The following is a 56,271-nucleotide window of genomic DNA, read 5'->3' on the forward strand; positions in this document are numbered from 1 at the left end:
TCCCTCGCGTGAGGATGTGGGTCGGGTGATCATTTCGCGGGAGACGGTGATCGACAACGTCAATCCCACGATCGTGCCGCGGACCCAGGTCGAGCGCAGGCGCCGCAAGAAGTCCGCCTGACGCTCGCGCCGGCCCGCGCCCGGACACGGGACACGCGGCCCCGCCACCACCCCTTTCACCCCGTTCGTGGGGTGAGATGGTGCCGGGGGTGGTGACCGTGGCTCCGACGGACGCTCAGGGCGAGTACCTGTTCGACGAACTGGTGCGGTCCGTGCACGACAGCGGGCCGCTGGAGGTCCTGGACGCGGTCGAGGCCTACGCGGCGGCGATCGGCCTGGGCCGGATCACCGTCTACCTCGTCGACCTGCAACAGCGCATGCTGGTCCCGCTGACCGAGGGCGAGCCCCTCCCCGTGGAGGGCACCACCGCGGGCGGCGCCTACCGCTCCGAGTCCCTGCGCCTGGTCGAGGGAGACGGCGGGCTGGACCTGTGGCTGCCGCTGCGCGACGGCGCCGACCGCATGGGCGTCCTGTACGTGTGCGCCCCCCTGCTGGACGAGCCCACGCTGCGCCGCTGCCAGACCCTCGCCGCCCTGCTGGCCCTGGTCATCACGTCCAAGCGCGCCTACAGCGACACCTACGTCCGCCACACCCGCGCCCGCCCGGTGCACCTGCGCACCGAGATGCTCCGCGCCTTCCTGCCGCCGCGCACCCTGGGCACCGTCCGCGGCGTCTCCACCGCCGTCCTGGAACCCGCCTACGAGCTGGGCGGAGACGCCTTCGACCACTCCCTCACCAAGGACGTCCTGCACGTGGCGATCCTGGACGCCATGGGCCACGACCTCGCCTCCGGGCTGACCGCCTCCGTGGCCATGGCCGGCGCCCGCAGCGCCCGCCGCAACGGGGCCGGACTGCGCGAGCTCACCGCGGAGGTGGAGGAGGCGCTCACCACCTGGCTGCCCGAGCGCTTCTGCACCGGCGTCTTCGCCACCCTGAACCTGAGCAGCGGGGTGTTCTCCTGGGTCAACTGCGCCCACCCGGCGCCGCTCCTCATCCGCAAGGGGCGGCTCTCCCCGGGCGCCCTGGAACGCGACTCCGAACTCCCCCTGGGCCTGACCGGCGTCGGCCCCCGCGCCGACGAGCGCACCGTCCACGAGGTCCGGCTCGACGCGGGCGACCAGGTCCTGCTCTACACCGACGGCGTGACGGAGGCCCACGACGGGCAGGGCCGCATGTTCGGCCTCGAACGGTTCGCCGACTTCATCATCCGCGCCACCTCCGCCGAGGAACCGGCCCCGGAGACCCTGCGGCGCCTCATCCACTCCATCCACGACCACCAGCGGGGGAGCTTCACCGACGACGCCACCATCGTGCTGCTGGAGTGGACCCCCGACGGGGCCGGACCGCACCGGAGCCCGCCGGCCTGAGCCGCCCGCTCACCACAGGGCCAGGACCCGGCTGGGCCCGCCGGAGGCGTCCGCCCCCGGCAGCACGCCCACCGTGAGCAGGGCGCCCGCCGGCGGCAGCCGCTCCAGCCCGCGCAGGGCCTCCAGGCCCCACCGGTCGGCCCGGCCCAGCACCTCGTGCGCCTCGAACCCCGTCGAGGCGCCCGGGTCGGTGCTGAGCGTGTCCACCCCGGTCCCGACGATCCCCCGCCGGGAGACGAGGAACTCGCAGGCCTGCGCGGAGAACCCCGGGAAGTGCCACGCCCCGTCGCCGTCCGCGCCGCGCACCGCCGCGTCGCCCCGCTCCCAGCGGTCGCTCCAACCCGAGTGCATGAGCACCGCGGCGCCGCGCGGGATCTCCCCGTGCGCGCGCTCGAACTCCAGGACGTCCTCCACCGTCACGGCGGTGTCGGGGTCCCGCGCCGCCCGGGCGGAGATGTCGATGACCGCCGCGGGCGCCACCAGCTCCTCGGGCCGGATGTCGGGCACCATGCGGCCCCCGCCGATCACGTGCCCGGGCGCGTCCAGGTGGGTCCCGGTGTGCTCGCCCAGCGTCCACCGCTGCACGTAGAACCCGAAGCCGCCCTCGGGGGCGGGCCCGGAGACGGTCTCCCGCCGCGGCTTCTCGTCGTCCCACCCCGGCAGCTCCGGCGTGATGACGTGGCTGAGGTCGGCGACGTGCCGGTATCCCCGCGGCCACGGGGCCGGCTCCGCCGGGGGCCGCCCGCCCCCGGAGGCGGACTCCCCGGCCGTCCGGGACCGTACGGTCTCACCGGTTCCGTGCAGGCACATGCGCCACCCCTCCACCCCGTCGCGGTACGCCCGGCGCGCGGGCGCAGCCACCCTACCGGGGCGGGTCCCCGTGCGCCCGCGGACGGGCGCCGCACCGGGCGTGCCCGCGGACCGGTCCCGCCCGGCGGCGGACCTGCGTCCCCCGGGGCCCGGGGTTCACCGCGGGTCCCGGCGGGGGAGGAAGCAGGGGCGAGCGCCCCTGCGAGACCCCGGAGGCCCCATGGCCCAGCCCCCCGCCGACCCCTGGTGGAAGTCCGCCGTCGTCTACCAGGTCTACCCGGCCAGCTTCCAGGACGGGGACGGCGACGGCGTGGGCGACCTGCCCGGCGTCATCGACCGCCTCGACCACCTGCACACCCTCGGCGTGGGCGCGGTCTGGCTGTCGCCGGTGTACCCCTCGCCCTGGGACGACAACGGCTACGACGTCAGCGACTACCGCGGCATCCACCCCCGGTTCGGGACGCTGGACGACTGGGACCGGCTGCGCGACGGCCTGCACGAGCGCGGCATGCGGCTCGTCATGGACCTGGTCGTCAACCACACCAGCGACGAGCACCCCTGGTTCGCCGACTCCCGGTCCTCCAAGGAGTCCCCCCGGCGCGACCACTACATCTGGCGCCCGGGCCGCGACGGAGGGCCGCCCAACAACTGGGGTTCGGTGTTCTCCGGTCCCGCCTGGACCCGCGACGAGGCCACCGGCGAGTACTACCTGCACCTGTTCAGCCGCCGCCAGCCCGACCTCAACTGGGAGAACCCCGAGGTCCGCGCGCAGGTGCACGACATCGCCCGCTGGTGGCTGGACCGGGGCGCCGACGGGTTCCGGATGGACGTGATCAACTTCGTGTCCAAGGCCCCGGGGCTGCCCGACGGCCCCGTGCCCGCCGGTGGCGGGTACGGCCTGTTCGCGGAGCACGCCGTCAACGGGCCCCGGCTGCGCGAGTTCCTCGGCGGCCTGCGCGACGCGGCCTTCGCCGGCCGGGACGTGCTCACGGTGGGGGAGATGCCGGGGGTGGGCGTGGAACAGGCCCGGGAGCACACCGACCCGGCGGGCGGCGAGGTCTCCATGGTGTTCCAGTTCGAGCACGTGGACCTCGACCACGGGCCGGGCGGCAAGTTCGATCCGGCGCCGCCGGACCTGCGCCGGCTCAAGGCGTCGATGGACCGCTGGCAGCTCGGCCTGGGCGACCGGGGGTGGAACAGCCTGTACTGGAACAACCACGACCAGCCCCGGGCGCTCTCCCGGTTCGGCGACGACGGGGAGCACCGGGTCGCCTCGGCCAAGACCCTGGCCACCACGCTGCACATGATGAAGGGGACCCCGTACGTGTACCAGGGGGAGGAGCTGGGGATGGCGAACGCCCGCTTCCGCGACATCTCCGAGTACCGCGACGTCGAGACCCTCAACCACCACCGCCACGCGCTCGCCGCCGGGGAGGACGCGGAGCGGGTGATGGCGGGGATCGGCCGGATGAGCAGGGACAACGCGCGCACCCCCATGCAGTGGGACGCCTCGCCGCACGCCGGGTTCACCACCGGCACGCCGTGGATCGCGGTCAACCCCGACCACGCGGAGGTCAACGCCGAGGCGGCGCTGGCCGACCCGGACTCGGTGTTCCACCACTACCGGAGGCTCATCGCGCTGCGCGGGGAGCACCCGGTGGTCGTGCACGGGGCCTACGCCCCGCTGCTGCCCGACCACCCCGCCCTGTACGCCTACACCCGCACGCTGGGGGCCACGGTGCTGACCGTGCTCGCCAACTGGAGCGCCGACGAGGTGGACGCGGACGCGGACCCCGCCGCCGCCGGCCCCGGGCCCCGGCTGCTGCTGGGCACCCACCCGGAGCCGGAGGGGGTGTTCGCGCCGCTGCGCCCCTGGGAGTCCCGGGTGCTGCTGTCCGGGTGAGGGCGGTGCCCGCCGGTGACCTGCGGGAGCCGCCGCGCCCCGTGTTTCAACTTTTTTGAAATGCGGGCCAAGTGAGGTTAGACTAACCTTTGTTTGCCGGGTTCGTCCCGCTTCACCCCTTTGCGCAACCCCCTGCCGGGTCTCCCGACCCGTGCGCAGCGGCCGCCTGCCCACGGTGCGGCCGATCCCCACCGAGAAAGCACCTGTGCACATGGACTCCACCCTGCGCCGCTCCGGCGGTATCGGAACCGCGGCCCTGCTGGCCCTGGGCCTCGTCGCCTGCGGAACCCCCGCCGAGGAGGAGGCCCCCGCGGCGGGCCCGGCCGACGGCGCCTTCCCCGTCAGCATCGAGAGCGCACTGGGCACCGCCGAGATCACCGAGGCGCCCGAGCGGGTCGTCACGCTCGGCCAGGGCTCCGCCGAGACCGCCATCGCCCTGGGCACCGTGCCCGTCGGCGTCGAGGACTACGAGTGGGGCAGCGACGACACCGGCTACCTCCCCTGGGTGCACGAGGCCGTCACCGAGGCCGGGGCCGAGCTTCCCACCCGGTTCGCCGGGGCCGAGGACATCGACTTCGAGGCGATCATCGAGCTGGAGCCCGACGTCATCCTCGCCCCCTGGTCCGGCGTCACCCAGGAGCAGTACGACATCCTCACCGACATCGCCCCCACGGTCGCCTACCCCGACCTGCCCTGGAGCACCGACTGGGACCAGCAGATCGAGATCATCGGCGAGGCACTGGGCAAGGCCGAGGACGCCCAGGGCCTCATCGACGGCATCGAGACGCAGTTCGAGGAGGCCGCCGCCGCCCACCCCGAGTTCGCGGACCTGACGTTCTCCTACGTCTACAACACCGGCCCCGGCACCCTCGGCGTCTTCCTCCCCGACGAGCAGCGCGTCGCCATGGTGCGCGGCCTGGGCCTGACCGTGGACCCCGTCGTGGAGACCTTCCCCGAGACCGAGGGCACCGACTCCGCCGTCATCGGCCTGGAGAACGCCGACAGGCTCGCCGACAGCGACCTGGTCTTCACCTTCTACAGCAGCCCCGAGAACCGCGAGGAGATCGAGGCCCAGGACCTGTACCAGGCGATCCCCGCCGTCGGCCGCGGCTCCATCGTCGCCCCCGAGGACCAGCCCTTCGTCACCGGCTCCTCCATCATCAACCCGCTCACCGTCCCCTGGGCGCTGGAGCGCTACGTGCCCCTCATCGAAGAGGCCGCCGCCCACCTCGACGACTGACACCCACCGGTAAGGCGACCGTGAGAACACGCACGACGCCGCCCCGGACCGGCCCCGCCCGCGCCGTGCTCATGCTCGGCGCGGGCGCCGCCGCTCTGGCCGGGGCGGTCCTGCTCAGCCTCGTCGCGGGAGGCAGACCCACCCCGGTGCCGGAGGTGTGGGGGGTGCTGGCCGGAACGGCCGACCCCTATGTCACCACCGTGGTGGAGAGCCGCGTCCCGCGCACCGTCCTGGGCGTCCTGGTCGGCGCCGCCCTGGCCCTGGCCGGCACCCTCATGCAGGGCGTCACCCGCAACCCCCTGGCCGACCCCGGGCTGCTCGGCGTCAACGCCGGGGCCGCCGCCGCCGTGGTGACCGCCACCGCCCTGTTCGGGCCGACCTCGGTCGCCGCCACCGTCTGGTGGGCGCTGCCCGGGGCCCTGCTCGCGGGCCTGGCCGCCTACGCCGTCGGCAGCCGCGGCGGCGACGCCGGACTGGTCCGGCTGGTCCTGGCCGGGGCCGTGGTCTCCGCCGTGCTCATGGCCTACGTCCAGGCGATCGCGCTGAGCATGCCCGACACCTTCGACAGCTACCGCTACTGGGTGGTGGGCTCCCTGGCCGGGCGCGGGTTCGACGTGATCGGCTCGGTGCTGCCGGTCGTCGGCGCGGGCCTGGTGCTCGCCCTGCTCGCCATGAGCGGCCTCAACGCCCTGGCCCTGGGCGAGGAGGCGGCCACCGCGACGGGGGCGAACACCGCCTGGACCCGCTCGGCCGGACTGGTCGCGGGCGTGCTGCTCGCCGCCGGGGCCACCGCCGCGGCCGGGCCCATCGCGTTCGTCGGCCTGGCCGTCCCGCACGTGGTGCGGGCCCTGGTGGGCGTGGACTTCCGCCTCCAGGTCCCCTTCGCGCTGCTGGTCGGGCCGGTCCTGCTGCTGCTCGCCGACGTGGCGGGCCGCACGGTGGTGCGCCCCACCGAGCTCATGGTCGGTGTGGTCACCGCGTTCATCGGCGCACCCGTCCTGCTGTACGCGGTCCGGAAGATGCGGACGACCTCGTGAACCGAACCCCGACCGGACCGGCCGACGCCGCCCCCGCCCGCCGCGACCCCGTGCTGCGGCTGGGACGGGCCGTCGCCCTGCCCGTCCACCCGCGCACACTGCTGTGGTGCGCGCTGCTGCTCCTCGCGGTCCTCGCCGTCGCGGTCGCCACCCTCTCACTGGGGCGGCTCGGCATCGCGCCGGGCCGGATCCCCGCCGTCGTCGCCGGCGGGGGAGAGGGCACCGAGGCGTTCGTGTACGAGCGCCTGCGCGGCCCCCGGCTGGCCGTCGCCCTGGGCACCGGTGCCGCCCTGGGCCTGGCCGGCGCGCTCTTCCAGTCCGTCACCCGCAACCCCCTCGGCAGCCCCGACGTCATCGGACTCGGCGCCGGGGCGGGGGCGGGGGCGGCCTGCGCGGCCCTGCTGCTGCCCGGCGCCGTCCCCGTCCCCCTGGGGGCCCTGGCCGGGGCGGTCCTGGCCATGGCCGTGGTGGCCCTGGCCACCGGCACCGGGCTGCGCCACCCCGGCCGGCTCATCGTCGCCGGTATCGGCGTGGCCGCCATGGCGCAGGCCTTCACCCAGTTCGTGGTGTCGGTCATGGCCCGCGACCAGGCCGGCGTGCTGTCGGCCTACATCAACGGCAGCCTCGGCGCCCGGGACTGGGACCACGCCGCGACCATCTGGGGCGCGGTCCTGCTGGCGGTGCCGCCGCTGCTGTACCTGGCCGGACCCGTGGCCGTCAACGAGATGGGCGACGAGCTCTCCGACGCCCTGGGGGCCTCCGCCGCCCGCACCCGCACCCTGGCCATCGGCCTGTCGGTGGTGCTGTCGGCCGCCGCGGTGGCCGTGGCCGGGCCGATCGCGTTCGTGGCGCTGACCGCCCCCCAGATCTCCCGGCGCCTCACCGGGGCCGCCGGGCCCCACCTGGCCCTGTCCGCGGTCACGGGAGCCCTCCTGCTGGCCGCCGCGGACCTGGCCGTCCAGCAGTCGCCCGTCGGCGACGGCCTGCCCGTCGGCCTGTTCACCATGGCCCTGGGCGGCGCCTACCTGGGCCACCTGCTCATCCGCGAATGGCGAAAGGGAGTCCTGTGAACCCGGTACTGTCCGCCGAGGGCCTCACCCTGGGGTACGGGGGCGACCCGGTCGTGCGCGACCTGGACCTGAGCATCGCCGAGGGCGAGTTCACGGTGATCGTCGGCCCCAACGGGTGCGGCAAGTCCACCTTGCTCAAGGCATTGGGGCGGATCAACCGGCCGGTGTCGGGACGGGTGCTGCTGCACGGGGAGGACGTCCGCGCCCAGCGGGCCAAGGCGGTGGCCCGCCGGATGGCGATGCTGCCGCAGAGCCCCACCGCCCCCGAGGGCATCACCGTGCGCGGGCTCGCCGCCCGCGGCCGGTTCCCGCACCACACGCTGCTGCTCCAGTGGAGCCCGGCCGACGACGAGGCGGTGGACCGCGCGCTGGGGATGACCGGGCTGGCGGACCTGGCCGACGCCCGGGTGGGGGCGCTCTCGGGCGGCCAGCGCCAGCGGGCGTGGGTGGCGATGGTCCTGGCCCAGGACACCGGTGTGCTGCTGCTGGACGAGCCCACCACGTTCCTGGACATCGCCCACCAGTACGACCTGCTGGAGCTGTTCGCCGACCTGCACCGCCGGGGCCGCACCGTCGTCGCGGTGCTGCACGACCTGGCCCAGGCCGCGCGGTTCGCCACCCGGCTGGTGCTCATGAACCGGGGGAGCGTGGTGGCCGACGGCGCCCCGGAGGCGGTCATCACGGCCGCCCGGGTGGAGGAGGTGTTCGGGCTGGCCTGCGACGTGGTGCCCGACCCGCGCACCCGCACCCCGCTGGTCATCCCCCACGAGCGCACCTGAGCGGCTCCGCCCGGGCTACTCCTCCCGGGCGGCCTTGTACTCCTCCCAGCGGGCGAGCAGGGCGTCGTGGTGGCCGTCCAGCCAGGTCATGTAGTCGTACATGTTGCGCAGCCGGGCGCGGGCGTGGGGCCCGAGCCCCGGCAGGCGCTCCAGGGCGTCGGCCGCCAGGCTCCGCTGCCGCTGGAGGTAGGCGCGCTCGCCGCGCAGGAACCCGCCCCAGACGTCCTCGTCCACCGTGACGCGGCGGGTCCGCTCGCCCGGGGTCTCCACCAGGTCGACGAACCCGGCCTTGCGCAGCCGCCGCACCGACTGCGACACCGAGCCGCGGCTCACGCCGGCCCCCTCGGCGATCTGCTCGGCGCTGACCGCCTCGTCGTCGGCCACCAGCAGGTAGCCCAGGATCCGCCCCTCGGACCGGGGGCCGCCCTGGGCGTGCCAGTGCTCCGCGAAGCGTCGGATGAAGTCGTCCCGGGACCCCGGCCCCACCTGGTCCCCCCGCTCGTCCGGCATGGCCACGACCTTATCGGTCGGCGTCCGGGCCGCGGGACGCGCGCAGGGACTCCAGCATGGGCTCCAGCGCCTCCCACACGGCGTCGGGGTCCCCGGGGGCGCGGGGGTCGGCCAGCCACAGCGCCGCCTCGTTCATCGCCCCCGACAGCAGCCGGGCGGCGGGCTCGACCGGCCGGTCCGCCAGGACGCCCGACGCCGCCAGGCCGGCCAGCGCGTCGGCCAGGTGGCGGGCGGAGTTGGCCTCGTCCATCTCCCGCCAGGCGCTCCAGCCCAGCACGGCCGGCCCGTCGACGAGCATGATCCGGCGCACGCCGGGCGCGGTCGCCGCGGCCAGGAAGGCGCGGCAGCCGGCGGTGAGCCTGTCCCAGGGGTCGGGCTCGGCGTCGGCGGTGGCCGCCACGGCGTCGGCGACCTCCTCCTGGACCTCGTCCAGGACGGCCCGGAACAGCGCGGGCTTGCCGTCGAAGTGGTGGTAGAGCGCGCCCTTGGTGACCCGCGCCGCGGCGACGATCCCGCTGAGGCTCACGTCCGCGTAGCCGTGGGCGGCGAACAGGCGGCGGCCCTCGCGCAGGAGGGTGCGGCGGGTCTGTTCGCGCTGGCGGGCACGGGCCCCGGTGGCCTCGGGCATGGGAGGTCCTCCACTCGTTGACATACCGGTGGTACGCCAATAGTCTAATTCGCATACCGCTGGTATGTGAAAGGAAGAACCACCATGAGGCTCGGCTCCTTCTACCCCGTCCTGGGCACCTCCCGCCTGCGGGAGTCCCGCGACTTCTACGTCACCTGGTTCGGCTTCGAGGAGACCTTCGCCGCCGACTGGTACGTCAGCCTGCGCCGCCCGGGCCCGCCCGACGTCGAACTGGCCCTGCTCGACCCGGACCACCCGACCGTCCCCGAGGGCTTCCGCGAGCCCGCCAGGGGCGTCCTGCTCAACTTCGAGGTGGCCGACGTCGACGCCGAGTGGGAGCGCCTGGTGGTGCGCGGCGGCCTGCGCCCCGAGCGGGAGATCCGCACCGAGGAGTTCGGGCAGCGGCACTTCATCGTGGCCGACCCCGGCGGCGTCCTCGTGGACGTCATCACCGAGGTCCCGCCCGGCGAGGAGTACGCGGCGAACTTCCTGGACCGCTGAGCCCCCGTCCCCCCGGGGCGTGTCCGACGGACCATTCCGGCTCGCGGCCTCCAGGCTGCCTCTTGCCGCGCCGCCTGCGCTCAGACGGCCGGCCCGGCCGACCTTGTGCTCGGCGTCTCGCGGGAGATCGCCTGGAGGCCGCTCCCCTCACTCGGCGCAAGCGCCGAACCGAACGAAGGCATCCGCCGAACACACCCTAGGCTGGTGGCGTCCCCTCGTCCGCACCCGGAGGCGCCACCATGGCCATGACCCCCCGCGAGGCCTCGGAACTGGCCGCCCGTGCGCACGCCGGGCAGGTCGACAAGGCCGGCCGCCCCTACGTCGAGCACGTCTTCGCGGTCCGCGACCTGCTCGCCGCCCACGGCGACCACGCACAGGTGGCCGGGGTGCTGCACGACGTGCTGGAGGACACCGGCCTCACCGCCGACGACCTGCGCGCCCTGGGCTGCCCCGAGGAGGCCGTCCGCGCCGTCCTGGCGGTCAGCCGGCGCCCCGGCGAGGCCTACGACGACCTCATCGCGCGGGCCGCCGCCGACCCGCTGGGCCGCCTGGTCAAGCTGGCCGACAACGCCCACAACTCCGACGAGGCCCGGCTGGCCGCCCTGCCCGCCGAGCGGGCGGCGCGGCTGCGCGCCAAGTACGCCCGGGCCCGCGCCGTGCTGGAGGGGGTCCAGAGCCGGGTGACGCTGGTCGTGGTCCACACCCCGCGGCTCGACGCGTGCCGCGACTTCTACCGGGGACTGGGGCTGAGGTTCGTCCGCGAGCGGCACGGCGCCGGCCCCGAGCACCACGCGGCGACCCTGGCCCAGGGCCTGGTGCTGGAGCTGTACCCGGCGACCGGGTCGCGGACCACCGGCGCGCTGCGCCTGGGGTTCGCGGTCCCGGCGCACCTGACCGACCCGGTCCTGGAGACGGGCCGGTACACGTTCACCGACCCCGACGGGCGCGCGGTCGACGTGCACGTGCACTGATACCAGCCGGTCGGTATGCTGGACCCGACGTGCGGCGGGGCCACCGCCGTGCGCGGGGGACGAGGCGAGGCGGGACATGGCGATGGCACGGCACACGGCCGAGGCGGGGACCGGACGGGGATCGGTGCCCGAGCGCCTGCTGGACGCCGCGACCCGCCTGTTCGCCGACCGCGGCTACGAGAGCACCTCCGTGCAGGAGATCGTGGTCGCCGCCGGGGTCACCAAGGGCGCGATGTACCACTACTTCGGCTCCAAGGACGACCTGCTCTACGAGGTCTACGCCCGGGTGCTGCGCATGCAGACCGAGCACCTGGTGCGCATCTCCCGGCTCGACGCCCCGGTCGCGGAGCGCGTGCGCGCCGCCGCGGCCGACGTCATCGTCACCAGCATCGCCAACCTCGACGACACCGTCATCTTCTTCCGCTCCATGCACCAGCTCAGCGAGGAGAAGCAGCGCGAGGTGCGCGGCGAGCGCCGCCGCTACCACGAGATCTTCCGCGACATGGTCCGCGAGGGCCAGGCCGAGGGGGTCTTCCGCGAGGACGTCTCCGCCGACCTGGTGGTCAACTACTACTTCGGCTCGGTCCACCACCTGAGCACCTGGTACCACCCGGGCGGCCCGCTCACCGGCGAGGACGTCGGCCGCCGCTTCGCGGACCTGCTCGTGTCCGGACTGCGCCCGGAGCACCGGGACCCGGACGCGGCGCCGACGCCCTGAGGGGCCGCCGGGCGCGGCCCCCGGCCCCTCACCCGCGGCGGGCTCAGGCGTACTTGCGCAGCTCTGCGCGGCCCAGCGACCGCAGGTGCACCTCGTCGGGCCCGTCCGCGAGCCGCAGCGAGCGCGCCCCCGCCAGCCACCCCGCCAGCGGCAGGTCCTGGCTCACCCCCGCGGCGCCGTGCGCCTGGATCGCCCGGTCCAGGATGCCCTCCACCGTGCGCGGGGTGGCGATCTTGATGGCCTGGATCTCGGTGTGCGCGCCCCTGTTGCCCACGGTGTCCATCAGCCACGCGGTCTTGAGCACCAGCAGCCGCAGCTGCTCGATCTCCACCCGCGACCGCGCGATCCACTCGCGCACCACGCCCTGGTCGGCCAGCGGGCGGCCGAACGCGGTGCGCTCCAGCACCCGGCGGCAGGTCAGCTCCAGGGCCCGCTCGGCCATGCCGATCAGCCGCATGCAGTGGTGGATGCGGCCCGGCCCCAGGCGCGCCTGCGCGATCGCGAAGCCCTCGCCCTCACCGCCCACGAGGTTCTCCGCCGGCACCCGCACGTCCTCGAAGACCACCTCGGCGTGGCCGCCGTGGTCGTCGTCGGCGTAGCCGTACACCGTCATGCCGCGCACGACCGTCAGTCCCGGGGTGTCGCGCGGGACCAGGATCATGCTCTGCTGCCGGTGCCGGTCGGCGCCCGGGTCGGTCTTGCCCATGACGATGAAGACCGCGCACCGCGGGTCGAGCGCGCCGGTGATGAACCACTTGCGCCCGTTGACCACGTACTCGTCGCCGTCGCGCACGATGGCCGTCTCGACGTTGGTGGCGTCGGAGGAGGCCACCGCGGGCTCGGTCATCGCGAACGCGGAGCGGATCTCGGCGTCGAGCAGCGGCGCCAGCCACCGCTCCTGCTGCTCGGGGGTGCCGAACATCGCCAGCACCTCCATGTTCCCGGTGTCGGGTGCGGCGCAGTTGAGGGCGGCCGGGCCCAGCCGGGGGCTGCGGCCGGTGATCTCGGCCAGCGGCGCGTAGGCGAGGTTCGTCAGGCCGCCGTGCTCGGGGTGCCCGGCCAGGAAGAGGTTCCACAGGCCGCGCTCGCGCGCCCGGGCCTGGAGTTCGCGCACCACCGGCGCGGCGGACCACGGGTCCTCCCGCGCGGCCAGCTGCTCCTGCAGTACGGGCTCGGCCGGGTACACGTACTCGTCCATGAAGGCGAGCAGCCGCTCCCGCAGCTCCTCGGTGTCCCTGTCGAAGGCGAAGTCCATCGGGTCAGTCCTCCTTGAGCGTGGAGTGGGCGGCGGCCACCAGGGGCGCGACCATCTCGCCGATCCGGTCGAAGCCGGCGCCCACGGTCAGCCCCCGCGTGTGGCGCAGGTGGATGCCCTCGGCGATCACCGCGAGCTTGAAGCAGCCGAAGGCCACGTACCAGCCCAGCCGGGACACGTCCCGCCCGGTGGCGCGCGCGTACAGCGCCACGAGCTCCTCGGGGGAGGGATAGCCCTCGGCCGCCGTGGCGGCCCGCGCGCCGCCCTCCACCGGCTGCCGCTGGTAGACGAGCATCAGCCCCAGGTCGACCAGCGGGTCGCCCAGGGCGGCCATCTCCCAGTCCAGGACCGCGGAGATGTCGCCCCCGGCGGTGACCAGCACGTTGTCGAGCCGGTAGTCGCCGTGCACGATCGCGGGGGCCGCCTGCTCGGGCAGGGTGCGGGCCAGCTTCTCGTGCAGGTCGTCGATGCCGGGGATGTCGCGGCTGCGGGAGGCGTCCAGCTGCTTGCGCCAGCGCCGCACCTGCCGTTCGAGGAACCCCTCGGGGCGGCCGAAGCCGCCCAGGCCGACCCCGGCGGGGTCCACCGCGTGCAGGTCGCCCAGCGTGGTGATGAGCGACTCGGCGACCGCGCGGGTCCCCTCCGCGCCCAGCGCGGAGATCTGGTCGGCGGTGCGCATCGGGGTCCCCGCCACGTACTCCATGACGTAGAACGGCGCGCCCAGCACCCCGGTGTCCTCGCACAGCAGGTGGGTGCGCGGCACCGGGACGGCGGTGTCCCGCAGCGCCGTCATCACCCGGTACTCGCGGGCCATGTCGTGGGCGGTGGCGAGCACGTGCCCCAGCGGCGGGCGGCGCACCACCCAGGACGCGGAGCCGTCGGAGACCAGGTAGGTGAGGTTGGACTTGCCGCCCGGGATCACCCGCCCGGTCAGCGGTCCGCCGGCCAGGCCGGGGGAGACCCGGTCCAGGTGCGCGCGCAGCCGCCGCGTGTCCAGTCCGGGCGGTTCCTCAGTCATGCGTCCCCTCACCGTCGAACACCTTGGCCTGGAGCCTGCGCATCCCCGCCAGCCAGCGGTCGGGGTCGGCGGCGCGGCCCGCGTAGTAGTCGGCCACCCGGGGGTGGGGCAGGATCAGGAAGCGGCCGTCGGCCATCCCCTCCAGCACGGAGTCGGCGACCTCCTCGGGGGTGATCGCCTCACCGGCCAGGATCGCCCTGCCCTGCGGCCCGCTCGCCTCCAGCAGGTCGGTGCGCACGCCCAGCGGGCACACGCACTGGACCTTGACGCCGCGGTCGCCGTAGGTGGCCGACATCCACTCTCCGAAGGAGAGCGCGGCGTGCTTGGTGACCGAGTACGGGGCGCTGCCGAGCATGGTGAGCAGCCCGGCCGCCGACACGGTGCCGATGAAGTGCCCGCGCCCGCGCTCCAGCCAGCCGGGCAGCAGCTCGCGGGCCGCGCGCACGTGCGCCATCACGTTGACCTGCCAGGCCAGGTCCCAGTCGGACTCGGGGGCGTCGGGGCCGCCGCCGACCCCCACCCCGGCGTTGGCGACGTACAGGTCGATGCCGCCCAGGTGGGCCGCGGCCTCGGCGACCAGGGAGGTGACCCCGGCCTCGCCGGCGGCGTCGCCGGGGACGGCCACCCCGCCGATCTCGGCGGCCACGGCGGAGGCGGCGTGCGCGTCGAGGTCGTTGACGACCACCCGCGCGCCGGCCGAGGCCAGGCGGCGGGCCAGGGCGGCGCCGATGCCGTTCCCGGCGCCGGTGACGACCGCGCCGATGCCGTTGGGGTCCATCACACGCCTCCGGTCAGGGTGAGGCCGCCGTCCAGGACCAGGGTGCGCCCGGTGACCCAGGCCGCGTCGTCGGAGAGCAGGAAGGCGACGGCGCCCGCGACGTCCGCCGGGTCCCCCAGGCGGCCCAGGGGGTACTGCGCGGCGACCTTCTCCTCGCGGCCCTCGTACAGGGCGGCGGCGAACCTGGTTTTGACGACGGCCGGGGCCACGCCGTTGACCCGCACGCCCGGGGCCAGCTCGACGGCCAGCTCCTCGGTGATGTGCAGGAGCATGGCCTTGGTGGCGCCGTAGAAGCCGATGCCGGGGGCGGGCTTGAGTCCGGCGACGGAGGAGATGTTCACGATGGCCCCGCCGTGCTCGGCCATCCAGGCCCGGTACGCCTTCTGCACCCAGGAGATCGCCGAGAGGGCGTTGACCTCCACGATCTTGCGGGCCGCGTCGAGGTCCAGGTCGACCATGCGGCCGTACACCGGGTTGATGCCGGTGTTGTTGACGAACAGGTCGACGCTCCCGAACGCCTCCAGGGTGGCGGCCAGGGCCGCGTCCTGGTGCTCGGGGTCGTCGGCGCGCCCCGCGACGCCGATGGCGTGCTCCGGACCGCCCAGGGACAGCACGGCCTCCTGGAGCGGCTCCGGCCTGCGCGCGGTGACGCACACGCGGGCGCCCTCCTCGACGAGGCGGCGGGCGACGGCCAGGCCGATGCCGCGGCTGGCGCCGGTGACGACGGCGGTGCGGCCGCTGAACCGGGAAGTCATCAGGATCTCCTTAGACCGACTGGTCGGTATGCTGCTCAGGACTCTATGCCCGTGCGGAGCGCGCCGCAAGGGGCGCGCGGAGCGCGGGGGCGGCACAATGGCCCCTGCGGTCCGGGAAGGGCCGCCGCCGAACACGAAAGGCTCCCGCCATGGCGACCGAAGTGGCCGACGCCCCCGAGGCCAAGCGCTACGAGATCAGCGTCGACGGCGAGGTGGCCGGCTACGCCGAGTACATCCTCACCGACGGGCTCATCACCTTCACCCACACCGAGATCGACCCCGGCCACGAGGGGCGGGGGCTGGGCGGCACGCTGGTCCGCGGCGCCCTGGACGACGTCCGCGGCCGGAGCCTGGCCGTGCTCCCGCTGTGCCCGTTCGTCAAGGGCTGGATCCAGCGCCACCGCGACTACGCCGACCTCGTCTACGGCGCTCCCCGGGACTGAGGGGTGCGGGGTCCGCGCACGGTGCCGCGCGCGGACCCCGGCCAGGGAATCCTTCAATTCGGACACATCATGATCTACGTCGTCAAGGTGGCGATCCCGTTCATGTCGCCCGTGTCAGGCGGTGGGGTCGAGCAGGAGCTTGCCGACCGTCCCCCGTGAGCGCAGCGCCTCGTGCGCCTCGCGGGCCCGTGCCAGCGGGAGGACGCCGCCCGTGACCGTCCTCAGGTCCCCGTCGGCCACCAGGGTGAACATCTCCGCCATCGCCCGTCCCATGACGTCCCCGGGCAGCAGCCGCACGTGCGGGAGCCACATCCCCGCCACCGTCGTGGAGAAGCGCATCAGGTTCGCGGGCTTGACGGGGGAGGGCAGCTCGCGCGAGGCCATGCCGTAGAACGCCAGCCGCCCGAACGGCGCCAGGGCCCGCAGGCTCCCGTCGGTGACCCGGCCGCCCACCATGTCCAGGACGACGTCCACCCGGCGCCCGCCGTTGGCCTCGATGAGCGCCGCCGCCATGTCCGGGGCCGCGGAGTCCACCGCGGTGTCGGCGCCCAGTTCCAGGGCCCGGTCCCGCTTCTCGGCGCCGCTCGCCACCGCGATCACCCGGCCCGCGCCGAACAGCTTCGCCAGCTGGACCGCCAGCGTCCCCACCCCGCCCGCGGCGGCGTGCACCACCACGGACTCCCCGGGCTCCAGGCGGACGCTCTTGCGCAGCAGGACCCAGGCCGTGGCCCCCTGGACGACGAGCGCCAGGGCCGCCTCGTCGGAGACCCCGTCGGGGATGTCGTAGGCCATCGCGGGGTCGACCGCGGCCTTCTCCGCGTAGCCGCCGCCGGCGGTCAGGGCGACGATCCGGCGGCCGTCCGCCGTGCGTCCGGCGACCTCCGAGCCCGGGACCAGGGGCAGCGTGGCGGGGGCCAGGTAGCTGTTCTCGGCCTGGTGGGTGTCGGCGTAGTTGACGCCGGCCCGGTCCACCTCGACCAGCAGCCCGCCCGGTCCGGGGTCGGGGTCGGGCAGTTCGGTGAGGGTGAGGACCTCGGGCCCGCCGAACTCCGTGATCTGAATGGCGCGCATGGCCGTTCTCCGTTCGTCCGCTTCATACCGACCGGGTGGTATGTTACCCGCGAGTCACCCCCGGTGTCTCCCCCGCCGCCCCGGGTCTTGCGCCAGATTACCTAACGCTGTTAGGTGTGGTGTGGGCACGAGACGAGGAGAGTGCGGCAGTGAAAGAGAACGTGGTGACGACGACCGGCGGCCGGGTCCGCGGCACGGCCTCCCCCCGCTCCGCGGACGGGAGCGTCACCGTCCACCGGAGCATCCCCTACGCGGCCCCGCCCTTCGGCGAGCACCGGTTCGCCGCCCCCGCGCCCGCCGCCCCCTGGGACGGCGTCCGCGACTGCACGGTGTTCGGGCCGCCCGCGCCCCAGCGGCCCCACCTGGTCGGCGCCGCCGAGTGGTCGCCCGACATGTCCGGCGACTGCCTCACGCTGAGCGTCTGGAGCGGTGCCCGGCCCGGCGACCGCGCCCCCGTGCTCGTGTGGATCCACGGCGGCGCGTACATCGTCGGCGCCTCCTCCGAGCCCTCCTACGACGGCACCCGGCTGGCCGAGAGCGGCCTGGTCGTGGTCGGCGTCAACCACCGGGTCGGCTTCGAGGGGTTCGGGCACGTCCCCGGCCGCCCCGACAACCGCGGACTGCTGGACCAGGCCGCGGCGCTGCGCTGGGTGCGCGACAACATCGAGCGGTTCGGCGGGGACCCCGGCAACGTCACCCTGGCGGGCGAGTCCGCCGGGGCCGGGGCGGTGGTGTGCCTCATGGCCGCCCCCGGCACCCGGGGCCTGTTCCGCAGGGCCGTCGCCCACAGTGTGCCCGGCGACATGGCCACCACCGGCACCGCCCGGGCGGTCGGCGCGCGCGTGGCCGCCGCCGCGGGGGTGCCCCACGACGCCGGGAGCCTGGCCGCGCTGTCGCCCGAGAAGGTGCTGGACGCGGTCGACGCCGTCCTGGACCGGGCGCCCTCGGAGGGGATCAGGCCCTTCACCTGCTTCGCCCCCGTGGTGGGCGGGCCCGAGCTGCCCGAGCCGCCCCTGGAGGCGCTAGCCCGCGGCGCCGCGTCCGGGACCGAGCTGCTCGTCGGGCACAACGCGCACGAGTTCCGGCTGTTCACCGAGCTGGGACAGCAGGTGGACATCGACGGGGAGGAGGTCCTGCGCGGACTCGTGTCCCGGCTGGGCCTGCGCGGGGACGCCCTGGAGGTCTACCGGTCCGCCCTGCCGGGAGCGCCGGTGCGCGAGCTGTTCAACGCGATCCAGGGCGACGCGGTGTTCTGCGAGTACACGACCCGGGTGGCCGAGGCGCACGCCCGCTCCGGGGGCCGCACGTTCTTCTTCCGGTTCGCCGCGCCGAGCACGGTGTTCGGGGGACGCCTGGGCGCCTGCCACGCCCTGGACCTGCCCTTCGCGTTCGGCAACCTGGACGGGGACTTCGGGGCGTTCCTGTTCGAGGGCGGCCCGGGGGAGGAGCACCACGCGCTGTCGGCGCGGATGGTCGCGGCCTGGCGCGACTTCGCCGCCACCGGGGACCCGGGCTGGCCGGCCTCGACCGGGCGGGCCCTGGCGGTCAAGGAGTGGAACACCACCGACGCCCTGCACCCGGCTCCGGCCGCCCCGACCCGTGCGGTGTGGGCGGACGTGTCCCTGGCGCCCCGGTAGGGGACCGGCCGCCGCGGCGGCGCCGGGCTCCCGCAGGGGAGCGGGCACCGTGTCCTCACGGGGCCTGCCGGCCGGGGGCCGGGGGCGTCCGGGGCGGCGGGTGTGTCGGCGCCCGGTCGCCGCCGGCCGTGCGCGGGCCCCGGGCCGCCGCATGCGCCCGGCCGGGGGCCGGGCCCGGGCCGGACGCGGCGGTGCCCCGCCCCGGAGGGAGCGGGGCACCGGTGCGCGCCTAGCGGCCGAGGCCGGCGCGGCGCAGCGCCTCGGCCATCGCCCCCTGCGGGGCCGCGGCCTGGCGGCCGCCCTGGCCGCCGCCCCGGTTCCCCCCGCGGTCGCCGCCCCGGCCGCGGTCGCCGCCGCCCCGGCGCCGGTCGCCCTGGCCGCCGCCGTTGCCGCCGCGCTCACCGCGGCGCTCCCGGCCGCCGCCCGCCGGGGCCTCGTCGTCGAGCCGCATGGTGAGCGAGATCCGCTTGCGCGGGATGTCGACGTCCTGCACCCGCACCTTCACGATGTCGCCCGGCTTGACGACCTCGCGCGGGTCCTGGACGAACTTGTCCGACATCGCCGAGACGTGCACCAGGCCGTCCTGGTGGACTCCCACGTCGACGAAGGCGCCGAACGCCGCCACGTTGGTGACCACTCCCTCCAGGACCATCCCCGGCTCCAGGTCGCTCAGCTTCTCCACGCCCTCCTTGAAGGTGGCGGTGGTGAACGCCGGGCGCGGGTCGCGGCCCGGCTTGTCCAGCTCGGCGAGGATGTCGGTGACGGTGGGCAGGCCGAAGGTCTCGTCCACGAACTCCTGCGGCCGCACCCCGGCGAGCACGTCCTTGGCGCCGATGAGCGAGGGCAGGTCGGTGCCGACCCGGTCCAGGATACGGCGCACCACCGGGTAGGCCTCGGGGTGCACGGCGGAGGCGTCCAGCGGGTCGTCGCCGCCGGGCACCCGCAGGAAGCCCGCGCACTGCTCGAACGCCTTGGGGCCCAGCCGCGGCACCGACCGCAGCTGCTCGCGGGTCCGGAAGGGGCCGTTGGCGTCGCGGTGCGCGACGATGTTGCGGGCCAGGGTGGAGGTCACGCCCGACACCCGCGTCAGCAGCGGCACGGAGGCGGTGTTGACGTCCACGCCGACGCCGTTCACGCAGTCCTCGACCACGGCGTCCAGGGAGCGCGACAGCTTCGCCTCGGCCAGGTCGTGCTGGTACTGGCCGACGCCGATCGACTTGGGGTCGATCTTGACCAGCTCGGCCAGGGGGTCCTGGAGGCGGCGGGCGATGGAGGCGGCCCCGCGCAGCGACACGTCCAGGTCGGGCAGCTCCTCGGAGGCGTAGGCGGAGGCCGAGTACACGGAGGCGCCCGCCTCGGACACCATCACCTTGGTCAGGGACAGCTCCGGGTGCCGCTTGAGCAGGTCGGCCGCCAGGCGGTCGGTCTCGCGGGAGGCGGTGCCGTTGCCGATCGCGACCAGGTCGACCCGGTGGGCCTTGCACAGCCGGGCCAGGCGGTCGATGGCGCCGTCCCAGTCGTGGCGGGGGGCGTGCGGGAAGACGGTGTCGGTGGCGACGACCTTTCCGGTGGGGTCGCAGACGGCGACCTTGACGCCGGTGCGCAGGCCCGGGTCCAGGCCCAGGGTGGCGCGGGTCCCGGCGGGGGCGGCCAGCAGCAGGTCGCGCAGGTTGGCGGCGAACACGGCCACGCCGTCGTCCTCGGCCCGCTGCCACAGGCGCATCCGGACGTCGATGTCGAGGCGGACCAGGATGCGGGTGCGCCAGGCCCAGCGGACGGTCTCCTGGAGCCAGCGGTCGGCGGGTCGGCCGCGGTCCACGATGCCGAAGCGGTGGGCGATGGCGTTCTCGTAGCTGGACCGGGGGACGGTGCCGTCGGGGTTCTCGGCGGGCGCGTCCTCGGGCTCCAGGGTGAGGGCGAGCACCTCCTCCTTCTCGCCCCGGTACATGGCCAGGACCCGGTGGGAGGGGAGCGCGGTGAGGGGTTCGGAGAAGTCGAAGTAGTCGGAGAACTTGGCGCCGGACTCCTCCTTGCCCTCACGGACGGAGGAGAGCATGCGGCCCTTGTCCCACAGGCGCTCGCGCAGCAGGCCGGTGAGGTCGGCGTCCTCGGCGAAGCGCTCCACGAGGATGGAGCGGGCGCCGTCCAGGGCGGCCTTGGTGTCGGCGACCCCCCTGTCGGCGTCGATGTAGGGGGCGGCGGTCTCCTGCGGGTCCAGGCCCGGGTCGCCGATCAGCGCCTCGGCCAGCGGTTCGAGCCCGGCCTCGCGGGCGATCTGGGCCTTGGTGCGGCGCTTGGGCTTGAAGGGGAGGTAGATGTCCTCCACGCGGGCCTTGGAGTCGGCCTCCAGGATGCTCCGCTCCAGGTCCTCGTCCAGCTTCCCCTGGGACCGGATCGACTCCAGGACCGCCGCCTTGCGCTCGTCGAGCTCGCGCAGGTAGCGCAGGCGCTCTTCCAGGGCGCGCAGCTGGGCGTCGTCCAGGGCGCCGGTGGCCTCCTTGCGGTAGCGGGCGATGAAGGGCACGGTCGACCCCCCGTCGAGGAGGTCGACGGCGGCCTTGACCTGGTGTGCGCCCACGCCGAGTTCCTCGGCGATGCGCAGGTCGATCGTGGGTGTCGCAAGGGTCGTCACTGGTGTGTGTCCACTCGTCGGGTGTGCGGTGCGGGCCCATTCTGCTGTCGCGGCCGGACATTGTCATCCCGGCCGCGCCCGGGGGGCGGGGCGGGGCCCGGGGCCGGACGCGGGCGGGCAGGGGCGAAGGCGGGCGAATCACCCCGCGCGGCCGGCCCGGGCGGTGCCCGGCGGGCGCGGTGCGACCGGGGCGCGCCGGGCCGGGGCGGGTGCGGTCGCAAAGAACGGGGCGGCGAGGGCGGTCGCGGGGCGTCGTTTCCGGGCGGTCAGCCCTCTCCGCCGAGGTAGTCGGGGGCGTAGTACTCGTCGAGGGGGACCGGGCCGCGGTAGCCCTGGCACATGCACTGGCGGTAGGTGGAGCTCTGCGAGCCGGTCCAGCGGCCCGGGATGACCACCTGGGTCTGGCACTTCTTGGTCTGCTGGTCGTGGAAGACGAGGTGGTGGCCGCAGCCGCACAGGGGCTGGGGGGTGCGCTCCCCGTTGTTGAGGACCCGGGCCTGCTCCTGTTTCTGCTGGAGGGCGAGGGCCTCCCGGCCCTGGCGCCTCGTGAGGAGGCGGCCCATCACGAAGCCGCCCAGGGCTATCGCCGCACCGAAAACCATGGAGAACGGATCCATCCGTCGCCACCCCTTCCCTCGACCCGCGGCCCCGTGCACAGGGCCCTGGTCCCATTGTCGCCCATCGTCCTGTGGGACGGCGAAGGCCTCTCGGGGGTTCCCGAACACCGTGTCCCGGCGCCTCCGGAGGAGATGAAAAGATTTCTTTGCATCAGTACCTTTGCAAAGAAATCTTTGGGATAGCGTCGTGGCACCGCCGAAAGGAGCCGACATGACCGGCGCACCCCCCGCCCGCCCCGAGCGATCCGAGCGCCTCGGAGGCGCCTTCCACCGCCTGCTGGCCGCCTGCGGGCTGACCAACCTCGGCGACGGCATGCTCGCCACCGCGCTGCCGCTCATCGCCGCCACCCTCACCCACGACCCGCTGGCCGTCTCCGGCCTGCTGGCCGCCCGGTTCCTGCCCTGGCTGCTGGTCGCGCCGCTGTCCGGGGTGCTGCTGGACCGGGTCGACCGCCTGCGGGCCATGGCGGCGGCCAACGCCGTCGCCGCCGCCGCGGTCGCGGTGCTGGCCGCGGTCGTCGCCCTGGGCCGCGCCGAGCTGTGGATCCTCTACACGGTCCTGTTCCTGGTGGTCGCCTGCGAGACCGTCTCGGACCCGGCGGCCAGGATCAGCGCGGCCCGGCTGGTGCCGGGCCGCCTCCTGGACCGGGCCAACGGGCGGCTGGAGGGGATGCACCTGGTGGCCCAGGACTGCGCGGCCAAACCGGTCGCCGGGATGTTGTTCGCGGTCGCCGCCCTGCTGCCCGTCGCCGGGACCGCCCTCTCCTACGCGCTGTGCTCCCTGCTGGTGGCCTCCGTCGTCCTGCTGCTGCGCCGACGACCCCGGCCCGACGGGGACGCGGACGCCGCCGACGCGGAGCGGGAGCCGGCGGAGGGCGTGCTGCGCTCGCTGCGGGAAGGGCTGGCCCACGTGTTCGGCGACCGCCTCATCCTCCGCATGATGTTCGCCAACGCCGGCACGATGGCGGGCATCCAGATGGCCACCGCCGTGATGGTGCTCCACGTGCGGCAGGTGCTGGAGGTCCCCGTCGCGCTCTACGGCCTCTTCATCGCGACCATCGCCGTCGGCGGGATCGCCGGCGCGGCGGCGGCCTCCCGGCTGGTGCTCGCGGTCGGCCGACGGACCGTGATGACGGCCGGCTACGCGGGCATGGGCGCGGGGCTGGCCGCCATGGGGCTCACCGACGACGCCCGCCTCGCGGCGGCGGCCTGGGCGCTGGTCGGCGTGTCCATGACCACCTCCAACATCGCGGGCTCGGTGTTCTTCCAGGCCGTGGTCCCCGAGCACCTGCGCGGCCGGGTGTCCGCCGCCTACCGCACCGTAGGCTGGGGCCTGGCGCCGGCGGGCGCGCTCGCCGGCGGGCTGCTGGGGCGGATCGACCTGGGCCTGCCCTACCTGGCCGGCGGCCTGCTCGTGCTCGGCACGGTGCTGGTCTTTTGGCGCACCATCGCCGAGTGCGCCCGCCTGTGCGACAAGGCGGCGGCGCGCCTGGCCGCCGCCGACGCCGCCCCCCGGTGAGGGGCGCGGTGCGGCGCGGGCCCGACCGCTACGGTGAAGCCATGCCAGACGAGCCCATGACCGACGAGGACGCCTTCCCCGAAGAGGGCGAGCAGCTGCAGGTGGACGCGAGCGCCCTGCGCGGCCTGGCCCACCCGCTGCGCGGGCGCATCCTGGACGAGCTCATCCGCAACGGCCCCGCCACCGCCACGATCCTGGGCAGGCGCCTGGGGGAGAGCAGCGGGGCCACCAGCTACCACCTGCGCCAGCTGTCCCGGTACGGGTTCATCGACGCGGCCCCCGGCCGGTCCGGGGGGCGCGAGCGGTGGTGGCGCATCCGCCCCGGCGGCTGGAACATGGCGGGGCACGCGTTCATGGAGGACCCGCGCACCCGGCCGGCGGCCGAGGCAGTCCTGAACCGCTACTACCGGGGGCGCCACGAGAACTTCCAGGACTGGCTGGAACTGGTCCGCGAACTCCCCGACGCGCCGGACGTGCGCGGCTGGAAGGGCGCCGCCACCGACTCGCAGATGCACCTGCGGCTGACCCCCGGGGAGACCTCGGAGTTCGCCGCGGCGTTCTACGCGTTCCTGCGCGAGTACATGAAGCGCTTCGAGGGGCGCACGCCCGAGGAGCACCCCGACACCGAGAGCGTGGAGGTGCAGGTCAATATCTTCCCCGCGCTGCCCCCGCTGCGTGACCGCGGGGACGGCTCCTAGGGCGTGTTCGACGGATCATTCCGGCTCACGACCACCGGGCGGCCTCTCGCCGCGCCGCCTGCGCTTGGACAGCCGACCCGGGCCGACCTGCGCTCGGCGTCTTGCGAGAGATCGCCCGGAGGCCGCTCCTCTCACTCGGCGCAAGCGCCGAACCGAACGAAAGCATCCGCCGAACACGCCTTCGTGGTTGAAGCACATGATCACGCGAAGACCGTTGTTGTGTACGGGAAACGACGAAGCCCGTGACCAGGCCGGTATCCGGTCACAGGCTCCAGGTTAAACGCCAAGCTTGCCGTCGCGGAGCTTCTTGAGGGTCGCCACGTCGGCCGCGTGCGGGGCCGCCGGACCGGGGGTCTCCACCACGATCGGCACGCCGGCGCTCACCGGGTGGACGAACAGCTCCCCGAACGCGTCGGCGCCGATGAACCCGGCCCCGATGTTCTCGTGCCGGTCCTTGTTGCTGCCGCACGGGGCCTTGGAGTCGTTGCCGTGGATCACGCGCAGCCGGTCGGCGCCCACCACCTCGCCGAACCGGTCCAGGGCCTCGCGCATCCCCTCCCGGGTGGAGATGTCGTGCCCGGCGGCGAACAGGTGCGCGGTGTCCAGGCACACGCCGACGTTGCCGTGCCAGTCCAGGGCCTCGAAGTAGGGCACCAGGTCGTCCACGGTCGCGCACAGCACCTGGCCCTGGCCGGCCATCGGCTCCAGCAGCACCGGGGGCACCTCCCCGCCCAGGCGCTCCAGCAGCGGCAGCAGCCGCTCCCGCACGCGGGCCAGCCCCGCCTCCCGGCCGCCCGACACCGCCGAGCCGGTGTGCACGACCACGCCCCGCGCCCCGATCTCGGCGGACCGGCGCAGCGCGTGCTCCAGGGAGGCCACCGACTTGGCGGCCACCCCCTCGTCGGGGGTGCCCGGGTTGATCAGGTAGGGCGCGTGCACGAACACCGGCAGCCCGTCCCCGGCCCGTTCGCGCATCCGCGCGTCCTGGGCGGGGACGCCCGCGTTGGTCGCCCAGCCGCGCGGGTTGGAGACGAACACCTGGACGGTCTCCGCGCCGATCTCCCCGGCGTAGGCCAGGCCCTTGTCGGCCATGCCCCCGGCCACCGGGACGTGGGCGCCGACCGGGGACGGGGCGCCCGGGGTGCGCGGGGACGGGGTGTGCTGCGTCGTGTTCATCGGTCGACCAGCCTAGACCGTCCCCGTGCCCGCTCCTGCCGGGACCGGGCCGACGGCGGGGCCGGGCGGTTCGACCGGCCCGCGCCCGGGGGTCCCGGGCCCGGGGCCGCGCCGCCACGGTCCCCGCCGCCGTCGGCGGCCCTTCCGCCTTCCGAGCGCCCTCCCGGGCCGGTGCGCCGAGGCCGCCGGGCGCCTGCGCGCGGCCGGAAGGGCGCTACTCTCGTGCCCGTGAGCACGCTGACCGCACACCCCGCACTCGCCGATGTCGTCGCCGCCCTGGAGGACGTCTACCCGACGTCCTGGGCCGCCCCCTGGGACCGGGTGGGCCTGGCGGTGGGGGACCCCGCCGACCGGGTCGCCAAGGTCCTGTTCGCCGTCGACCCCGTCGAGGCCGTCGTCGACGAGGCGGTCACCTGGGGTGCCGACCTGGTCGTCACCCACCACCCCCTCATGCTGCGGGGGGTGCACGGGGTCGCCGCCGACACCCCCAAGGGCCGCATCGTGCACCGGCTCATCCGGGCCGGGATCGCCCTGTACACCGCGCACACCAACGCCGACACCGCCGCCCCCGGGGTGTCCGACGCGCTGGCCCGCGCCGTGGGGCTCACCGGCCCGCTGCGCCCCCTGGAGCCCGACGCCGCCGACCCCGACGGCCGCCGCGGCATCGGCCGGGTGGGCGCCCTGGACGCCCCGATGACGCTGCGCGACTTCGCCGCGCGGGTGGCCGCGGGCCTGCCCGCGACCGCCCCCGGGATCCGGGCCGCCGGGGACCTGGACCGCATCGTCACCGACGTCGCGGTGTCGGGCGGGGCCGGCGACTCCCTGCTCGACGCCGCCCGCGCGGCCGGAGTGGACGCCTTCGTCACCTCCGACCTGCGCCACCACCCCGCCTCGGAGTTCACCGAGCAGCCCGGCGCGCCCGCGCTCGTCGACGTGCCCCACTTCGCGGGCGAGTGGCCGTGGCTGGCCGACGGGGCCGCCGCCCTGTCCGACTCCCTCGTGCGGCGGCTGGGCCCGGATGCGGCTAACGTGGAGACCCGCGTGTCCACCACGGTGACGGACGCCTGGTCGCAGGCGTTCCCGTCGGCCTGACGCACCCGCCCGCCCGCCGCCGGGCACCCCGATCGAACTGCTACAGAGCCATCGAACTGCACAGCGTTGTCGAGTCGCACGGTGCCGTCGGAGCGCACCGTGCGAGTGCGCGGACGGCGTACCAGCCTTTCCGACCACCCCAGGAGAACAAGTGAAAGCCGAACCCGCCGCGCAGGCCAGACTGCTCGACCTCCAGCGGCTGGACCTGGAGATCCAGCACCTGGACCACCGGGCAGCGACCCTCCCCGAGGTCGCCGAGGCGACCCGCCTCGCCGAGCTGGCCGACCGCCTCGACGGCGAGCTGATCGCCGCCCAGACCCGCCTGTCCGACGCCGAGCGCGCCCAGCGCAAGGCGGAGAGCGACGTCGACCAGGTGCGCTCCCGCGCCGCCCGGGACACCGAGCGCCTGGAGTCCGGCCGCATCACCAACGGCAAGGAGCTGCAGAACCTCCAGTCCGAGATCGCCTCCCTGAGCCGCCGCCAGGGCGAGCTCGAAGAGGTCGTGCTGGAGGCGATGGAGCAGGTCGAGGGCCTCAACGCCGAGGTGGCCAGGCTGACGGCCGCCGCCGAGGACTCCCGGGTCGGGTACACCGAGGTGGTCGCCCGCCGCGACACCGCCACCGCCGGGATCGGCCTGGACCGGGCGCGCGTCGTCGACAACCGCCGCCGGGTCTGCGAGGACATCCCCGAGGGGCTCCTGTCCCTGTACGACAAGCTGCGCGTCCAGTACGGCGGCGTGGCCGCCGCCCCCCTGCGCCACGGCCGCTGCGAGGGCTGCAAACTGGTGCTGAGCCCGGCCGAGATCGGGGAGATCCGCGCCGCCGCCGACGACGAGGTGGTGCGCTGCGAGGAGTGCCGCCGCATCCTGGTCCGGATCCAGGAGCCGGAGGGCCAGTGAGCACCGGGTGGGGTGCCCCCGACACCTCGCCGACCCGGCTGCTGCTGCTGCGCCACGGCACGACCCCGCTGTCGGTGGAGCGCCGCTTCGCGGGCCGGGGCGACATCCCGCTCACCGAGGCGGGGTGCGCCCAGGCCGAGGCCGCCGCCCGGCGGCTGGCGGGGCTGGGGGTGGACGCGATCGTCGCCTCCCCGCTGTTGCGGACCCGGAGCACCGCCGAGTACGCCGCCGCGGCGCTGGGGCTCTCGGTGGAGACCGACGAGGGGTTCGTGGAGACCGACTTCGGCGACTGGGAGGGGATGACCTTCGCCGAGGCGCGTGGGCACGACCCCGTGGCGGTCGACCGCTGGGTGTCCGACCCGCTGGCCGCCCCGCCCGGGGGCGAGGACTTCGCCTCGGTGTCGCACCGCGTGGGCCGGGCCCGCGACGCCCTGGTGGAGCGCCACCGCGGGCGCACCGTCCTGGTCGTCACCCACGTCACCCCCGTCAAGGCCCTGGTCCAGCAGGCCCTGCTGGCCCCGGTGCAGGCCCTGTACCGGATGCACCTGGACACCGCCAGCCTCACCGAGATCGACGTCTACGCCGACGGCCCGATGGTGATGCGCTCGTTCAACGACACCTCCCACCTGGACCGGACCACCGGTGGTCCGGGCCCGGGCCGCCGGCGGTAGACTCTTGCGTCGAGGGGAGTCGGCCAGGCGGTCGCGGACCGCGCCGGGTGCGCGGATCCGAGGAAAGTCCGGACTCCACAGGGCAGGGTGGTCGGTAACACCGACCCGGGGCGACCCGCGGGACAGTGCCACAGAGAACAGACCGCCACCGTTCGCGGTGGTAAGGGTGAAACGGTGGTGTAAGAGACCACCAGCGGCCGGAGCGATCCGGCCGGCTCGGTAAACCCCACCCGGAGCAAGGTCGAAAAGGGGATCTCCGGATCCCCGCGCGGATGATCGAGGGCTGCCCGCCCGAGTCCGCGGGTGGACCGCACCGAGGTCGTCGGCAACGGCGATCCCAGATGGATGACCGCCCGGTCCGTCAGCGGACCGACAGAATCCGGCTTACCGGCCGACTCCCCTCCTTCCAGCCCTCTGACCTGCGCCGCGAGGCGGGGGAGCCGACCGTATTTGCTCTCCGTTTGCTCTTGGTTCTCAGCCCGGCAGCCGCGGGAGCAGGACGCTCGCCCCGCACCCGGATTCCGCGGGGCCGAGGGCGGGCCTCGGCCCCGCGGAGCGGGCCCGGACGGCCGTGCGGGGGGGCAGGTGTGTACATCCCCGCGGTGATGGTCCGGGGGCGGGAGCACCGATAGATTGGGCGCAGCGCTCCGGCCCCGCGTCCGCGGGAACGGAAGACCCGCGACCGCCGGGCAGGCGGACGCGGGCAACGGTGTCCACGGAATGGGTGACTCTTGTTCGACTCGACCCTCTTCTGGGTGGTCCTCTTCGGCCTGCCGGTCCTGGCCATCGGGGCGATCGTGATGCTCGCCACCTACCAGGCGTCAGGGGTTCAGGAGGACGGGCGGGACGACGCGCCCGACGATTCGTCCAGCGGCTGACCGCCGTCGGCCGCCGGTCGGGGCGCGGGCACCGGGTCGGCCACGTCCCGGGCGCCGAGGACCGGGGTGAATTCCCCGGTCCCCACGTCCAGCAGGTGCACCCGGGCGGTCTCCAGGTCGTAGTACATCCCCGTCAGCTCCAGCTCCCCCGACTCCACGCGCTCGCGCACCAGCGGGTGCAGGGTCAGGTGGGCGATCTGCTGGCGGACGTTGGCCTGGGCCAGGCGGCGCAGCGCCTCCGCGGTGGGCAGCCCCGCCAGTTCCCCGGCGGCCTCGCCCGCGCGGCGCAGGCTGGGCGAACCGTGGGCGAGCCAGCGCCGCACGTGCGAGGTCTCCGCCGAGTCGGGGTCCAGGTGGGCCCCCTCCAGTAGGGCCTTCATGGCCCCGCAGTGGGAGTGCCCGCACACCACGATCGAGGGCACGCGCAGGACCGCCACCGCGTACTCCACGGCGGCGCCCACCGAGTCGTCGTCCGGGGCGTCGGGGGGCGGCACCAGGTTGCCCACGTTGCGCACCGTGAACAGGTCCCCGGGCCCGCTCGCGGTGATGAGGTTGGGCACCACCCGGGAGTCGGCGCAGGTGATGAACAGGGCGGTCGGGTTCTGCCCGTGCGAGAGGCGGCTCATCACCGACCGCATCCGGTCGGCGGTGCTGGCGTGGTACTCGCGGGCCCCGGCGGCGAGCAGGCCCAGGGGGTCCACCTCCTCCTCGGCGCCGCCGCGCATGCCCCAGGGCGCCCACCAGCGGGCCAGTCCGCGCGGGGCCGTCTTGGCGGCCGGGGCCGACCGGCGGCTGCTGCGCTCGTACCAGCGCTCGTGCACCTCGTCGATGTCGACGGAGCCGCCGGTGCGCTCGTGGTCCACGCGCCAGGCGTGGATGGCCTCGAACGCGGCGTGGTCCATGAAGTCCACGTGCAGGTCCAGGTCGACCGGGGCGCCGGACGGCACGGTGCGCAGCACGTGTGCGAGCCGGGGCACGCCCAGGAACGTCAGGGACCCGTGCACGGTGATGTGGACGCGACCGCCCCGCTCCTCGGTGGTGACGGTGAGCCGGGTGAGCCTGCGCAGGGACACCACCATGGCCAGCCCGAACCCGAGGAAGACCCCTTCCAGCAGACCCAGGAGCACCACGCCGAACAGGGTGACCAGGTACACCCCGGCCTCGTGGTGGCGGCGCAGGTCGCGCAGGTGGGCCAGGGACACCATCTGCACGCCGATGAACACCAGCAGCGCCGCCAGCGCCGCCATCGGGATCAGCTCGACCACGTGCGCGAACAGGGCGACGAAGAGCAGGATCCACACCCCGTGCAGGATGGTGGACAGCGGGCTCTGCGCGCCTGCGCGCACGTTGGCGGTGCTGCGGACGATGACGCCCGCGATGGGCAGGCCGCCCAGGGCGCCGCTGACGGCGTTGGAGGCGCCCTGCCCGCACAGCTCGCGGTCGAGCATCACGCGGCGGCCGCTGTGCAGCCGGTCCACGGCGATGGCGGCGAGCAGGGACTCCACGCTGGCGACCATGGCGACGGTGGCCACGCCCAGGAACACGCCGTGCCACTGCCCGTCCTGGGGCAGGGCGGGCCCGTTCCAGGCGTCGGCCAGGGAGCCGGGCAGGGACACGGTCTCGACCTGCCAGCGGCCCAGGGTGGCGATGACGGTGGCCGTGCCGACCGCGACCAGGGCGGCGGGGATGAACGCGGGGCGGAAGCGGCCCAGGGCGGGCAGCCTCCCCCAGCAGAACATGATCGCGATGGTGATGACGCCGACCGCGACCGCCGGGGTGTGGTTCTGGGCGATCTGGGCGGGCAGGTCGGTGAGGTTGGCCAGGGCCGAGCTCTGCGGCGCGCCGCCGAGCACGACGTGCAGCTGGGCGAGGGCGATGGTGACGCCGACACCGGCGAGCATGCCGTGGACGACGGCCGGCGAGACCGCCAGCGCGGCGCGGGCGATGCGGAACGCGCCCAGGGCGAGCTGGACGAGTCCGGCCAGCAGGGTGATCAGGCAGGTGACGCGCCATCCGTAGGTGGCGATGAGGTCGGCGACGATGATCGTCAGCCCGGCGGCGGGCCCGCTGACCTGGACGGCGGAGCCGCCCACGAGTCCGGCCACGATGCCCCCGACGACGGCGGCGATGATGCCGGCGATGAGCGGTGCGCCGGAGGCGACCGCGATGCCCAGGGACAGCGGGACGGCGACGAGGAAGACCACGAGCGAGGCGCCGACGTCGGCGGAGACGCCCCGGCGGCCGGTGCGGAGGGAGGGCTCCGGGGAGGGGGGAGGTTCGGGCGGTGTTCCCTGGGCGTCGTTGCGCATGGTGACTCCTGTTCTGTTCGGGCAGGCGATGCGTAGGCGCGCGGGGACTGCGGGTGTCCGGACCGGGGGGCGGGCATGACGGAGCGCCTTCGAGATGTCTCGAAGGGTGTCGTGCCAGTCACCAACTGTAGTCAATGAACGGGGCTCTGTGTTACGGACTGTTGTGGTTTCGGTAACCATTTTCCCGTGTTCACAGGGCGCGGGCACGAATCCGGACAGAACAAAAACCGAGGTGGCGGGCAGGTACCCGCCACCTCGGCGTTGTGAACTCCTGGCCGCGCCCCGGCCCGGCCTCAGCGGAGGCCGGGGACTCCGGTCACGCGGTGTGCCCGGTCACCGGAACCGGTCGTCCCCGTATCCGTCGTCGTATCCGCGGCGCTCCTGCTCCCGCGGGTCGTAGGACGCCTCGCGGTAGGGGTCGGGCGCCCCGCCGCGGTGCCACTCCTCCAGCGGGCGGTAGCCGTCGTCCTCGGGCTCGGCGGCCGGGCGCGGCGGGTAGCCGCCGGGCCCGGTGTCGTAGCCGTTCCCGGGCCTGCCGTAGGCGGGGTTCTGCCCGGTGGGGGCGGCGTAGCCCGGCCGGGGGCCGCCGTGCAGCGGATCGGTTCCGGGCATGCCTCCCGGACCGGCCGGTCCGCCGGGGGCGAGCGGTCCCGGGGAGCCGCCGTACCCGCCGCCGTAGCCGGGGCCGGGCCCGCCCGGCAGGTCCGGCCGACCGGGCGGCGGTGCGTCGAACGGGTCGGGCCTGCCCGTCGGGGCCGGGCCTCCGTACCCGGGCACCGTCGGCGCCACCGCCGGGTCGCCCCCGCCCCACAGCGGCTCGTTGCCCGACGGGCGTGCGTGGGTGCCGCTGTCGTAGGGCGAGGGGCTCGTCTCGTAGGGGGAGGGCCCGGTGTCGTAGGGGTTGGTGGTGCCGGGGGAGGGGTAGGCGGGGCGGCTGTGGGTGCCGGTGTCGTAGTCGGGCCGGGTGTAGGAGCCGGTGTCGTAGGAGGAGCGGGTGTGCTCGCCGGAGTCGTACTCCGGGCGCCGGGGCGCGCCGTGGTCCGGGCGTGCGTGGGTGCCGCTGTCGTAGGACGGGATCCCGCCGTCGTAGGGGCGGTCGGACCGCCCGTGCGCGCCCGTCCCCGAGTCGGGCCGGGAGGGCGCGGGGTAGCCGCCGCCCAGCGGGTCGGCCGGTCCGGTACCCGCGCCGTAACCGCCCGCCGGCCGCTGGTGGGAGCCGGTGTCCATGCTCGACCAGATCGGCGAGCCGACGTCGGAGCCCCCGGGGGAGCCGCGGAACCCGCCGCCCAGGGGGTCCGGGTCGGGGGTGCGCGCGTGCGCGCCGGTGCCGCCGTCGTAGCCGGCGGCGGGGGTGTAGGGCGTGCCGCCCGGGGCGGACCCGCCCGCCGGCGGCGTGCCTAGTGGGTCCCGCGCGGGGCCGGGGGAGCCCAGGGGGTCGCCCAGCGGGTCCGTGCCGCGGGGTGCGGTCAGCCGGTCGGCCAGGGAGGGGGCGTCCGGGGCCTGGGGGGTGCGCACGTTCCAGGAGCTGGAGCTGAGCGGGTCGTCCCCCTGGGCCGCGGGTGCGGCGGCGGGGGCGGCCGGAGCCGGGGGCGCCGCGGGAGCCGCCGGGGCGGCGGGCTCGCGGGTGGGCGGCAGTTCGGCCCGCTCGGGGCGCGGGGGCAGGGCCCGGCCGTCATTGCCGCCCAGGCTGGCCAGCATCGCCAGATCGGCGGACGGGTCTCCGGAAGCGGTCGCGCGCGGAAGGACGGTGGTCGCCCCGGCCGGACCGGACGGCTCGTCGTCGTACTCCTCGTACTCGTCGTCCTCGTACTCGTACTGCGTGACGGCGGGGGCCCGGTCGTCGTCGCGGTCGTCCCGGTCGCCGCGCCCGCGCCCGCCGCCCGGCCGCTCGTCGTCGTCCTCGCCCAGGCTCGACCAGAAGCCGCCGTCCGCGTCGTCGTCCCAGTCGTCCTCGCGCTTGGTGCGCCGGGGCTTGGGCCGCCGCTCCCCCCGCCCGGCCGGGCGCCGTCCGCGTCCGCGCCCCCGCGGGGCGCCCCCGCGGTCGTCGTCGCCGTCCCCGGGGTCCCCGCCCGGTCCGTCGTCGTCGGCCTCGTCGTACTCGTAGTCGTCCTCGTAGCCGTCGTCGCGAGACCCCAGGTTGAGCGCGCGCATACCCAGCAACAGGAGCAGCAGCACGGCCAGCACGACGACGATGGCGATGATGATGACGGTGAGGGTCATGGTGTTCGCACTACCTTGGGGAGGTCGGCCGCGCACCCGGATTCCTCCGGAGACGGACCCGGACGGGGGCCCGTCGGAGCGGGGCGGCGACCGCCTGGTCCCGTGGAGGGGCGGCCTGCGGAAAGAGAGGGGTGCAGGCGACTCCGGTGCGGTCTCAGGTCAGCGTGCCGCGCGGCGAGTGGGCGGGTATCGGTCATCTGAAAAGAGGCGGGGGACACTGCCCCACTGTATGCGCTGTCGCGCCCTGTGTGCAGAGGGCGATGGGAGCTTCCTCCGGGAATCCGGAAAAGGCCGCCCATCCGGGGATACCTGTGGGTAACCCGGGACGGGGGCCTGCTGTGTCCCCGGTCACTCCGTGCCGGTCACCAGGGACCCGCGGGCGATCGCGCGGTCGGCGATCGCCTCCAGCGTCGACGACAGCTCGGCGCCCTCGGGCAGGTCGAGCGGGGTGTCCAGCGCGTACACCGTGAACCGGTAGCCGTGCGGGTCGTCCTCCTCCGGGCACGGCGGCGCGTACGAGGCCTCACCCGCGCTGTTGAGCCCCTGGCGGGCGTCGGCCGGCACCGTGTCCTGGCGCAGCTCCCCCGACTGCGGGTCCAGGTCGTAGAGGATCCAGAACACCTCGGCGGCTTCGGGGTCGTCCACCACCAGCGCGAGCGAGGCCGTGTCCTCGGGCAGCCCCGACCAGCTCAGCGGGGGCGAGTACGTGTCGCGCTCACCGTCCTCGCCCGGCTCGGAACCGACGCAGGTGTAGGCCTCGGGCAGCGGGCGGCCCTCCTGCATCAGCGGACTGGTGACGTTGATGTCGTCGGGCATGTCCCCGTTCTGCCCGGGGGCGAACAGGCCGCAGCCGGTGGTCAGCGTCAACGCCGTCCCCGCCGCCAGGGCGCCCGTGAGCGCACCGGCGGAGGTGCGGGGCGCGCGGCGCGCCCCGGTCGTCCGGGGGGAAGGGAGGGCCGGGAACAATGTGGGACTCCTGCTGGACTCTGGAAAAGCGCGGAACGCCGCAGGGAAGGGCGGACCGCAGGACGGAATCGGCCGCGGCGCGGCGTCCGGAACGGTCCCGGCGCCGGGCGCGGCGAAGGCGGCGTGCGCGAACACCCGCACACGCTCCTGAGCGAACCTTACTGCGGACCCGGCCCGCCCGGGGCGGCGTGCCGTGCCCGCGGCCGGCCCTGTGGACGACGGCTCCCCGAGGCCTCCGGGGGGCCATGATGGAGGTGTGCGGTTCTCCATACTCGGTCCCCTGCTGGTGCACGACGCCTCGGGGGAGCCCGTGACCATCGGCGGTGCCCGGCTGCGCACCCTCCTGGGCCTGCTGCTGCTCCGCCCCGGCCAGTGGGTGGCGGCCGACCACCTGCTGGAGTCCGTGTGGACCGGGGCCCCGCCCGCCGGGGCGGCCAACGCGCTCCAGGCCCTGGTGTCCCGGCTGCGCCGTTCCCTGGCGGACGGGGCCCCGGTGCAGGGCGGGCCGGAGGGCTACCGGCTGGGCGTGACGCCGGACCGGGTCGACCTCTTCGTGTTCGAGGACCTGGTCCGCGCGGGCCGCGACCACCGCGCGGGCGGGCGCCCCGCACCGGCCCTGGCCGACCTGGAGCGGGCGCTGGGGCTGTGGCGGGGGCCCGCGCTGGTGGACCTCACCGCGCGGGGCCTGGCCGAGGGCTCGGCCGTGCGCCTGGAGCAGACGCACCTGACCGCCCGTGAGGAGCGGCTGGCGGCCCTGCTCGACCTGGGACGCACCGCGGACGCGGTGGCCGAGGCGGAGGCCCTGGCCGGGGAGGAGCCGCACCGGGAGCGCCCGGTGGAGCTGCGGCTGCGCGCCCTGGCGGCGGCGGGGCGCACCGCCGACGCGCTCGCGGCCTACCGCCGCTTCCGCGACGACCTGGCCGACGCGCTGGGCCTGGACCCCTCCGCACACCTGGAGGAGGTCCACCTGCGGCTGCTGCGCGGCGGACCGGCCGCCCCCGGCGGGCCCTCCCTCCCGCCGGCCCCCGGCCCCGGCGGCGCCTCCCCGCCCGGCCGCCCGGCCGCGGGCCCCGCGGTGCCCGGTGTCGGGGGTGCCCGCGCTTTTGCCGGTGCCGGGGAGGCCGGCCCCGCGGGCCCCGCGGCCGGTGGCCCTCACCCTGGCGCCGGACCTTCGGGCGCCGGTCCCACCGTGCTCGGTGCCGAGGGCGTTCCCCCTGGCGCCGGACCTTCGGAGACCGGCCCCGCGGCTCCTGGCACCGATGGTGTTCGCGCTTTCGCCGGTTCTTCGGGGGCCGGTCCTGCGGCCGTCCCCGGTGCCGGGGGTGTTCGTGCCTTCACCGATCCTTCGGAGGCCGGTGCCACGGCGCCCGGTGCCGGTTCCGCAGGTTCTTCGGAGGCCGGTTCCGCGGACCCCGCGGCCGTCCCGGCCGCGCCCGAGCCCTGGGCCGGGCGGGGCTCTCCCGGTCCGGTGCCGGCGGCGGGCGGGGGTTCCGCTCCGGCCGGGCTCCCCGGGGCGGCAGCCGCCCCGGCGGCGGAGGGGAGGGACGCGGTGGCGCTGCACCTGCCGGTGCCGCTCACCGGGTTCGTGCCGCGCCCCGAGGTGGACCTCGCCGTCGACCTGCTCACCCGCGGCCGCCTGGTCACCCTGCTCGGGCCCGGCGGGGCGGGCAAGACCCGGCTGGCCGTCGAGGGCACCGCGGCCTTCGCCCGGGCCCGCCCCGACCTGTCGGCCCGGGGCGCCTGGTTCGTCGAACTCGCCCCCCTCACCGAGGGCGCGTCCCTGCCCGAGGCCGTCGCCGACACCCTGGGGCTGCGCGAGCACGCCCTCCTGCGGGCCCGGTCCGCGCCGCCCCCGCCGCCCGCCGAGCGCGTCGCCGCGTTCATCGCCGACCACCCCGTCCTGTTGGTCCTGGACAACTGCGAGCACCTCGTGGACGACGCGGCCCGGTTCGCCGCCCTCCTCCTGGCCCGCTGCCCGCGCCTGCGCGTCCTGGCTACCTCCCGCGAACCCCTGGGCACCCCGGGGGAACACCTCCTGCCCGTCCCCTCCCTGACCCTGCCCGCCGAGCACGCCCGCGCGGCCGAGGCCGCCACCGCCCCCTCCGTCGTCCTGTTCGCCGAGCGCGCCCGCGCCGTCCGCGCGGACTTCGCCGTCACCGACGGCAACGCCGCCCACGTCGTGCGCGTCGTCCGCGCCCTGGACGGCATGCCCCTGGCCCTGGAGCTGGCCGCCGCGCGCCTGCGCGTGATGACCCCCGCCCAGCTCGCCGACCGGCTCGACGACCGCTTCCGCCTGCTGGGCGGCGGCGTCCGCGGCACACCCCGGCACAGCACCCTGCGCGCCGTCGTCGACTGGAGCTGGGACCTGCTCGGCGAGGCCGAGCGCCGCCTGCTGCGCCGCCTGTCGGTGTTCGCCGGGGGCGCGGACCTGGAGTCCGTCGAACGCGTCTGCGCCGACCCCGATGCCCGCGGCACCGTCGCCGGACACGACGTGTGGACGGTCCTGTTCGCGCTCGTCGACAAGTCCCTGGTGATCGCCGAGGAGCCGCGCCGCCCCGAGTCCCCGCCCCGCTACCGGCTGCTGGAGACGGTCCGGGCCTACGCCGCCGAGCGCCTGGCCGGGGCCGGGGAGACCGCCGCGGTCCGCGACGCCCACGCCCGCAGTGTCCGCGACCTGTGGAGGGAGGCCGACCCGCTGCTGCGCGGACCCCGTCAGGGGGAACTGCTCGCCCGCCTGCACGACGAGGGCGACGGGTTCGCCGCGGCGCTGCGCTGGGCGGTGGAGCGCGGCGACGCCGAACTCGGGCTGGACCTCATCGAGTACTCCCAGTGGTACTGGACCCTGGGCGACTTCCTGGAACCCCTGGCGCGCTGGTCCGCGCAGGTGCTGGCCCTCACCGGCGGGAGGGTCCCGCCGGGCCGGTCCGTGGCCTACGCCGGCTGCCTGCTCCACCGGGCGTCCGTCGACGCCGATTCCCTCGGAGACGTCCAGGAGCACATCGCGGCCATCGAGGCGGTGCTCGCCGCGGAGGGGCACATCCCGGAGGAGCACCCCCTGCTGGTGTACGGCCTCATGTACCGGGCCATGGCGGAGGGCGTCGACGGCGCGACCCGGGAGCGGATCACCCGCGCGCTGGAGCAGCCGGACCCGTGGATGCGGGCCATGGTGCGCATGCTCCTGTCGCTGGTCGACACCCTCGGCGGACGCCTGGGCCCGGCCCTGGAGGGGGCGGAGCGGGCCCTGGAGGAGTTCCGCGCACTGGGCGACTCCTGGGGTGTGTGCCAGTCCCTGGCCCAGGTGGTGGACGCGCACCGCTTCGACGACCTGGAGCGCTGCGAGCGGCTGCTGGAGGAGGGGGTGGCCCTGGCGGAGGCCGGCGGGCTGCGCAGCATGGCGGTGGTGTTCCGGGTGTGCGGCGTCCAGATGCTCATCGCGCGGGGCGAGCTGGTCGGGGCCCGCGCGGTCCTGGACCTGCTGGCGGAGCAGGGACGCCCCTCCCAGCCGGAGCACGTCGTGCTGGCGCTGCTGGTCGAGGCCCAGTGGGCGAACGAGGCGGGCGACCAGCAGCTGGCCCGCGCGCTGGTGGAGCGGATCCAGGCCATGATGGAGGCGCTCGGCGGGTTCGCGCCCACCTACGTCGAGGTGGGCGCGTGCGCGCTGGCGGCCACCATCTCCTGGTACGAGGGCGACCCGGCCCGGGCCAGGCGGGAGGCCGCCCGGGCGTGGTGGACCGTCATCGGCGTCATGGGCCCGGTCCGGGCGGAGCTCCTGGACGTTCTGGCGGCGGTGGAGGAGCGGGCCGATCCGTGCCGGGCGGCCCTGCTGACCGGGTGGGGCCGGGCGCTGCGCGGGGTCGCCGACGCCACCGACCCGCTCGCGGTGCGCACCGCCGGCCTGCTCGGCGACAGGCTCGGCGCGCGGGAGTTCGCCCGCCTCGTGGGGGAGGGCGCCGACCTGGCCCCGGACGAGGCGCTGGACGCCGCCTCGCGGTGGCTGGCGGGGGCCGTCCCGGAGGAGGCTCCGGCGGACCGCCGCTGACGGCGCCGGGAGGTGCGGCGGCGGGTCCGGGGTCCGCCCCGGGCCCGCCGCGCCCCGCGGCTCAGGTGCGGCGCCGGTAGGCCCACACCGCCGGCGGGAAGAAGACCGCGGTGATGACGGCCGCCCACACCAGTGTCCACAGCACCGGCCCGGCGACGTCGCCGCCGAGCATCAGGCCGCGCATGGCGTCCACGATGTGCGTCACCGGGTTGTTGGCCGCGATCACCCGCAGCCAGGAGGGCATGCTGTCGGGGTCGACGAACGCCGAGCTGGCGAAGGTCAGCGGGAACATGAGGATCATCCCGAACGCCTGCACCGCCATCGGGGTGCGCACGATCATGCCGACGAACGCCGACATCCAGCACAGGGCGAACGCGAACAGCAGCACCAGCGCGCCGGCGGCGACCACGCCCACGAGCCCGCCCTCGGGCCGGAACCCGATGAGCACGCCCACCAGCAGCACCATCACCACGGTGATCGTGTACCGCACCAGGTCGCCCAGGATGGCGCCGATCAGCGGCGCCGACCGGGCGATGGGCAGTGAGCGGAACCGGTCGAAGATGCCCTTCTCGACGTCCTGGCTGAGCGCGAACCCGGTGCCCAGGGTGGCGAAGATGACCGACTGGGCCACGATGCCGGGCATGAGGAAGTCCCGGTAGGCCTGCCAGTCGCCCATGAGCGCCTGCCCGAACACGAACACGAACAGGGTCACGAACATGACCGGCTGGAGGATGAGCCCGAAGACCTCCTCCGGGTTGGCCTTGATCTTGAGCACGCTCCGCCAGGCCAGCTGGAGCCCGTTGCGGACGGTGGCCGCCGGTGTGATGCGGTGGGGCACGCCGGCCGCGGTCCCCTCGTTCGCCGACGGCTCGCGCGTCGTCACGGCGCTCATGCCGGCACCTCCTCGGCTTCGGTGTCGGCGGTGTGCCCGGTCAGTGCCAGGAACACCTCGTCCAGGCTCGGCTTGCGCAGCGACAGCTCGGCCACGGTGATCCCCTGCTCGTCCAGGCGGCGCACCACCTCGGGGAGCACGCCCGCGTCGGTGACGGGCACGCTGGCCACCAGGTCGTCCACGGTGACCGGGGAGCTGGTGACCGCCTCGATGACCTTGACGGCCAGCGGCAGCCGGCCGGCGTCGGCGGTGCGCAGCTCCAGCACCTGGCCGCCGGTGCGGTTCTTGAGCTCCTCGGGGGTGCCCCGGCTGATGACCCGGCCGTGGTCGAGCACCAGCAGGTCGTCGGCGAGCCGGTCGGCCTCCTCCAGGTACTGCGTGGTGAGCAGCACGGTGACCCCGTCCCCGACCAGGTCGCGGACCACGTCCCACAGGTCGTTGCGGCTGCGCGGGTCCAGGCCGGTGGTCGGCTCGTCCAGGTACAGCAGCGCGGGGCGGCCGACCAGGCTGGCGGCCAGGTCCAGGCGGCGGCGCATGCCCCCGGAGTAGGTCTTGGCGGGGCGGCCGCCGGCGTCGGACAGCGAGAACCGCTCCAGCAGCTCGTCGGCCCGGGCGCGGGCCCCGGCCCGGTCCAGGCCCAGCAGGCGGGCGATCAGCACCAGGTTCTGCACCCCGGTGAGCTCGTCGTCGACCGCGGCGTACTGGCCGGTCAGGCCGATCAGTCGGCGTACCTCGTGCGGCTCGCGCACGACGTCGAACCCGCCGACCTCGGCGTGCCCGGCCTCCGGCCGCAGCAGGGTGGCCAGGATGCGCACCATGGTCGTCTTTCCGGAGCCGTTGGGCCCCAGGACGCCCAGCACGGCCCCCGTTCTGGCGGTCAGGTCCACCCCGTCCAGGGCCCGTTGGCCCTTGAACTCTTTGACCAGGCCCTCCGCGCGGATGGCGTTCGTCATCGCGCTCCTCCGTTCGTACGTTCGATTTCCAGTCTGTTCGGCGCCTCTGACAGAACGCTGACATCCCTGGCCGCGCCACTCGCATCCCGCTGACACCGGGCCCCGGGGGCGCCCCGCCCGCGGGGGGCCGGGGCCCCGGTACGGCCCTAGACTCGTGTCCGTGAACGACACCCCGCCTGACCCCCTACCGGACCCCTCCCCGCCGGAGACGACGCCCACCGCCCGGCTGCGGCCGCCGGAACGCAGGGTGAGCAGGCGAGCGATCGGCGTGTGGACGGTGCGCCTGCTGGTGGGCGGGCTGTTCCTCACCGCGCTGCTGACCGCGGCGGCGTGGGCGCTGACCTCGCTCGGATGGACGTGGCCGCCCGTGTGGGTGCGCGAGTACGCCCCGTTGGTACCCGTCGTCTACGGTACGTACGCCCTGCTCCGGGTGGCGATCGTGCCCTCGTGGCGGTACCGGGTGCACCGCTGGGAGGTGGCCGCCGACGTCATCTACACGCGCTCGGGGTGGCTGAGCCGCACCTGGCAGCTGGTGCCGGTGAACCGCCTGCAGACGGTCGACCACACCCAGGGGTGGCTGGAGCGGCTGTTCACCGTGGCGACGCTGGAGGTGCAGACGGCCTCCTACGCGGGTTCGTCGACCATCGAGGGTCTCGACGCCGAGGAGGCCCGCCGGCTGAGCGAGGACCTGGCGGTCCGCGCCGGGACGCTGCGGGACGACGCCACGTGAGGGGCGCGACCGGGGACGACGACCGCACGGCGCCGGGCGGCGCCTCCCCCCACGACGACACCCCCGACCGGCGGTCCGCCTCCGGACGCCCCGGACACGGCGCGCCCCCCGGAGCGGAGGGGGACCTGCCCGGCGGGCCCTCGGGAGCCGCCGGGCACACGTCCGACGACGCGAAGGGGACGCCTGGGGCCGCTGTGCCCCCGGACACGGGTGGGTCGCCGGAGGCCCCCGCGGGAGGGAGCGGCCCGCACCGGGACACGCGAGTTCCGCCGGAGGACGCGCGGGAACCCGGGGCGGAGCCCTCCGATGGCCGGGACGGCACCGGGGGCCCGGCGCCGTCCGCCGCCGATGGGCTGGACGGGGTCCCCGGGGTCCCCGGGCCCGCGGGGGGTTCCGTGTCTTCCGTTCTGGAACCGTCGGGTGGGTCTTCCGGAGCGTCCGGGGATGCTGTGTCCTCTGATGCGGATGGGTCGGGTGGGGTCCCCGGGTCGGCCGGGGGTTCGGTGCCGTTCGCTCCGCCGTCGCCGGGCGGTGCTCCCGGTGCCGCCGGGGATCAGGGGCATTCCGGTGTGGGCGGGCCGTGGGTCGCACCTGGGGACGCCGGGTCCTCTGCTGGTGGTGGGGCGTGGACCGCGCCCGGAGGTGCCGCGTTCTCTGATGCGGGTGGGTCGGATGGGGCCCCTGGGGCGGCCGGGGGTTCTGAGTCTTCTGGTCCGGTGCCGTCGGGTGGGGTTTCCGATGCTGCTGGGGAGCGGGGACGCTCCGGTGTGGGTGGGTCGTGGGTCGCACCTGGGGACGCCGGGTCCTCTGCTGGTGGTGGGGCGTGGACCGCGCCCGGAGGTGCCGCGTTCTCTGATGCGGGTGGGTCGGGTGGGGTCCCCGGGTCGGCCGGGGGTTCCGTGCCGCCTGGTCCGGTGTCGCCTGGCGGCGCTCCCGGTGCTCCCGGCGCCCCCGGGGATCAGGGACACTCCGGCGCGGGGACGCCCGGGCAGGTCCGGGGGCAGGACACACCCGCGCCCCGGGAACCGGGCGTGGTGTGGGGCGTGCACGAGGGCTCCCTGTCCGGGGAGCCGGAGCGGGCGCGCAGGCTGAGCGTCCGCACCATGGTCGTCGGGCCCATCAACCAGCTGCGCAGCCTCCTGCTGCCCATCATCGCGGGCCTGGTCGTGGGCGGCTTCAACCCGTGGGTGATGAGCGCCGCCGGCGCGGGCGTGGTCGCCCTGCTCGTCGGCGGCTTCATCACCTGGCGGACCACCCGGTACGAGGTGGCCGCCGACCACCTGGAGATCCGCAAGGGCCTGCTGAGCCGTTCCCGGCGCACCATCCCGCTCGAACGCATCCGGGGCGTGGACGTCACCAGCACCCTGCTGCACCGCGTCCTCGGCGTGGCCGTGGTGCGCATCGAGGCGGCCGCCGGGTCGGCGGGCGGCAGCGAGGACGGCAAGCTCGACGCCGTGGACACCGCCGAGGCCGAGCGCCTGCGCCGCGTGCTGCTGCACCGCCGCGCGGTGCTCACGGGGCGGACCGCCCCGGCCGACGTCCCCGCCTCCGGGGACGGGACGTCCGCGGCCCCCGGCGCGGACGGCGCCCCGGCCGTGGACGAGGGCGTCCTCCACTTCTCCATCCCCCGCTCCTGGTACTTCTACGGCGTGCTGAGCCTGGGCTACCTGCTCACCCCGTTCGCCGTGCTGTCCGCGCTGTTCGGCGCGGTCCAGCAGACCGCGGGGGAGTGGGCCACCGACGCGTTCATCGACTGGGTGGAGGCCTCCGACCGCAACGGCCTGGTGGTGGTCGCCGTCGCGGCCGCCGTGGTGATCGTGCTGCTCATGCCGGTGTTCGCGGTGGTCTCCTACGCCCTGACCCACTGGGGCTTCACCCTGCGCGAGCGCGACGGCTCCCTGGTGGCCGAGCGCGGCCTGCTCACCCGGCGCAGCGTCACCCTGGAGAAGCGGCGCATCCGCGGGTACGAGCTGCTGGACAACCCCCTGGAGCGGCTGCGCCGCGCGGTGCGCCTGCGCGCCATCGTCACCGGCCTGGGCGACACCGCGGGCCGCTCGGTCCTGCTGCCGATCGGCCCGCGCGCCCGGGTCGGGGAGGTCGTGGAGCGGGCCCTGGGCCGCTACACCGGAACGCTGCGCCGGCACCCGGCGGCGGCCCTGCGCCGCCGCCTGGTGCGCTCGGTGGGCCCGCCCGCGGTCGCGCTGGCCCTGGCGGCGGCGTTCGGCCCGACCTGGACCGTCGTGGCGGCGCTGGTCCTCACGGTCGCCGGGGTGCCGCTGGGGATCGACCGCTACCGGTCCCTGGGACACGGCCACGACGGGGAGCGGGTGAGCGTGCGCTCGGGCTCGCTGTCCCGCTCCCAGGCCACCGTGGAGCGAGCGGCGGTGATCGGCTGGACCTGGAGGCAGACGCTGTTCCAGCGCCCGCCCGGGCTGGCCGACCTCCAGGTGACCGTGGGCGCGGGCGCCGGCGGCTACACCGCCGGGGACGCCTCCTTCGAGGAGTCGGTGGCCTTCGCCGCCGAGATCACCCCGGACATGGTCCGCCCGTTCCTGGAGGACCCGCGCCCCTGACCGGGCCGGGTCGGTCCGCGTCCAGGACGTGCGGCTCGGCCCGCCCGGCCGCGGCGGGCCACCCGGGGTCGCCGTCGCGGACGAAGTCCACCCAGGCCCGGTGCACGCGTTCGGCCAGCGCCGCGGGCGCGTCCGGTCCCGTCAGGGCCAGGGCGCCGGGGGTGCCCAGCCGGTCGAACACGAACGGCAGCTCCATGCAGTGCGCCGCGCCCAGGCCGGCCACCGGGCTGCGCCAGGCGAACTCGTACAGGTGCGTGGCCGCGCCCCGGGCGGCGCGCGCCCGCGCCACCCGCCGGGCCGGCCGCCCCAGCACAACCTCGCCGACGAGCGCCCCCGCCAGCATCCCGGCGCCCATGCCGGGGCGGTGCGAGCCCAGCCGCCGCAGCGTCGCCGGGCCCACCCCGAACCGCAGCGCCCCCAGGACCAGCAGCGGCCACCCCAGGTCGCGGTCGGCGCCGGTGGGCGCCAGCCACAGCCGGTGCTCCTCCCGGGTGGTGCCGATGAGCAGGTCGAGGTGGTCGGCGGCGCCGTCCCGCAGCGCGTCGTAGGGGGAGCGGGGCACGAGGTCCCCGTCCACGGCCAGGCCGAACGCTGGCCCGCCCACGAGCGGGCCGCCCGCGTCCATCACCCGGTGCTGGGCGGCGACCAGGTCCTCGGGCTTCACCCCGGCGAAGGCGTCGCGGGTGGCGGCGATCCCCAGGTCCTGCGCGATGAGGCGGGTGATCCGCCCGGCCCGGTCGCGCGGTGAGGCGGTCAGCGGCCCGCTCTGGACGATCGCCCGCCGCACCAGGCGCCCGGCCTCGGGGTGGGCGATCAGCGCGGCGGTGGTACCCGCCCCGGCGGACTGCCCTGCGACGGTGATCCGCCCGGGGTCGCCGCCGAACGCGGCGATCTCCCGCCGCACCCAGCGCAGCGCGGCCAGCTGGTCGGCCAGCCCCAGATTGGGCGGGGCGTCCTCCAGCACGGAGAAGCCTTCCGAGCCCAGCCGGTAGTTGGCCGACACGAACACCACCCCGTCGCGGGCGAAGGCGGTGCCGTCGTAGGCGCTCAGGGAGTTGCCCCCGCGGACCAGGGCCCCTCCGTGGAACCACAGGAGCACCGGCAGCGAGCCCGGCGCGGCGTTCTCCGGAGCCCACACGTTGACGTGCAGGTGGTCCTCGCCCACGGTGTCCACCGACGGCAGAATCTCCCCGACGGCCCCCTCGTAGGGGGTCTGGGGCGCGGCGGGGCCGTGCACGGAGGCGTCGCGCACGCCCTCCCAGGCCTCGGGGGGCGCGGGGGCCGCGAAGCGGTGCCCTCCCACGGGCGGCGCGGCGTAGGGGACGCCCAGGTGGCGGACGACCCCGCCTTCGGCGGTGCCGCGCAGCGCTCCGGTCCCCACACGCGCGGTGGGTGCGTCGGTCATGGCCGGTCTCCTCGGGGGAAGGGGTGGTGCAGGCCGATCGTACGCCGGGGACCGGGGCGGGTGCCCGCGCGCCCCGGCGCCCGGCGGGCCGGCGCCCCGCGTACGCGGACGGGGGCGGCCGCGTCGGCGGCCGCCCCCGTGGGAAGCGGTACGGGACCCCGGACGGTCACTCGTCCTTCTTGGACCCGAACATGATCTCGTCCCAGGACGGGACCGAGGCGCGGCGCCCGCGCCCCTTGCGCTTGGGCGCGGGCCGGTCCCCGCCCGACGCGGTGGCCGGGAGCGGCGCCGGCGGCGAGGCCGGTGCGTCGGCGGCCCGGCGCGGGGTCCCGGTGTCGTTGAGGTCGATGGTGGCCCGGCGGCGGCGCGGCGCCGGCTGGCTCAGCGGCGCCGCGGGCGGCGCCTGGTCGGCCGCGGACCAGGCCGGGCGCTCCCGTTCGCCGGTCCGCTCGGCCGGGGGCTGCGCGGGGCGCGGCCGTTCGGCGGGGTGCCGGTCGGCGGGGTGCCGCTCGGTTCCGGGCCGCTCCGGCCGTGCGGCCGGCGAGCCGTACCGCTCGCCCTCCTCCTCGAACACCGGGGAGGCCGGGCGGGCGGGCCCGTCGGCCGGGGCCCGGTGCGGGGCGCGGGGCCCGAAGTCCTCGTTCCCGCGGTCCCCGTACTCCCGCGGCCCGCGGTCCTCGTACCCGCGGTGCCCGTCCCGCCCGTACTCCTCGCGGGCGGGCTCGGGACGCTCCTCTCGGGCCGGGGCGTACTCCTCGCGCGGGCGCTCGGGCCGCTCCCGGCGCCCGTGGTCGGCGTACTCCTCGCGCCCGGTCGGGTACCCGCGCTCCCCGTCCTCGGCCGTGCGGGCGGGCGGCTCGGCCCGCCCCACGGCGCCCTCGGCCGGTTCGGGGCGCGCGGCGCGCTCCGTGCGCTCGAACCGCTCCTGCTCCCGGTGCTCGGGCTCCCGGGGGGCGGGGCGTTCGGTGCGGGCGGGCGCGTCGTACCCGCGGTGCCCACCGCTCCCGCGCGGTCCGCGGTCCCCCCGCTGCTCCTCGCTCCAGCGGTGTCCCTGCTCCTCGCGCCGCTCGGTGCGCGCGGCCGGGCCGTCGTCCTCGCCGCGGGACGCCGACGGCCGCAGCGGGTCGTCCAGCGTGCCCTCGGTGCGCCGGATCCCGCCGACCCGCTCGGGCGCGGGCCGCAGGGAGTGGCGCGGCACCTCGGGCTCGGGGCGCCGGGGGGCGAAAGGGGTCACGTTCGCGGTGGGGGAGGGGAGCGGGTCGGGGGAGGAGAACCGGGCGGCCTCCTCGTCCGCCGGGGCGACGGAGTTGTGTCTGGGCTCGTAGAGCCAGTGGGCGACGCGCTCCTCGCCGCCGTCCAGGAACACGAGCTTGAGCTGCCAGGTGCGGTCCTCGCGCTTCCAGGAGTCCCACACCGCGTCGCCGGTCTCCAGCTGGTGGGCCCCGATCCGGCGGGCGACCAGCTCCTCCAGGTTCCCCCCGGGCGCGGTCTCGCCCGCGATGCGCACCGCGGCGCGCTGGGCCTGCTGGGCGATGTACTCCCGTTCCTGGAGGACCGGGCCCTCGAACCAGCGGACCCGTTCGATGGGGATGCCCGAGATCTCGGAGATGGCCTCCGCGGTCTCGCCGGACCGGATCCGGGCCTGGATTTCCTTGGGGCGCAACGGATTCTCCACTTCGATCTCGTACTGGCCGAGCCGGGAGAACTGGCCGCGTACTGCGGCGCGGAGGCGGTCGTCGACGGGAAGCATGAAACGGGTTCCACGGCCGGTGCTGGCCAGCACCAGATAGGTGCCGTCCTCACTCACGGCCACGAGGCGAAGCTCGTGCATCGCCCTCCCTTTCGCCTCCCGTCGAGGACAGGTCCTGCGACCAACCCCCGCGTTCTCCAAGTCTGGTCGGCCGACAAAGGTTCGGCCACTACCGCGCCCGGCGCGCCCGAACATGTGTGCCCGCCTCCCGGGCCGCGGCGCACCGCGCCGCGGTGGGAGCGCCCCGGGACGTCCCCGGGGTCCTCGCGGTCGCTTCCTCCGCCAATCTTGGCACGCTGACCCTGCCACGACCGGGAGCGATCGCGGGGGAATGTCGGCGTTCCCATGCGAAGGCCCCGCGGTGATGGTATCCCGCGCCCCCCGAATCGCCCCAGGCCCGGGAAAAACTCCGATCTCGGTCGCTTCGCCGGGTAGGGGGATTCTCCCGGCCGCAACTCGACACGCCGATGGCGTCCGGAGAGTGATGCATCTTCATTCATGGCGTTATCGGAACCCTGCCGCCCTTAGCCTGAGTTATCCCCATATGAGCGGAATGTGAGCTTTGGGGTATCTGGGGCTGTACGGCCCTACACACGCCCATCCCGGAGCGCGGTGCGCCCTCGCGCGCACCCCCGGGCGGGACGGAACACGGAGGAGGACGGCCGCATGGGGCGGACCGAGCACGATGACGGGCGGGGCGGGGGAGAAGACGGTGACGGCGAGAAGAAGCGTGTCGAGCTGAGTGTGTCGCAGGTCGCCGGAGCCGGTGCGGCCACCCTCGCCGCGGCCACCGCGGCGTCCTACCTCAACGTCTACGGAACGGTCGTCGGGGCCGCGGTCATGGCCGCGCTCAGCACCCTGGCGAGCCCCTTCCTCCAGCAGCTGTTCTCCCGCGGCGGGGACCAGGCGCGGCAGTTCGCGGGGAAGGCGGCCGGGCGCGCCGGGCCCACAGGAACAGGTTCTCGTCGCGTCGGCGCCCACCCCCTGGACCCGCCGGGTACCGGACCGGTGCCCGGTCTGGCGCCGACCGGCCCGCTCCCGGGCCTGCCCGAGGACCTCGACGCCACCCGCACCATGGCCCTGCCGGTCCTGGGGCCCGGCGAGGCGGCCGACCGCCTCGCCGGGGCGGACGGCGGAGCGCGCCCGGCCCGGGACCGGGGACGCGAGGGCCCGGCCCGGCGCGGGTGGCGCGCCTACGCGGTGACCGCCGCAGCGGTCTTCGCCCTGGTGATGCTCGTCATCCTGCTCTTCGAGCTGTTCACCGGGCGCTCCCTCACCGCGTGGACGCAGGGGCAGGAGGAGCACACCTCGCCCACCCTGCTCGGCGGGACCTCCGCGCCCCCGGCGCAGGAGGAGGACGGTACCGGCGACGCACCCGCGGACACCGGCCCGGACGGGCTCGGGGAGGACGGCACCGGCGAAGGGACACGGGAGCCCGAGGACGGGACGACCGACCCGGCCACCCCGGACCCCGGAACCGGGCCTCCCGCGGTCGACGACGGCGCGACCGACCCGGCCCCGCCGGGCGAGGAGGGCACCACCGGGCCCGGAGAGGGGCCGGCCGACCCGGGCACCGGGGGCGAGGACCCCGGCGGCACCGGAGGCGCACCCCCCGGCGGCGGCACCCAGGACACCGCCCCCGAGGCGCCCGCGGGCTGACCCCGCGCGGATCCGCTCCGGCGGGCGGGTGCTCCCGCGCGGGAGCACCCGCCCCCGTCGCCTCCGCCGCCGCGGGCCGGCCCCGCCCGCCGGGCGGGCACGGGCGGGGCGCGCCCCGTCAGCCGAGCACGCGGTCCAGGTAGTCGTTGCCGAACCGCCGGTGCGGGTCCACCCGGTCCCGCACCGCCAGCGCGTCGCCCAGGCGCGGGTACACGGTCTCCATGTAGGAGCGGTCCCGGGTGTGCATCTTGCCCCAGTGCGGTCGCCCGCCCACCGAGGTGAAGACCGCCTCCAGGTCGGCGAAGTACGCCTCGTACGGCGTCCCCCGGTACATGTGCACCGCCACGTAGGCGGTGTCGCGCCCGTAGGCGGTGGACAGCCACACGTCGTCGGCCGGGGCGAACCGCACCTCCACGGGGAAGCTCACCCGGTGCCCGCCCGCGTCGACGATCCGGCGGGCCTCGCGCAGCACGTCCACCAGGTGCTCGGCGGGGACCGCGTACTCCATCTCCACGAACCGCACGTCCCGCACCGAGGTGAACACCTTGTGCGACACGTCGGTGTAGGAGCGCGAGGACAGCGCCCGCGAGCTGACCTGGTTGACCGCCCGGACCGTGCCGGGGAAGCGGCGGCAGACCCGGTTGACGCCCTCGAACAGGGTGTTGGACAGGAAGTCGTCGTCCAGCCACGCCTTGAACCGGGAGAGCGGCCGCATCGGCCCCGCGGTGATGTTGTTGCGCTTGGTGTTGGTGTTGCCGGTGTGCGGAAACCAGTAGAACTCGAAGTGGTCGTTGTCCCCCCGCAGCTCCGGCAGCCGCTCCAGCACCTCCTCCAGCGGCATCGGCTCCTCCCGCGCGTGCAGCAGGAACGCCGGGCGCACCGCCATCGTCAGGGCCGTCACGACGCCGAAGGCGCCCATGCCCACCCGGGCGGCGTGGAACAGCCCGGGGTCCCGCTCGGCCGAGCACTCCACCACCGAGCCGTCGGCCAGCACGATCTCCAGTCCGACCACCTGGCTCGCCAGGCCGCCCGCGTCCCGTCCGGTGCCGTGCGTGCCGGTCTGCACCGCCCCGGCCACCGTCTGCACCGCGATGTCGCCCATGTTGGCCAGGGCCAGGCCGTGCCCCGCCAGCGCGTCGTTGAACTCGCACAGGGGCAGCCCGGCCTCGACCGTGGCGGTGCCCGCCCCCGGGTCGACCGAGCGCACCCGCGCCAGGGAGGTGGGGGAGAGGAGGAGTCCGTCGGTGACGGCCACGTCGGTGAAGGAGTGCCCCGACCCGACCATGCGCACGCGCAGGCCGTCCGCGGCGGCGGAGGCCACGGCCGCCGCGACCTCGGCGGTGCCGTTGGGGGAGGCCGTTCGCCGGGGGCGGGCCTGGTAGGTGCCCGCCCATGTGTTCCACAACACATCTGTCATGGCTGTGGACATTACTCGCCGGTCACATTTCTGAATAGGGGGTGAACGCGTCGGTACGTCCCGGTGAGGGGGAGGCCGACGCGACGGGCCCGCTGACCGGGGGGTGCGGCCCGCGGGCCCGGGGGAGCTGGTTTCATGAAGCCCATGAGGCCTTACGACGCGTTTCTGCTGATCTCCTTCGGCGGCCCGGAGGGCGAGGACGAGGTCATCCCGTTCCTGGAGAACGTCACCCGTGGACGCAACATCCCGCGCGAGCGGCTCGCCGAGGTCGGTGAGCACTACTTCCTCTTCGGAGGGGTCAGCCCGATCAACCAGCAGTGCCGCGACCTCCTCGCCGCCGTCACCGAGAAGTTCGCCGCCGACGGCATCGACCTGCCGATCTACTGGGGCAACCGCTTCTGGGCGCCGATGCTCGCCGACACCCTCGAACAGATGAGGAGGGACGGGGTGCGGCGCGTGCTCGCGCTGCCCACCTCCGCCTACTGCAACTGGTCGAGCCGCACCGCCTACCTGGAGGACATCGACCGCGCCCGCGCCGCGATCGGCGAGGACGCGCCCGAGGTCGACCTCGTCCGCCCCTTCTACGACCACCCCGGGTTCGTCGAGCCCCTGGCCGACCACACCCGCGCCGCCCTGGACGCGCTGCCCGCGGACCGCCGCGGGGGCGCGCGCCTGCTGTTCTCCGCGCACTCCATCCCCCTGGCGATGGCCCGGGAGAGCGGGGGCCCCGGGCAGGGCTTCGGCGACGCGGGCGCCTACGGCGCCCAGCTCGCCGAGGTGGCCCGCCTGGTCGTGGACCGCCTCGACCGCGAGTACCCCTTCGAGGTCGTCTACCAGAGCCGCAGCGGGCCGCCCTCCCAGCCCTGGCTGGAGCCCGACGTCAACGACCGCATCGAGGAGCTCGCCCGCGAGGGCGTGCCCGCCGTGGTCGTCGTCCCGCACGGGTTCGTCTCCGACCACATGGAGGTCAAGTTCGACCTCGACATCGAGGCCCGGCAGACCGCCGAGAAGCAGGGCATCGCGTACGAGCGCGCGCTCAGCCCCGGCACCCACCCGGCCTTCGTCGCGATGGTCTCCGACCTCGTCCGCGAGTACACCGGCGACGGCGCGCCGCGGCGCCTGAGCACCGTGCCCCGGTGCATCGGCTGCGACTGCCCCGGCTGACCCCCAGGGGCCCCGCACGCCGCACGGGGCCCCTCGGTAAACACCGCTGACATCCCGAGGGGATAGGGTGCGACGAAGATCCGAACCCACCCTCTCAGGAGTCATCGCCTTGGTCCGTTCCTGGTACGAACTGCCGGAATACGTCCGACTGAAGCGGGTCAACGGGCTGCGCCTGTCCCCCGACGGAACCCGTCTGGTCGCGCCCGTCAGCGGCATCGCACCCGATGCCAAGAGCTTCCACAGCGCCCTGTGGGAGATCGACGTCCGCCCCGCGTCCGAGGGAGGGGCCGACCCGCGCCGCCTCACCCGCGGCGTCAAGGGGGAGAGCACCGCGGGCTTCCTGCCCGACGGCTCGGTCCTGTTCACCAGCGCCCGCCCCGACCCCGACGCCGAACCCGAGGACAAGCCCGGAGCCGCCCTGTGGCTCCTGCCGGCCGAGGGGGGCGAGGCCCGCCGCGTCGCCACCCGCCCCGGGGGCGTGGGCGCCTTCACCGTCGCCCGCGACTCCGGCCTGGTCGCCTTCTCCTCCGCCACCCTGCCCGCCAGCCAGAACGGCGAGGACGAGGCCGAGGCCCGCAAGGCCCGCTCCGAGGCGGGCGTCACCGCGATCCTGCACGAGTCGCTCCCGGTCCGCTACTGGGACCGCGACCTGGGCCCGGACCACCCGCGCCTGTTCGCCGCCGAGCCGCCCGCCGGGGCCGAGGCCCCCCTGGGCGAGCCCCGCGACCTGACGCCCGACGCGGGCAAGGCCCTGCTCAACGCCCAGGGTGCCCTCACCCCGGACGGCACCGCCCTCATCACCCCCTGGGACGTGCCCACCGGCAAGGGCGGCCACAGCAGCGACCTCGTGTCCATCGACACCGCCACCGGCGAGCGCACCACCCTCCTGAGCAGGGAGGGGTACGACCTGGGCTCCCCGCTGGTCTCCCCGGACGGCCGCCTGGTCGCCTACACGCTCGGCTTCGAGGGCGACTACGACGGCGAGCCCCGCGACCACCAGCTGTGGGTCCTGGACCGGGAGACCGGCGAGACCTCCCCGGTCCACCCCGGCCTGGAGCTGTGGGCCCGGGACTTCGCCTGGTCCGCCGACTCCGGCTCGCTGTTCCTCGTCGCCGACGAGAACGGCCGCCGCCCGGTCTTCCGGGCCGACCTGGCCCAGGGCACCGTCACCCGCATCACCGGCGACCACGGCGCGTACAGCGAGCTCAACCCGTCCCCGGACGGCCGCCACGTGTACGCGCTGCGCGACGCCTGGGACGCCCCGCCCGCCCCGGTCCGCCTGGACGCCGCCGCGACCGACGGCGAGCCGGTCCGCCTGAACACCCCGGGCTCCGGGCTCACCATGCCGGGCACCCTCACCGAGATCGAGACGACCGCCGACGACGGCACCCGCATCCGCTCCTGGCTGGTGCTGCCCGAGGAGGCGTCCGACCAGGCCCCGGCCCCGCTGGTGCTGTGGGTGCACGGCGGCCCGTACATGAGCTTCAACGGCTGGTCGTGGCGGTGGAACCCGTGGATCCTCGCGGCGGCCGGATACGCCGTGCTGCTCCCGGACCCCGCCCTGTCCACCGGCTACGGCCAGGACATGCTGCGCCGCGCCTGGGGCAAGTGGGGACCGCGCGTGTTCGCCGACGTCATGTCGATCACCGACGCCGCGGTGGCCCGCGACGACATCGACGCCGACCGCACCGCCATGATGGGCGGCTCCTTCGGCGGCTACATGGCCAACTGGATCGCCGGGCACACCGACCGGTTCAAGGCCATCGTCTCCCACGCCTCCCTGTGGGGGCTGGACGCCTTCAACGGCACCACCGACTACCCGCCGGTGTGGGAGCACGAGTTCGGCACCCCGCTGGAGCAGCCGGAGCGCTACCTGCTCAACTCGCCGCACCTGCACGCGCCGAACATCACCACGCCGATGCTGGTGATCCACGGGGACAAGGACTACCGGGTGCCCATCGGCGAGGGGCTGCGCCTGTGGCGCGACCTCCAGCTGTACGGGGTCGACTCCAAGTTCCTGTACTTCCCGGACGAGAACCACTGGATCCTCACCCCGGGCAACGCACAGATCTGGTACCGGACGGTCTTCGCGTTCCTGGACCACCACGTCCACGGCAAGGAGTGGGCCAGGCCCGAACTCCTCTGACCCGTCCCCGGGCGGCCGGTCCGCCGGCCGCCCGGGCCCGTCACGGGCGGACCGCCGCCCCGTCGGCGTGCCCGCCCCGCGCGCCGTCCGGGGATCCGAGCACGAAGGACAGCCCCTCGGCGGAGCGCAGGCGGGTCACGCCGCCCTCCCGCACCACCGCGCCGCCCCGCTCGCGGGCGGGCCCGGCGAGGGCCCGCGGATCCCGGTCGGCGAGCACCAGCTCCCAGGCGGGCGCGGCGTCCCCGCGCACGATCGACGCCCCGCGCGGCACCGCGCCCAGGACACGGGTGTAGAAGTCCGCGGCCCGCTCCGGCTCGGCGCAGGCCAGGCGCAGGGTACGGGGCCGCGCCCACCCCCGGAGGGAGCGGCCCTCCCACAGGGACACCGCCGCCCCGACCGGGTCCACCAGCGTGGCGACCCGCCCCTGTCCGCCGGCGTCGAACGGCTCGACGACCACCCGCGCCCCCGCGGCCTCGGCCGCCGCAGTCCGCCCGTCCGCGTCGTCCACCGCGATGTAGTAGGCGGTGTGCGCGGGCAGTCCCGGCGGGTACGGCGGCCGGGACAGGTCGCTCACCCCGCCGATCCGCACCCCCTCCGCGTACACCGACACCGCCCGGCGGGGGTCCTCCTCCGCCACGGCGCACTCCCAGCCGAGCAGGGCCGCGAGGAACCCCGCGGTCGCCCCGACGTCGTGCGTCTTGAAATCCATCCAGCAGAACATCGCGGCCTCGTTCCCTCGGGTGTCCGGTCCGTCCTACCGGGCCCGCCGTCGGCGGACAAGGGCTTTTCCGCCCCCGGCCGCGGACCGCCCCGCCCGGACCGCGGTGCCCCGGCCGCCTCACACGCCGGGGCCGCGCAGCAGCACCACCGGGCCGTCGCCCTCCAGCGTCCACCGGAGCCGCTCCCCGGCGTACCGGCTGGACGCGAAGGTGACGTACCCCGTGTGCTCCTGCGGGGAGTCGAGCACCGGAGCCACCGAGATCCTCGCGGTCACCGACCGGCCCGGAACATCGCGTTCGGCCGCGGCCAGGACCGAGCGCGCGAACGCCGTCCCGCGCCGCAGCAGCACCCCGGGGTCACCGGTGCCGTCGTCGGGGACGCCGCGGCCGTTGACCGCCGACTCGTAGTCCGCGGGATGCCCGAACGCCGACCTCCGGCCGTGGTAGGACCGCAGCAGCGCGCGCAGCAGCAGCGCCCCGCCGTCCGACACCCACCCCTGCCCGGGGACGTGGGGCCAGTACGGGCGCGCGGGCCCGCCGCCCATCAGCAGCGCCCGGGCCGCGGGCGTGCACTCCGGCCCGGTCCCCTCCATGCGCCCTCCGTCCCCCGCCGCCGCGCGCGAGCGGTGCGGGCATCGTATCCGCGGCGTCCGGCGGAGTTCACCGGGGCGGCGTAGAGTGCGGACCGATCCTCACGTCTGGAAGTTCGGAGAGCGGAGCAGTGAGCGGCATCGACACCACACCACCCGACCCCCGGGTCCTGCGCGACCTGGCCGTCCGGGTGGCGACCGAGGCGGGCGAACTCGCCGCCGGCGGGCAGGCGGGCGTCACCGTGCTCGACACCAAGTCGAGCCCCACCGACGTCGTCACCAAGATGGACCGGGCCACCGAGGAGCTCATCCGCTCCCGGCTGCTGGCGGCCCGGCCCGACGACGCGATCCTCGGAGAGGAGGGCGGAGAGGAGCACGGGGACGGCGGCGTGCGCTGGGTGGTCGACCCCATCGACGGCACCGTCAACTACCTGTACGGGCAGCCCGACTGGGGGGTGGCGATCGCCGCCGAGATCGACGGCGAGGTGGTCGCTGCGGCGGTGAGCGTCCCGCGCCGCGGCGAGCTGTACGAGGCCGTGCTGGGCGGGGGGTCGCGGCGCAACGGCGAGGCCCTCCAGGCCCCTCCCGCGGTGCCCCTGGAGCAGGCCCTGGTGGCGACCGGCTTCGGCTACTTCGCCGAGCGGCGCGCACAGCAGGCCCGCGTGCTGCTGGACGTCGTGCCGCACATCCGCGACATCCGCCGGGGCGGGTCGGCCGCGGTGGACCTGACCGGGCTGGCGTCGGGCCGGTGCGACGCCTTCTACGAGCGCGGACTGCACGCCTGGGACTGGTCCGCGCCGGGGCTCATCGCCTCGGAGGCGGGCATCCGGGTCGGCGGGCCGAACGGCGGACCGCCCTCGAACGACCTGGTCATCGCGGCCAGGCCGGAGCTGTACGACGCCCTGTCCGCGCTACTGGCGCCGCTGGGCGCCGACCGGGACTGAAACCGGCCGGGACCGGCAAAACGCGCGGGGAGCGGCGGGACGGTGTCCCGCCGCTCCCCGCGCCGGTCCCGCGGGACCGCGAGGTCGGCTCAGGCGCAGTCGACGCCGTTGCGGGCCGCGATCCGGTAGAGGTCCTCGAGCTCCGACGTATGGGTGTCGACGAGGAACTCGTCGCCGGCGGCCTGCGCCGACTGGAGCGCGCCGCGGGTCTCGCTGATGCGGACCTTGATCTCCGCGAAGAACTCGCCCATTGCACCTCTTCCAGGGGTAGGCGGCCGGAGTACTCCCGCGCTCCGGCCGCAGTGGGGATCGCGCACGTGGCGGACGCACGCGCGATGCGGTGTGGTCACGTCCCTGTGACATGCGTGCGCGTCGCGGTCCGGCTCCCGGTCGGGACGGTTCCGCGCGTGCCACTTACGTGTACCGCACTGTGGCCCTGGTCAAACCACCGCCCCCCGCACGTGATGTTTCCGTGATCCCCTCCCTCCGCGGGGCGCGCCCGCGCGGGAGGGGGAAGCCCCGGTGGGCGCGACGCCGGTCCGTCCGCGCGGCGGCGTCCGGAGCCGGAAATCCGGCGTCCGCGCGGGGCGTGTCCCACAACACATTTCCGGGTAAAGCCCGGTGCTTACTTGTTTCTTATTCTTGATGTGTCAGATTCGAGATGTGCGGGGTTACGCCGCCGTCGGCGGTTGGGGGATTCGCCGACGGCGGCGCCCCGCGCACGAAGGGGTCGTGAGACTCCCGGCCCAGCGCCCGTTTCCGGCGCGGGGTGAGGAAGGACGAGGTCCGGTTCGCGCCGAGGGCGCGGCGGGTTTACCGTCTCCTTACCCCCGCCGTGAGAGAACGGTTGACGCGGCCGGGACCGAGAACGCCGCTGCCGGTGTGTTGGGGGATGCGCCGGCAGCGGCCCCTTTTTTCCCAGGTACCGAAGAGGACTTGACGTGCGTGTACTCGTGGTCGAAGACGAGCGTGTCCTGGCCGACGCCGTTGCGGTGGGCCTGCGCCGGGAGGCCATGGCCGTGGACGTGGTCTATGACGGCGACACCGCCCTGGAGCACACCGC

47 protein-coding genes and 1 other RNA gene (1 of these 48 only partly in view) are annotated in these 56,271 nt (G+C 75.5%); 26 read left to right on the top strand and 22 right to left on the bottom strand.

The genetic code is table 11. The features are described from left to right. Positions 1 to 218: 218 nt before the first annotated feature. Complete coding sequence (locus BUE45_RS20050; RefSeq protein ID WP_394328530.1) at positions 219 to 1,427, top strand: PP2C family protein-serine/threonine phosphatase; 1,209 nt, start codon at positions 219 to 221, stop codon at positions 1,425 to 1,427. Between the two features lie 9 nt (positions 1,428 to 1,436). On the opposite strand, the gene BUE45_RS20055 is transcribed toward BUE45_RS20050, so the two are convergent. Next, positions 1,437 to 2,237, bottom strand: a complete 801-nt coding sequence (locus BUE45_RS20055) for a cyclase family protein (protein WP_073380916.1) — start codon at positions 2,235 to 2,237, stop codon at positions 1,437 to 1,439. A 220-nt stretch (positions 2,238 to 2,457) separates the two neighbouring features. Here BUE45_RS20055 and BUE45_RS20060 point away from each other — a divergent pair, with 220 nt between their 5' ends. From BUE45_RS20060 to BUE45_RS20080, 5 genes are all read left to right on the top strand, one after another. Further along, complete coding sequence (locus BUE45_RS20060) at positions 2,458 to 4,140, top strand: alpha-glucosidase (protein WP_073380917.1); 1,683 nt, start codon at positions 2,458 to 2,460, stop codon at positions 4,138 to 4,140. Between the two features lie 211 nt (positions 4,141 to 4,351). After that, on the top strand, positions 4,352 to 5,380 hold the full coding sequence (locus BUE45_RS20065) for an iron-siderophore ABC transporter substrate-binding protein (protein WP_073381070.1): 1,029 nt from the start codon (positions 4,352 to 4,354) through the stop codon (positions 5,378 to 5,380). Positions 5,381 to 5,451: 71 nt separating this feature from the next. Further along, positions 5,452 to 6,417, top strand: coding sequence for a FecCD family ABC transporter permease (locus BUE45_RS20070; protein ID WP_073381071.1), 966 nt, complete (start codon positions 5,452 to 5,454; stop codon positions 6,415 to 6,417). A gap of 50 nt (positions 6,418 to 6,467) precedes the next feature. Beyond that, positions 6,468 to 7,487, top strand: coding sequence for a FecCD family ABC transporter permease (locus BUE45_RS20075; RefSeq protein WP_178378598.1), 1,020 nt, complete (start codon positions 6,468 to 6,470; stop codon positions 7,485 to 7,487). Further along, positions 7,484 to 8,266, top strand: a complete 783-nt coding sequence (locus tag BUE45_RS20080; RefSeq protein WP_073380919.1) for an ABC transporter ATP-binding protein — start codon at positions 7,484 to 7,486, stop codon at positions 8,264 to 8,266. Before BUE45_RS20075 ends, BUE45_RS20080 begins: the two co-directional genes overlap by 4 nt. Before the next feature lie 15 nt (positions 8,267 to 8,281). On the opposite strand, the gene BUE45_RS20085 is transcribed toward BUE45_RS20080, so the two are convergent. Next, a complete protein-coding gene (locus BUE45_RS20085; RefSeq protein ID WP_073380920.1) occupies positions 8,282 to 8,776 on the bottom strand; it encodes a GbsR/MarR family transcriptional regulator in 495 nt (164 codons plus the stop codon). Between the two features lie 10 nt (positions 8,777 to 8,786). Next, positions 8,787 to 9,404, bottom strand: a complete 618-nt coding sequence (locus BUE45_RS20090) for a TetR/AcrR family transcriptional regulator (protein WP_073380921.1) — start codon at positions 9,402 to 9,404, stop codon at positions 8,787 to 8,789. Positions 9,405 to 9,488: 84 nt separating this feature from the next. Here BUE45_RS20090 and BUE45_RS20095 point away from each other — a divergent pair, with 84 nt between their 5' ends. From BUE45_RS20095 to BUE45_RS20105, 3 genes are all read left to right on the top strand, one after another. After that, complete coding sequence (locus BUE45_RS20095) at positions 9,489 to 9,905, top strand: VOC family protein (protein ID WP_073380922.1); 417 nt, start codon at positions 9,489 to 9,491, stop codon at positions 9,903 to 9,905. A gap of 239 nt (positions 9,906 to 10,144) precedes the next feature. After that, on the top strand, positions 10,145 to 10,876 hold the full coding sequence (locus BUE45_RS34015) for a VOC family protein (RefSeq protein WP_342746029.1): 732 nt from the start codon (positions 10,145 to 10,147) through the stop codon (positions 10,874 to 10,876). A gap of 76 nt (positions 10,877 to 10,952) precedes the next feature. Then, on the top strand, positions 10,953 to 11,594 hold the full coding sequence (locus tag BUE45_RS20105) for a TetR/AcrR family transcriptional regulator (RefSeq protein ID WP_073380923.1): 642 nt from the start codon (positions 10,953 to 10,955) through the stop codon (positions 11,592 to 11,594). A gap of 43 nt (positions 11,595 to 11,637) precedes the next feature. On the opposite strand, the gene BUE45_RS20110 is transcribed toward BUE45_RS20105, so the two are convergent. The 4 genes from BUE45_RS20110 to BUE45_RS20125 are packed head-to-tail and all read right to left on the bottom strand — an operon-like array spanning position 11,638 to position 15,400. Continuing rightward, positions 11,638 to 12,849 carry an acyl-CoA dehydrogenase family protein gene (locus BUE45_RS20110; RefSeq protein WP_073380924.1) on the bottom strand — a complete coding sequence of 404 codons (1,212 nt, stop codon included), beginning with the start codon at positions 12,847 to 12,849 and terminating at the stop codon, positions 11,638 to 11,640. Between the two features lie 4 nt (positions 12,850 to 12,853). After that, on the bottom strand, positions 12,854 to 13,867 hold the full coding sequence (locus BUE45_RS20115; protein WP_073380925.1) for a phosphotransferase family protein: 1,014 nt from the start codon (positions 13,865 to 13,867) through the stop codon (positions 12,854 to 12,856). After that, on the bottom strand, positions 13,860 to 14,645 hold the full coding sequence (locus BUE45_RS20120; RefSeq protein ID WP_073380926.1) for an SDR family oxidoreductase: 786 nt from the start codon (positions 14,643 to 14,645) through the stop codon (positions 13,860 to 13,862). The genes BUE45_RS20115 and BUE45_RS20120 overlap by 8 nt, the downstream gene beginning before the upstream one ends. Beyond that, the gene (locus tag BUE45_RS20125) at positions 14,645 to 15,400 is read right to left on the bottom strand and encodes an SDR family oxidoreductase (RefSeq protein WP_073380927.1); all 756 of its coding nucleotides are present in this window, start codon (positions 15,398 to 15,400) and stop codon (positions 14,645 to 14,647) included. The genes BUE45_RS20120 and BUE45_RS20125 overlap by 1 nt, the downstream gene beginning before the upstream one ends. 149 nt (positions 15,401 to 15,549) lie before the next feature. Here BUE45_RS20125 and BUE45_RS20130 point away from each other — a divergent pair, with 149 nt between their 5' ends. Beyond that, the gene (locus BUE45_RS20130) at positions 15,550 to 15,843 is read left to right on the top strand and encodes a GNAT family N-acetyltransferase (RefSeq protein WP_073380928.1); all 294 of its coding nucleotides are present in this window, start codon (positions 15,550 to 15,552) and stop codon (positions 15,841 to 15,843) included. A 114-nt stretch (positions 15,844 to 15,957) separates the two neighbouring features. Here BUE45_RS20130 and BUE45_RS20135 read toward each other — a convergent pair whose 3' ends face one another. After that, positions 15,958 to 16,914 carry a quinone oxidoreductase family protein gene (locus BUE45_RS20135; RefSeq protein ID WP_073380929.1) on the bottom strand — a complete coding sequence of 319 codons (957 nt, stop codon included), beginning with the start codon at positions 16,912 to 16,914 and terminating at the stop codon, positions 15,958 to 15,960. Positions 16,915 to 17,078: 164 nt separating this feature from the next. On the opposite strand from BUE45_RS20135, the gene BUE45_RS20140 reads away from it, so the two are divergent. Then, a complete protein-coding gene (locus BUE45_RS20140; RefSeq protein WP_245833370.1) occupies positions 17,079 to 18,551 on the top strand; it encodes a carboxylesterase/lipase family protein in 1,473 nt (490 codons plus the stop codon). A gap of 229 nt (positions 18,552 to 18,780) precedes the next feature. Here the strand turns inward: BUE45_RS20140 and BUE45_RS20145 are convergent, their stop codons facing one another. Together BUE45_RS20145 and BUE45_RS20150 are read right to left on the bottom strand one after the other, a co-directional pair. Next, on the bottom strand, positions 18,781 to 21,183 hold the full coding sequence (locus tag BUE45_RS20145) for a Tex family protein (RefSeq protein ID WP_073380931.1): 2,403 nt from the start codon (positions 21,181 to 21,183) through the stop codon (positions 18,781 to 18,783). A 266-nt stretch (positions 21,184 to 21,449) separates the two neighbouring features. Continuing rightward, positions 21,450 to 21,800 carry a hypothetical protein gene (locus BUE45_RS20150; protein ID WP_073380932.1) on the bottom strand — a complete coding sequence of 117 codons (351 nt, stop codon included), beginning with the start codon at positions 21,798 to 21,800 and terminating at the stop codon, positions 21,450 to 21,452. Between the two features lie 211 nt (positions 21,801 to 22,011). On the opposite strand from BUE45_RS20150, the gene BUE45_RS20155 reads away from it, so the two are divergent. Both BUE45_RS20155 and BUE45_RS20160 read left to right on the top strand, forming a co-directional pair. Continuing rightward, positions 22,012 to 23,319, top strand: coding sequence for an MFS transporter (locus BUE45_RS20155; RefSeq protein ID WP_073380933.1), 1,308 nt, complete (start codon positions 22,012 to 22,014; stop codon positions 23,317 to 23,319). Between the two features lie 41 nt (positions 23,320 to 23,360). Further along, positions 23,361 to 24,017 carry an ArsR/SmtB family transcription factor gene (locus BUE45_RS20160; RefSeq protein ID WP_245833372.1) on the top strand — a complete coding sequence of 219 codons (657 nt, stop codon included), beginning with the start codon at positions 23,361 to 23,363 and terminating at the stop codon, positions 24,015 to 24,017. 276 nt (positions 24,018 to 24,293) lie between these two features. Here BUE45_RS20160 and BUE45_RS20165 read toward each other — a convergent pair whose 3' ends face one another. Beyond that, complete coding sequence (locus BUE45_RS20165) at positions 24,294 to 25,193, bottom strand: deoxyribonuclease IV (RefSeq protein ID WP_073380935.1); 900 nt, start codon at positions 25,191 to 25,193, stop codon at positions 24,294 to 24,296. 228 nt (positions 25,194 to 25,421) lie between these two features. Between BUE45_RS20165 and BUE45_RS20170 the strand changes: the two genes are divergently transcribed. The 5 genes from BUE45_RS20170 (at position 25,422) to BUE45_RS32620 (ending at position 28,732) form a co-directional block, all read left to right on the top strand. After that, entirely contained in the window at positions 25,422 to 26,285 is an 864-nt protein-coding gene (locus tag BUE45_RS20170) for a Nif3-like dinuclear metal center hexameric protein (RefSeq protein WP_394328531.1), read from the top strand. Positions 26,286 to 26,436: 151 nt separating this feature from the next. After that, a complete protein-coding gene (locus BUE45_RS20175; RefSeq protein ID WP_073380937.1) occupies positions 26,437 to 27,183 on the top strand; it encodes a zinc ribbon domain-containing protein in 747 nt (248 codons plus the stop codon). Further along, positions 27,180 to 27,854, top strand: a complete 675-nt coding sequence (locus BUE45_RS20180) for a histidine phosphatase family protein (protein WP_073380938.1) — start codon at positions 27,180 to 27,182, stop codon at positions 27,852 to 27,854. Before BUE45_RS20175 ends, BUE45_RS20180 begins: the two co-directional genes overlap by 4 nt. Before the next feature lie 15 nt (positions 27,855 to 27,869). Continuing rightward, positions 27,870 to 28,257, top strand: an RNA gene (gene rnpB / locus BUE45_RS20185) — RNase P RNA component class A. A 328-nt stretch (positions 28,258 to 28,585) separates the two neighbouring features. After that, on the top strand, positions 28,586 to 28,732 hold the full coding sequence (locus BUE45_RS32620; protein WP_178378592.1) for a hypothetical protein: 147 nt from the start codon (positions 28,586 to 28,588) through the stop codon (positions 28,730 to 28,732). On the opposite strand, the gene BUE45_RS20190 is transcribed toward BUE45_RS32620, so the two are convergent. The 3 genes from BUE45_RS20190 to BUE45_RS20200 all read right to left on the bottom strand — a co-directional run bounded on the left by BUE45_RS20190 (position 28,684) and on the right by BUE45_RS20200 (position 34,227). Beyond that, a complete protein-coding gene (locus tag BUE45_RS20190) occupies positions 28,684 to 31,041 on the bottom strand; it encodes a SulP family inorganic anion transporter (RefSeq protein ID WP_073380939.1) in 2,358 nt (785 codons plus the stop codon). The two genes, BUE45_RS32620 and BUE45_RS20190, sit on opposite strands and share 49 nt — an antisense overlap. A gap of 333 nt (positions 31,042 to 31,374) precedes the next feature. Beyond that, positions 31,375 to 33,261, bottom strand: coding sequence for a hypothetical protein (locus BUE45_RS20195; RefSeq protein ID WP_073380940.1), 1,887 nt, complete (start codon positions 33,259 to 33,261; stop codon positions 31,375 to 31,377). A gap of 348 nt (positions 33,262 to 33,609) precedes the next feature. Next, positions 33,610 to 34,227: a YbhB/YbcL family Raf kinase inhibitor-like protein gene (locus tag BUE45_RS20200; protein ID WP_073380941.1), complete on the bottom strand. Its 618-nt coding sequence runs from the start codon at positions 34,225 to 34,227 to the stop codon at positions 33,610 to 33,612. A 256-nt stretch (positions 34,228 to 34,483) separates the two neighbouring features. Here BUE45_RS20200 and BUE45_RS33510 point away from each other — a divergent pair, with 256 nt between their 5' ends. Next, positions 34,484 to 38,266 (top strand): AfsR/SARP family transcriptional regulator, encoded by a 3,783-nt coding sequence (locus tag BUE45_RS33510; RefSeq protein ID WP_073380942.1) that lies wholly within the window; start codon positions 34,484 to 34,486, stop codon positions 38,264 to 38,266. A 61-nt stretch (positions 38,267 to 38,327) separates the two neighbouring features. On the opposite strand, the gene BUE45_RS20210 is transcribed toward BUE45_RS33510, so the two are convergent. Beyond that, positions 38,328 to 39,158, bottom strand: a complete 831-nt coding sequence (locus tag BUE45_RS20210) for an ABC transporter permease (protein ID WP_073380943.1) — start codon at positions 39,156 to 39,158, stop codon at positions 38,328 to 38,330. After that, positions 39,155 to 40,111, bottom strand: a complete 957-nt coding sequence (locus tag BUE45_RS20215) for an ATP-binding cassette domain-containing protein (protein WP_073380944.1) — start codon at positions 40,109 to 40,111, stop codon at positions 39,155 to 39,157. Before BUE45_RS20215 ends, BUE45_RS20210 begins: the two co-directional genes overlap by 4 nt. Positions 40,112 to 40,271: 160 nt before the next feature. Between BUE45_RS20215 and BUE45_RS20220 the strand changes: the two genes are divergently transcribed. Together BUE45_RS20220 and BUE45_RS20225 are read left to right on the top strand one after the other, a co-directional pair. Continuing rightward, the gene (locus BUE45_RS20220; RefSeq protein ID WP_073381073.1) at positions 40,272 to 40,841 is read left to right on the top strand and encodes a PH domain-containing protein; all 570 of its coding nucleotides are present in this window, start codon (positions 40,272 to 40,274) and stop codon (positions 40,839 to 40,841) included. Positions 40,842 to 41,944: 1,103 nt separating this feature from the next. Next, entirely contained in the window at positions 41,945 to 43,414 is a 1,470-nt protein-coding gene (locus BUE45_RS20225; protein WP_084737579.1) for a PH domain-containing protein, read from the top strand. Here BUE45_RS20225 and BUE45_RS20230 read toward each other — a convergent pair. Together BUE45_RS20230 and sepH are read right to left on the bottom strand one after the other, a co-directional pair. Beyond that, positions 43,368 to 44,819, bottom strand: coding sequence for a carboxylesterase/lipase family protein (locus BUE45_RS20230; RefSeq protein ID WP_073380946.1), 1,452 nt, complete (start codon positions 44,817 to 44,819; stop codon positions 43,368 to 43,370). The genes BUE45_RS20225 and BUE45_RS20230 overlap by 47 nt on opposite strands. Positions 44,820 to 44,985: 166 nt before the next feature. Continuing rightward, a complete protein-coding gene (gene sepH / locus BUE45_RS32625) occupies positions 44,986 to 46,650 on the bottom strand; it encodes a septation protein SepH (protein WP_073380947.1) in 1,665 nt (554 codons plus the stop codon). Positions 46,651 to 47,235: 585 nt separating this feature from the next. Here sepH and BUE45_RS31940 point away from each other — a divergent pair. Further along, entirely contained in the window at positions 47,236 to 48,228 is a 993-nt protein-coding gene (locus BUE45_RS31940; RefSeq protein ID WP_073380948.1) for a hypothetical protein, read from the top strand. A 118-nt stretch (positions 48,229 to 48,346) separates the two neighbouring features. Here the strand turns inward: BUE45_RS31940 and BUE45_RS20245 are convergent, their stop codons facing one another. Continuing rightward, entirely contained in the window at positions 48,347 to 49,645 is a 1,299-nt protein-coding gene (locus BUE45_RS20245) for a D-arabinono-1,4-lactone oxidase (RefSeq protein WP_073380949.1), read from the bottom strand. A gap of 144 nt (positions 49,646 to 49,789) precedes the next feature. On the opposite strand from BUE45_RS20245, the gene BUE45_RS20250 reads away from it, so the two are divergent. Continuing rightward, positions 49,790 to 50,809: a ferrochelatase gene (locus tag BUE45_RS20250; RefSeq protein ID WP_073380950.1), complete on the top strand. Its 1,020-nt coding sequence runs from the start codon at positions 49,790 to 49,792 to the stop codon at positions 50,807 to 50,809. Positions 50,810 to 50,918: 109 nt separating this feature from the next. After that, a complete protein-coding gene (locus BUE45_RS20255; RefSeq protein WP_073380951.1) occupies positions 50,919 to 52,955 on the top strand; it encodes a S9 family peptidase in 2,037 nt (678 codons plus the stop codon). Positions 52,956 to 52,995: 40 nt separating this feature from the next. On the opposite strand, the gene BUE45_RS20260 is transcribed toward BUE45_RS20255, so the two are convergent. Next, a complete protein-coding gene (locus BUE45_RS20260; RefSeq protein ID WP_218619572.1) occupies positions 52,996 to 53,664 on the bottom strand; it encodes a VOC family protein in 669 nt (222 codons plus the stop codon). 129 nt (positions 53,665 to 53,793) lie between these two features. Beyond that, positions 53,794 to 54,267, bottom strand: coding sequence for a hypothetical protein (locus BUE45_RS20265; protein ID WP_073380953.1), 474 nt, complete (start codon positions 54,265 to 54,267; stop codon positions 53,794 to 53,796). Positions 54,268 to 54,404: 137 nt separating this feature from the next. Between BUE45_RS20265 and BUE45_RS20270 the strand changes: the two genes are divergently transcribed. Beyond that, positions 54,405 to 55,208, top strand: a complete 804-nt coding sequence (locus BUE45_RS20270) for an inositol monophosphatase family protein (protein WP_073381074.1) — start codon at positions 54,405 to 54,407, stop codon at positions 55,206 to 55,208. Between the two features lie 89 nt (positions 55,209 to 55,297). Here BUE45_RS20270 and BUE45_RS32630 read toward each other — a convergent pair whose 3' ends face one another. Further along, positions 55,298 to 55,459, bottom strand: coding sequence for a hypothetical protein (locus BUE45_RS32630; protein ID WP_178378593.1), 162 nt, complete (start codon positions 55,457 to 55,459; stop codon positions 55,298 to 55,300). A gap of 690 nt (positions 55,460 to 56,149) precedes the next feature. On the opposite strand from BUE45_RS32630, the gene BUE45_RS20275 reads away from it, so the two are divergent. Beyond that, a protein-coding gene (locus BUE45_RS20275) for a response regulator transcription factor (protein WP_073380954.1) crosses the window boundary here: on the top strand, positions 56,150 to 56,271 show its beginning. 532 nt of this gene lie beyond the right edge of the window; only the first 122 of its 654 coding nucleotides appear in the window; its start codon is at positions 56,150 to 56,152; the stop codon falls past the right edge of the window.

The sequence above is a fragment of the Nocardiopsis flavescens genome, assembly GCF_900141985.1.
In the GTDB taxonomy this organism is placed as follows: Bacteria; Actinomycetota; Actinomycetes; order Streptosporangiales; family Streptosporangiaceae; genus Nocardiopsis; species Nocardiopsis flavescens.

What these genes read in the sequence shown, in the direction of transcription:
- BUE45_RS20055 (WP_073380916.1), bottom strand. Translation starts at nt 2,237, where the DNA reads ATGTGCCTGCACGGAACCGGTGAGACCGTACGGTCCCGGACGGCCGGG.
- BUE45_RS20060 (WP_073380917.1), top strand. Translation starts at nt 2,458, where the DNA reads ATGGCCCAGCCCCCCGCCGACCCCTGGTGGAAGTCCGCCGTCGTCTAC.
- BUE45_RS20065 (WP_073381070.1), top strand. Translation starts at nt 4,352, where the DNA reads ATGGACTCCACCCTGCGCCGCTCCGGCGGTATCGGAACCGCGGCCCTG.
- BUE45_RS20070 (WP_073381071.1), top strand. Translation starts at nt 5,452, where the DNA reads ATGCTCGGCGCGGGCGCCGCCGCTCTGGCCGGGGCGGTCCTGCTCAGC.
- BUE45_RS20085 (WP_073380920.1), bottom strand. Translation starts at nt 8,776, where the DNA reads ATGCCGGACGAGCGGGGGGACCAGGTGGGGCCGGGGTCCCGGGACGAC.
- BUE45_RS20090 (WP_073380921.1), bottom strand. Translation starts at nt 9,404, where the DNA reads ATGCCCGAGGCCACCGGGGCCCGTGCCCGCCAGCGCGAACAGACCCGC.
- BUE45_RS20095 (WP_073380922.1), top strand. Translation starts at nt 9,489, where the DNA reads ATGAGGCTCGGCTCCTTCTACCCCGTCCTGGGCACCTCCCGCCTGCGG.
- BUE45_RS34015 (WP_342746029.1), top strand. Translation starts at nt 10,145, where the DNA reads ATGGCCATGACCCCCCGCGAGGCCTCGGAACTGGCCGCCCGTGCGCAC.
- BUE45_RS20105 (WP_073380923.1), top strand. Translation starts at nt 10,953, where the DNA reads ATGGCGATGGCACGGCACACGGCCGAGGCGGGGACCGGACGGGGATCG.
- BUE45_RS20110 (WP_073380924.1), bottom strand. Translation starts at nt 12,849, where the DNA reads ATGGACTTCGCCTTCGACAGGGACACCGAGGAGCTGCGGGAGCGGCTG.
- BUE45_RS20115 (WP_073380925.1), bottom strand. Translation starts at nt 13,867, where the DNA reads ATGACTGAGGAACCGCCCGGACTGGACACGCGGCGGCTGCGCGCGCAC.
- BUE45_RS20120 (WP_073380926.1), bottom strand. Translation starts at nt 14,645, where the DNA reads ATGGACCCCAACGGCATCGGCGCGGTCGTCACCGGCGCCGGGAACGGC.
- BUE45_RS20125 (WP_073380927.1), bottom strand. Translation starts at nt 15,400, where the DNA reads ATGACTTCCCGGTTCAGCGGCCGCACCGCCGTCGTCACCGGCGCCAGC.
- BUE45_RS20130 (WP_073380928.1), top strand. Translation starts at nt 15,550, where the DNA reads ATGGCGACCGAAGTGGCCGACGCCCCCGAGGCCAAGCGCTACGAGATC.
- BUE45_RS20135 (WP_073380929.1), bottom strand. Translation starts at nt 16,914, where the DNA reads ATGCGCGCCATTCAGATCACGGAGTTCGGCGGGCCCGAGGTCCTCACC.
- BUE45_RS20150 (WP_073380932.1), bottom strand. Translation starts at nt 21,800, where the DNA reads ATGGATCCGTTCTCCATGGTTTTCGGTGCGGCGATAGCCCTGGGCGGC.
- BUE45_RS20155 (WP_073380933.1), top strand. Translation starts at nt 22,012, where the DNA reads ATGACCGGCGCACCCCCCGCCCGCCCCGAGCGATCCGAGCGCCTCGGA.
- BUE45_RS20160 (WP_245833372.1), top strand. Translation starts at nt 23,361, where the DNA reads ATGCCAGACGAGCCCATGACCGACGAGGACGCCTTCCCCGAAGAGGGC.
- BUE45_RS20165 (WP_073380935.1), bottom strand. Translation starts at nt 25,193, where the DNA reads ATGAACACGACGCAGCACACCCCGTCCCCGCGCACCCCGGGCGCCCCG.
- BUE45_RS20190 (WP_073380939.1), bottom strand. Translation starts at nt 31,041, where the DNA reads ATGCGCAACGACGCCCAGGGAACACCGCCCGAACCTCCCCCCTCCCCG.
- BUE45_RS20195 (WP_073380940.1), bottom strand. Translation starts at nt 33,261, where the DNA reads ATGACCCTCACCGTCATCATCATCGCCATCGTCGTCGTGCTGGCCGTG.
- BUE45_RS20210 (WP_073380943.1), bottom strand. Translation starts at nt 39,158, where the DNA reads ATGAGCGCCGTGACGACGCGCGAGCCGTCGGCGAACGAGGGGACCGCG.
- BUE45_RS20215 (WP_073380944.1), bottom strand. Translation starts at nt 40,111, where the DNA reads ATGACGAACGCCATCCGCGCGGAGGGCCTGGTCAAAGAGTTCAAGGGC.
- BUE45_RS20225 (WP_084737579.1), top strand. Translation starts at nt 41,945, where the DNA reads ATGGTCGTCGGGCCCATCAACCAGCTGCGCAGCCTCCTGCTGCCCATC.
- BUE45_RS20230 (WP_073380946.1), bottom strand. Translation starts at nt 44,819, where the DNA reads ATGACCGACGCACCCACCGCGCGTGTGGGGACCGGAGCGCTGCGCGGC.
- sepH (WP_073380947.1), bottom strand. Translation starts at nt 46,650, where the DNA reads ATGCACGAGCTTCGCCTCGTGGCCGTGAGTGAGGACGGCACCTATCTG.
- BUE45_RS31940 (WP_073380948.1), top strand. Translation starts at nt 47,236, where the DNA reads ATGGGGCGGACCGAGCACGATGACGGGCGGGGCGGGGGAGAAGACGGT.
- BUE45_RS20245 (WP_073380949.1), bottom strand. Translation starts at nt 49,645, where the DNA reads ATGACAGATGTGTTGTGGAACACATGGGCGGGCACCTACCAGGCCCGC.
- BUE45_RS20250 (WP_073380950.1), top strand. Translation starts at nt 49,790, where the DNA reads ATGAGGCCTTACGACGCGTTTCTGCTGATCTCCTTCGGCGGCCCGGAG.
- BUE45_RS20260 (WP_218619572.1), bottom strand. Translation starts at nt 53,664, where the DNA reads ATGGATTTCAAGACGCACGACGTCGGGGCGACCGCGGGGTTCCTCGCG.
- BUE45_RS20265 (WP_073380953.1), bottom strand. Translation starts at nt 54,267, where the DNA reads ATGGAGGGGACCGGGCCGGAGTGCACGCCCGCGGCCCGGGCGCTGCTG.
- BUE45_RS32630 (WP_178378593.1), bottom strand. Translation starts at nt 55,459, where the DNA reads ATGGGCGAGTTCTTCGCGGAGATCAAGGTCCGCATCAGCGAGACCCGC.